This is a genomic window from Sporosarcina gallistercoris, from assembly GCF_050459885.1.
Lineage (GTDB): Bacteria > Bacillota > Bacilli > Bacillales_A > Planococcaceae > Sporosarcina > Sporosarcina gallistercoris_A.
In genome coordinates this window covers 1-57,671 of sequence record NZ_JBCMNO010000017.1, presented here as the reverse complement: position 1 = coordinate 57,671, position 57,671 = coordinate 1, and the positions used below count along the sequence as shown (strand labels likewise).

Genomic DNA, 57,671 nt, shown 5'->3' with positions numbered 1-57,671 from the left:
TACGCGTTTGTACATTTGGATCTTCTGATATCCATCTTTAATGTACGTATCCGGTAAATAGGCGTTGATGGGGAGTGAAATTTCAAGATCCGGGCGATCCTCTTTCGAAATGCCAGTTTGTTTCTCTTCGACCGCATCTTGAAGCATTTGAGAGTATAAGTCAAAGCCGACAGAGTCGATGAACCCATGTTGTTGGGATCCAAGTAGATTTCCTGCACCGCGAATGGACAAATCGCGCATCGCGATTTTAAATCCGGATCCGAGTTCGGTGAATTCTTTTATGGCCTGAAGTCGGTTTTCCGCGACTTCCGTCAGAACTTTGTCTCGCTCATAAAGGAAATACGCATATGCCACACGATTCGAACGTCCAACGCGCCCTCTTAACTGATACAACTGAGAGAGCCCCATTCGATCGGCATTGTGCACGAGTAGGGTATTGACGTTCGGGATATCGATTCCCGTTTCAATAATCGTTGTCGTGACGAGAACGTCATACTCCCCCTCCAGGAAACTTAGAATGACCTCTTCTAATGCAGCCTCCCCCATTTGTCCATGAGCGAAACCGACGCGGGCTTCAGGGACAAGCTGACGGATTTCATCGACCTTCTTGGCCATATCTTCTACACGGTTATACAGATAGAAAACCTGTCCGCCTCGGGACATCTCCCGTTCTATCGCTTCACGTGTTAACGCAAGGTTATTTTCCATGACATACGTTTGTACAGGAAAACGGTTCGCTGGCGGCGTTTCAATGATAGACAGATCCCGCACACCGATCATCGACATATGCAACGTCCTTGGAATAGGCGTCGCAGTCAAGGTTAAGACATCGACATTCGTCTTCAGCTGTTTCAGCTTTTCTTTGTGCGTGACACCGAAACGCTGTTCTTCATCGACAATAAGCAGTCCCAAGTCTTGATAGGCGACATCTTTAGATAACAGTCGGTGCGTACCTACGACAACGTCAATCGTACCGTTTTTCAAGCCCTTTTTCGTTTCCGTTTGCTGTTTCTTGGACCGGAAGCGATTCAACAATGATACTTCTATCGGAAAGTCTGCGAATCTGGCTTTCATAGTGTCGAAGTGTTGCTGCGCCAAGATGGTGGTAGGGACAAGAAAGGCAACTTGCTTCCCATCCAATACCGCCTTGAACGCTGCACGAATCGCAACTTCTGTTTTGCCATATCCAACGTCTCCACATAACAATCGATCCATTGGACGTTCCTTTTCCATATCTTGCTTCACTTCCACAATCGAGCGGAGCTGATCTTCAGTTTCTTCGTAAGGAAAGGCATTTTCAAACGAACGTTGGAGATCATCATCTTCAGAAAATGCATAACCTTTTTGCGCCTCACGTTCGGCATACAACTTTATGAGATCATCCGCAATATCTTTTACCGCAGCAGTGACTTTCGTTTTCGTCTTCTTCCACTCGGCCCCGCCCAGTTTATGAAGTTTCGGTTCCTTCTCACCAGAGGCCACGTATTTTTGGATTAAATCGATTTGATCCGCAGGGACGAATAACTTGTCTTCGCCTCGGTATCGAATATCGAGGTAGTCTTTACTGATCCCACTGACTTCCAGCGTGACGACTCCATAGTACTTACCAATCCCATGATTGACGTGAACGATGTAATCGCCGGGTTGAATCTCCGAGTAATTTTTGATGCGTTCAGCATTGGACGCTTTTTGAGGACGTGTCTTCCGCTTCGGTTTCCCTTTGAAAAGCTCCCCATCAGTAAGAACGGCAAGACGATGCAATGGAAGTTCAAAGCCTGCGTGCAGACTGCCATCCACTACCGTGATCATTCCTTCTTTTGTCGCAGCTCCGTTCTCCGTCGCCTCTATATCATAATCCCTTAAAATGGAATGGACCTGATCTACACGTTCCTTCCCTTCAGCAAGGATGAAGACATTGAAATGATTGTGCTGCCACCGTTCCATTTCGGATTTCAACAGGTTCATTTGACCGTGAAACTGCTGCATGGGTTTACATGAAGACGAAATGATTTCCTTCACCGTGATTCCAGGCATACTTCTTGTGAACAAAGACAGGTAGATAGTTTTCGTATTCAATGCAGCATGAGCTTCGGTGAATGAAACAGAGAGCTTGGCGTCATGGACGATTTTCCCCTCTTCCAGTAAGGACATCCGCCATTCTTCCTCATCTTTTTCCAAAGTTGCTGCGGTTTCCTGTATGCGATTGATTTCATCAAATACGACCAGCGCATGTGCCGGTAAGTAACTGCCAAGCTCCGCTACTTGGTCTCCTGCAAATCCAGCGTACTTCACCATGTTGTCTGGTTGAACTCCAGCTCTCATCAGTTCGATATCCCCTGAGATCGACACTAACAAATTCTCTTTTACGAGCTCATCTTTCACTTTCTTCAAGCTCTTTGAAAGAGCTCCTTCCAGCTTGTCTGCTATCTGATGCAGGTCATCCGCAGACCATGTAAACTCGGTTGCAGGTAACAGGGTCAGTTGTTCTAGCTTTCCTTTGGAGCGCTGATCTTCAGCGGAAAATGTACGAATGGAATCGATATCCGTATCAAAGAGTTCGATTCGAACAGGATCTTCCGTTGTGAGTGGATAGACATCCAAAATGCCGCCGCGCAAAGCAAATTCGCCCGGTGCTGTCACCATGTCCTGACGGGTATATCCCATACTCGTCAAACGCTGGAGCCACTCATTCGTTTCAATCGAGTCACCGATTGCAGCAGATAATGTGCTGCTTTCCCATCTTTCCTTGGAAGGGACAATTTTTTTCAAACCCGCAACAGGTGTGATGTAAATCCCTTCTGTATGTGTCGCCAAATGGTTCAATGTATCAATACGTCCTGCACGGAGTTCGAAGCTGGCAAAAGCGAAGTCCGCAGCAACTAGCTCCTCTGCAGGGTATAAGTGGACATGAGTGTCGCCCAAAAGCTTGACAAGGTCTTCATATGTACGCTGTGCTTGCAACATATTCGGCGAGACAATGAGCATTGGACGGCCCGTTTCTTGTTGCAGCGCTTGGAAGAGGAGTGTCTTTGCACCACCCGCTAATCCAGTGAGCAATTGGCGATCGTGCCCTTGTTTCAGTTCGCTCGTCAATCGCTGAATCTCTGCAGTCGTTTCATAGTAGTTTACTAGTGAATCCATTCAAATCCGTCCCTTTCTCCATGAAATGGATAAGCACAAAAAGCTTTGCACATCCTCGAAAGGTGCCAAAGCCAGGCTTCTTATTGAAGCCACTTATCAACTGTATAGTAATTCGGAGACGCCTGCATGGAACACTCGCACTGTTCGCAAATACAACGAACTTCGAGCCCTCCATAGTGAGTCACTTCGACAAAGCGCTCCTTGTTGGTTTCATCAGCCTTTAGTAATTCACGGATCGTTTCCTCGACGGATGCGAACGGAATTGAACCGATTTCAGTCTGGCAATGTTTACAACGATAAGAAATCACCCATCAGACCGCCTCTCTTTTTGTACAAGTATAGGCAGGTGTGGGCGGACTTATGCTTATGCTCCGTTATATTCGTTCATAATCTCAAGAAATGTCCGGTCAGTCCATGCCCGGCAAGCGGAAGCACTTTTTTCCACAGCTTCTTGAATCCTCGGCTGTTCGTCTTTGCTGAATGCACCTAATACATAATCTGCGACACTCATAGGTCCGTCTGGCCTGCCGACACCAATGCGAATCCTATTGAATTCGTTCGTCCCCAAGTGGGCAATCAATGATTTCATCCCGTTATGACCGCCTGCTCCGCCTTTTTCGCGAAGACGCAGTTTGCCCGGGGTAAGATCCAAATCATCATAAATGACAACGATTTCGTCAGCATTCACTCCATAATAGTCCATGAGGGGACGCACACATTCACCAGATAGGTTCATATACGTTAAAGGCTTCACGAGCATCACTTTTTCCATTCCTACACGGACCGTGGTGATCATCCCGTTGAACTTCGTTTGCATAGCAGGAGCGTTAAGCTGTTCTGACAGTAAGTCGACTGCTTGAAACCCGACATTATGACGGGTCGACACATATTGCTTGCCCGGATTGCCGAGCCCAATTATCATTTTCATCTAATTACTCTCTTTCTTTCAAAAAATCGACAAACGAAAAAACAAGCGCACGGAATGCCGTGCGCTCTTTGTGATTATTCTTGGTCTCCATCTTTCTCATTTACAACTTCAGGTTGTGCATTTTCACTAGATGTCTCTTCGTCGAGCGCTTCTAGTTCTTCAGCAGTCCGTGGAGCAGAGACAAGAACAACCGTTTCTTCATCTTCGTTCAATATTTCATACTTCGCGCCTGCGCGTAAATCCGAAATTTGAATGGCTTCACCAATATCCAATTTAGATACATCTACATCGATGTGCTCTGGAATGTCAGAAGGTTTAGCTTTCACTTTCACTTCCCATAGTGGCTGTTGAACAACTCCGCCTGCTTTCTCACCAACAGACTCTCCTGTTAAGTGAATTGTCACATCCACTTCAAGCTCTTCAGACATGTTGATTGCCAAGAAGTCCGCATGCTCAACTTTTCCTGTCAGTACGTCAGCTTGATAGTCACTTAACATGACGTCTACTTGCTTACCATCCACATTCAATTTGAATGCTCCATTACGTCCATGTTTTTGAATCGTTTTAAGGAGATCACGTTCTTCCACAGTGATGGATGTTGGTTCCGTTTTAAAACCGTATACGACAGAAGGAACTTTTCCTTCATGACGTAATTGACGCAATACTGATTGTGGTGCAATTTCTCGTTTTTCTGACTGTAGTGCTGTACTCATATGTTTAGTCCCCTTTTTTATATAAAGTTTGCCTACATACTAAATACCCGATACAAGACATTCCAAAACATTTCATGCACAATCACAGACAGCTTGTGTGACGGCTCAGTCGAATAATGTGCTCACTGATTTCTCTTCAAACACGCGCACAATTGCATCACCGATGAGTTTTGCAACAGAAAGCTGCTTGATTTTAGGTGAGTTCTTGTCTTCTGGAAGTTCAATTGTGTTCGTAATCACCAATTCTTTGATCTGTGAGTCATTAATACGTTGAATTGCTGGTCCAGACAATACTGGATGTGTGCAACATGCATAGACTTCTTTTGCTCCACTTTCGATAATTGCATTTGCTCCAGCAGTGATTGTACCTGCCGTATCAATGATATCATCGATTAGTATGGCAATTTTGCCATCTACATGTCCGACAATGTTCATGACTTCACTGACATTAGGCTTTGGTCGGCGCTTGTCGATGATTGCAATCGGTGCTTTCAAGCGATCCGCCATTTTACGAGCACGTGTCACTCCGCCGTGGTCTGGTGACACGATAACGATATCGTCCCCTTTGAAACCTTGGTTCTTGAAGTAATCTGAAAGCAACGGTACGGCAACCAAGTGATCGATCGGAATATCAAAGAACCCTTGGATTTGCGGTGCATGCAGATCCATTGCGATTACGCGGTCCGCGCCTGCTTTTTCAAGCAAGTTTGCAACGAGCTTCGCTGTGATCGGCTCGCGGGAACGTGCTTTACGGTCTTGACGTGCATAGCCATAGTAAGGCATTACGACGTTGATCGTACGAGCGGATGCGCGACGCAATGCATCGATCATTATCAGGAGTTCCATTAGGTTGTCATTGACAGGGTACGATGTTGACTGAATGACAAAAACATCACAGCCACGGATACTTTCTTCGATGTTAATCTGAACTTCTCCATCACTAAAACGTTTTACAGAGCATTCGCCGAGTGGCCGGCCAATAACATCGGCTACCTCTTTTGCTAAAGGCTCGTTTGCGTTTAAAGTAAAAAGTTTAAGTTTGTGATTTGGATATTGATTGCCCATGATGGACCTCCTGTTTTATCGTTTAGAGTTTAGTTTTTCTGCATATCCTACTTTGTTCTCTTGGCGAGCACGTGCAATTGCAAGAGAGTCTACCGGGACATCTTTAGTAACTGTTGAACCCGCAGCTATATAAGAACCTTTTCCTACTGTGACCGGTGCTACTAAATTGGAATTGCAACCGATGAATGCTTCATCTTCAATGATTGTCTTGAACTTATTTTTACCATCGTAGTTTACTGTAATAGACCCGCAGCCAATATTGACCGAAGCGCCTACTTCAGCATCTCCGATATAACTGAGATGGGACACTTTACTTCCTTCTCCGAACGATGATTTCTTAATCTCGACGAAGTTACCGACTTTTACATGATTGCCAAGATCCGTTTCTGGACGGATATGAGCGAAAGGACCGACCGTCGTATCCGAGCCGATTTTGCTTGACTTGACTACGGACGAATGAATCGATGTCCGATTACTTATTTCACTGTGAATAATGTGGCTGTTCGGTCCAATTGTACATTCTTCACCAATCTTACTGCGACCTTCAATAATCGTACCTGGCTGAATGACCGTGTCGCGACCAATAATTGCATCAGCACTGATTATAGTTGTTTCAGGGGCGATGATAGTCACTCCATTGCGCATGTGTTTTTCAGCGATACGGTGACGCATGACGGCCTCTGCTTGTGCAAGCACTACGCGATCATTGACACCTAGTGTCTCGCTGAAATCATCAGATACATGGGCTCCGATCAGTGCTCCTTCAGATTGAAGGATACCCATTACATCCGGTAAGTAGTATTCACCTTGTGCGTTGTCATTCTTCACTCTTTTAAGTGCGTCAAAAAGAGCTCGGTTATCAAAACAATACGTTCCTGTGTTGATTTCAGTGACCGCTTGTTCTTCAGGCGTCGCATCTTTTTGTTCCACATTACGAAGCACCTCGCCCTGTTCACCGCGGATAATGCGGCCGTATCCAGTAGGATTATCTGCAATCGCAGTGAGAATAGTGGCTTTTGCGCCAAGCTCTTTGTGTTTGCGTACAAGTGCATCCATTGTTTCTGAACGGATTAGCGGCGTATCTCCGCAGACTACGAGTGTAGTCCCTTCCAATTCACCTAGAAGCTGTTCTGCTTGCTGAACAGCGTGTGCTGTTCCTAACTGTTCTGATTGAAGGACGTATTCACTCTTTTGACCAAGCGTCTCTTCAACGAGTTCTGCCCCATGTCCAACAATTGTTACTACTCGATCTGCCCCAATACCTTTTACGTGATCAATCACGTGTTCCACCATTGGTTTACCACAGACTGGGTGAAGCACCTTATATAAATTGGATTTCATGCGTGTGCCTTGACCAGCCGCCAAAACAATTGCATATGTATGTGTCATGAGCCGTCCCCCATCTATATTTTCATATATGACTATAGCTGAGTGAAGAGGATTTTTCAACTATTCCTACTTGACAAGTTGATGACATTATTCTATTATTAATATCTTTTTTCAATTTGAGGAGAGCCGCAATCGCGTGGAAAGAGCCGCGGCTCAAATTAGCCGCGGCTCTGTGACGATTCATCGACAGATTTTCATTCATACAATCGCTTCTTCAAGCACTGGTTCTTTTTCTTTTGAAAAATAGGCCTCCAAAACAGCCTCTTGAATCTTTGTCCGGGAGGCAGGATTGATAGGGTGTGCCACATCGCGAAACTCACCATCTGGCGTACGTTTGCTTGGCATCGCTACAAAAAGGCCATCATTACCTTCAATGATCCGTATGTCATGCACAACAAATTCCTCGTCAAATGTAATAGATGCGATTGCACGCATTCTTCCATTGGTTTCGATCTTTCTTAAACGAACATTAGTAACTTGCATACTCGTCCCCATTCCCCTTTCTCGAAAACTGTATGCAGTACATTTTCTACAAAAGTTTTTAAATTCCTCTATCCACTTTTAAATTTTTCCGATTATTTAAAATTTCTTCTCCCGCAAAAAAAAACGCTCCCTGAAAGGAACGCTTTGTATCACTCGGCTGCCAACGCAACCACTTCGATTTCAACTTTCACATCTTTTGGGAGACGTGCCACTTCCACTGTTGAACGAGCTGGCGTGTGATTTCCAAAATGTTTTGCGTACACTTCGTTGAGTGCTGCGAACTCATTCATATCTTTAATGAAAACTGTTGCTTTAATAACTTGTGTTAAAGATGAATTCGCTTCTGCAAGCACTGCTTTCAAGTTTTCAAACACTTGGTTTGTTTGTTCTTCAATGGTCGTTCCAGCAACTTCCCCATCTGTATTCAATGGAATTTGCCCAGATGTGTATACCAATCCGTTCACCTTCACAGCTTGCGCGTAAGGGCCGATCGCTTTTGGCGCTTGTTCAGTCGCTACATAGTTCATCGTACGTCTCCACCTTCCAAAAAGTAGTTGCCGTCTTCCAGTTCAATCGTTCGATCCCGTTCGTTCACTTTACATAGCTTTACGAGGGAGCGGTAGTTTGCTACAAGGACCTCTTCTGTGTGTTCAGACTCTACGAGCACAGCGGCACCTGCCAATTCACAACCAAACTCTTCGACCAAGTGGCGCATGCCGAGCATCGTTCCTCCGGCTTTCATGAAATCATCCGTCACCAAGACTTTTTGCCCGCTCTTCATACTGCGTTTGGACAACACCATCGTTTGGATTCTCCGTGTCGATCCGGAAACGTAGTTTATGCTCACTGTCGATCCCTCGGTCACTTTACTATCTCGTCTCACAATCACGACAGGGACATTCAAATGACGCGCAATCGCTTGTGCGATCGGGATTCCCTTCGTCGCCACTGTCATGATGACATCAATGCCGTGATTGGAGAAAGCCGATGCAAATACTCTTCCCACTTTGTCCATTAATTGCGGGTTCCCGAGCAAGTCCGTCATATATAAGTATCCGCCTGGCAATAGCCGGTCTGAGTGACTTAGTTCTTCAATCAATTGTGCGATCACCTCTCGCACCGCTCGATCAGACATCAGGGGAATGTATTTCACTCCACCAGCGGCTCCTGAAACTGTCAATAGTTTTCCGGTTCCACTTTCTTCAAATGTCTCTTTAATAATCGTCAGGTCTTCACTGATTGATGATTTTGCTGCCTGAAAACGTTCTGAGAAAACCGTTAGCGGGATGAGTTGGTGAGGGTTCTCCAACAGATGGCGTGTCATCTCAACGAGACGTTCACTCCTCTTCCATTTCATGTCCAACAACTCCTAAAACCCGAATATTATAACTTCAGACTACCACAATCGTCCGTTTTCAAGCAAGGTTGTTACGCTCGCCCATCATCCGCACCGCATACACTTCTGGACAGAAACCTTTCAATCCATTATAAATGCGGGCAACTTGTGATTCGTGCTCAACGAGTCCAAAAACCGTAGGACCACTTCCACTCATCAGCACTGTGTCGGCTCCGAACTTGAGCATTTGTTCTTTCAGTACGCTCACTTGAGGATGAAGACGCATTGTAACTGGCTCCAATGCATTCCCTACCTTCTTACACATCATTTCATAATCGGAAGAAGCGAGTGCATCCATCATTCCTGCTGTATCGGGATGTTCGATCTTTTGGATATCCAGGCCTCCGTAAATGTCTGCAGTCGACACTGAAATTGGAGGTTTAGCAAGTACTACCCAACAATTAGGCGGTACAGATAAATGCTCAATCTGTTCTCCGCGACCGGACGCAAGAGCTGTTCCGCCATAGACACAAAACGGAATGTCTGAACCGATACTAGCACCGAGCACCGCCAGCTCATCCAAAGATAGTCCGAGGTTCCACATTCTATTCAATCCCCGTAAAGTGGCAGCTGCATCCGAGCTGCCTCCTGCTAATCCGGCTGCTACCGGGATATTTTTGTCGAGAGTGATTTCAACACCGCTTCGGATATCAAATTTCTTGCGCAAAATATCCGCTGCCTGCCATGCCAGATTACGTTTATCATTCGGCACAAACCGTTCTGAAGAACAGATTGTAATGCCACGTTCTAAAGGTCTCAGCCAAATACGATCTGCAAGGTCCACTGTAGTCATAATCATTTCAACTTCATGAAAACCATCTGGACGTTTTTGCAGGACATCGAGCGTTAAATTTATTTTAGCTGGCGCTTTTTCAGATATCATACTCATCTGGCTGCCTCCATTCAAACTTCATTGCTCACTATTTTACCATAGGCAGTTATAAAAGTGCCTAGATTCGACAAAAAAACAAGGGCTGGACAAAAAAAGAGCTGTGCAAAGCACACAGTGTGCGCAGCAGCAGCCCTTTTTGTCAGCCATTCGTTGGATTTGGGTAGTACACAACAGGGGTCAACGAACATTATTGCGGTCGATCTTTATCCGCCATTCCTTGTCCCGCCATCTCAATTGCGCGTTTCACCATGTTCCCTGCATCCCGCGATTTGATGCCTCCCCAACCTTCACGTTGAACAACATCGTAAAACCCAAGTTCTTTTGCAATCTCTTCTTTCAATTGCTCAGACATTACGCCGTTTCTTCTCGCCATTTAGGTTTCCTCCTTCTTGGCTGACACGTGTAGTATGAACATGATCAAGAAAAAAACACCTCCCGCTTTCGTTAGAAAGCGGGAGGTGTTTTGTTTAGAAATAAATCAAAAAATGATAAAAGTGCTATTTAATCTCAAACGCTGTGGTGTCTCCACCGTCCAGTATCGTTATTTCAACTGCTTCAGTTAAAATATCCGCATAGCTGTATGATACCCGTTCAAAAGCATTTTCGTCCTGATCAAGTTCCACTACAAATACCGCACGATACGTGTCACGAAGGATACCAGCTCTTTCGATCGTTTTTTTACGACCGCCGTTTGCACGAAGGTGCAGACGTTTTCCTAAGTGAGCATCCAATGACTTTTTAATGTCCGCTAATGTTTTTGGCACGTCGCTTCCACCTCACTGTGTATTATCATAACACAGTTAAAAAGTTCTGTCAATTAAAATTTAAATTTTAACAGGTTGAAATAATGTTTGTCAATCCTTTTGTAGCATTTTTTCATCTTTCGACATTCTTTTTTTCTTAAAATAGTCATAACTGTAGGATGTCTTATTTTTCGCTTCTTCCAAACTCTTCATACAACGCATTCGAAAGGTTTGCAAATTCTTCTATAGAGAGGGTTTCTCCCCTTCTCACCGGATCGATGCCTGCTTTGGAGAGCCCTTCTAGTATTGCGTCTTTTTTTGCTTTCCCTTGATGAAGAGAAGTTTGCAAGTTGTTCAGAATGGTTTTCCGTCGTTGGACAAAAGACCCTCTTGCCACTTTGAATAGAAACTCTTCGTCGATAACCGAAGCTGGCGGCTCTGTTTTCCGGGACAATCGAAGTACCGCTGACTCTACATTCGGCTGCGGCATGAAGACGGTTCTAGGGACAATCATCGCGACTTCCGCGTCCATATAATACTGAATTGCAATTGAAAGGGACCCATATGCTTTTGTCCCTGGAACAGCAGTGATACGATCTGCAACTTCGTGTTGCATCATGATGACCATTCGCTCAATCGGGACTTTGCCCATCAAAAACTTCATAATGATGGGTGTTGTTACGTAGTAAGGCAGGTTTGCGACTACCGTCACTTCGTCAACATCAGAGAAATGCTCTTCGATGGCCGCATTCAAATCGACGTCCAGTATGTCTTGGTGTATGACCTTGACATTTGAATAGGGAGATAGGGTGTCCTCTAAAACCGGCAATAACCGATCATCAATTTCATATGCAACCACTTTTCCAGCAGCACGGGCAATATGTTCCGTCAGTGCTCCAATCCCTGGTCCGATTTCAATGACGCCCGATTTCTCATCGATGCCTGCGTGATAAATGATGTTTTTTAATATATTCGGGTCGATCAAAAAGTTCTGCCCCAAACTTTTCTTAAAGGAAAATCCGTGCTTTTCCAGTATTTCCTTTGTTCGCCCAGGAGTTGCGATGTCTTTCATCATTCCTCTTCCTCCTCGTCTATCGTTAATAGGGCTTGCATAAGGGCCGTCTCGCTTATCCGAAACATGGTTAGCCGCTTCTGCAATCCCTTGCCATTCACTTGACCAATTTGTAAGAGTTCACTTAATCGATCGCGTCGCTTTTTAGATTCAGGATGCCCAATTAGTCGTGCTTCAATTAGCAGATCCCGCGGTGTTTCTTCTATTATAGTTGTATCGACTGTGTAGACGGCTTTTAAGCAATTACGAATGTCTTCATCCGTAGCGTGCTCAATTCCAACTTTCTTTCCATTTTTCGCGATTGCACGATCTTTAGGTAAGAAAGCGTGTTTGACGTCTGGAATGTGCTGTTCGATGATTGCCCGGATTCGTCTGCCTGGATAGTCGGGATCCGTAAAAACGATAACGCCACGTGTTTGTTGAGCGTGCCGGATTTTAGTCAGTACTTCCTGACCGATTGCCGAGCCGTTGGTTTCAATCGTATCTGCACCAGTTGCCCGTTGAATGGCAATCGTGTCAGATTTCCCTTCGACTACGATGACTTCTTTTATATCCACTGTATTCCTCTTTCCTGCAAGGTATGTTCATGCGCGCTTTTCCTGTCTGTTCCAGGTAATTGCTTCCCTGAAAATAATCCTTCTTTAATTCTAACGGCTGTAAGGGCTATTGTACAGAATACGTCTGTGACCGCAACAATCCGCATGGCTCGTATTTAGCCATGCGGATTGTAGAAACTGATCCTATAGTCTGTGCGTATCGTTAGTTTAATACTTTGATTTGCACTTGACGTCTGCCGAATTGTTTTGCAGCTGCATCATTGGGTACGTGCAAGTCGATGCGATTACCTTTAATAGCACCTCCGGTATCGCCCGCGATTGCGTAGCCATAGCCTTCCACCCATACTTTTGAACCGAGTGGAATGACACTCGGATCTACTGCAATGACTTTCAAGTTCGGATTGGCACTTAAGTTAATGCCAGTAGCCGTAATTCCACTGCACCCTGTGCAATGCGCTGTATAAGCCGTCGCGTTCATATACATCACTTTGCCAGTCTCATTCCCATTTCCACGTGAAACATTTGTCTTACTTGCTGAAGTTGTTTTCACGGCAGAAGGTTTCGGTGTTGCACTAGCAAGCGCCACTTTCGAGCCTACTGAAACTACTTTGGCTTTTGGATGTGCGACAACGTGTTCCCGGATCAACTTACGTGATACTTCTTTTCCGTTCTCTTTGACGATTTCGAATCTCTTTCTGACTTTCCCAATTTCACCTTCTCGGACAACCTTTTCCCGTCCTTTCAGCAAACTATCGTCAGAACGTGTTTTCACGTCAAAGTCCGTTGTCTCTTCCACTACATCGGTGACCTTTTCCACACGAACGATCGAGACAACAGATTTAGGAAGCAATAATTGCTCTTGGTTGCTCTCTACTCGATCCAATTCACTTAGTTGGATGTTTTCGTTCTTTAAAAAGTCAGCGACCGTAGTCGAAGTTGACCAAACTTTTGTAGACTTTTTTCCGTCTTTCAACGTGACTTGAAAAGCTTTATCAATCGTAATTTCACTTTTCTTCTCCACTTTACTTTCTAGACTCGGTTCAACTGAATCATGCTCTGACAGTTTAACTCCAGCTTCTGTCAGTATGTCTTTAACGGTATTCTTTGTTGTCCAGATTGTCGTCGAGTCGTTATTCATATTTATTGCAACGGGGTTCGCCTGTTTCCAATCAATCGTCATTCCATCTTTGATGGACGTTGTTGCTGAGGGGGAAATTACGTCGTGTGACCCAATTTCTATATCACGCTGTGCCAGTACATCTCCTACTGTGTTCGCGTGTGTTTTCAGTTCCACTGTTTTACCACCCGCTTCAAGCGTGATGTTTTTCTTCGTGCCTTCAAATAGGACAAGAGAAAGAACAGTTATAAAAATCGCTAGAATCGCTGTGACAGCTGCGATTTTTTGTATCCTCAGTGATTGAAAGAACGGGTTTCCCATGGTACGTTTCGTCATGAAAAAATCTCCTCCTTATTCACTCGGCTGATTATATAGGCTCAATTTCACGCTGTCAACCGATCAAACTTTCCCGCATAGGAAGGCCGGAAGTCCCCTTCCTGCAAAGAATGGGCGATTCTTCCGGCAATCAAGTCAGTTGATGGAAAATAATTTCATAGCGTTTTGAGTCGTAGTTTTCTCTACCTCTTCGAGTGATATTCCTTTTAGTTCCGCGATTTGTTCTGCAACAAGTGCCACAAATGCAGGTTCATTCCTTTTTCCGCGATGTGGATGAGGGGCAAGGTACGGCGCATCAGTCTCTACAAGTAAATACTCCAATGGAATTTCAGTTGCAACTTGTTTTGGCATCTTGGCATTCTTGAAAGTCACCGGGCCGCCGAGAGAGATCATGAAGTTCATCTCCATACATTGTTTAGCGGTTTCTACACTTCCACTGAAGCAGTGCATAATACCGCCTGTGATCCCTGCTTCTTCTTCTTGCAAAATTCGTACGACGTCCGCTGTTGCATCCCGATTATGGATGATAATCGGTAACTCCACTTTTTGAGCAAGTCGTATTTGCTTTCGAAATAGTTCTTGCTGAACTTCTTTCGGTGACTTATCCCAATGATAATCGAGTCCAGTTTCTCCGATTCCTACAACTTTGGGATGTGCAGCTAACTCTTCAATCCAATTTAAATCATCTTCCGTACAATCGATTGCGTCAACCGGATGCCATCCGACCACCGCGTATATGAAGCTGTGTTTTTCCGTCAGCTCCATTGCTCGATTAATGGTGGGGCGGTCAAATCCGACGACCACCATTCTTTCAACACCGGCATCAAGCGCTCGCTGAATCACTTGGTCTATGTCTTGTTCATATTGTGTATCATTTAAATGGACATGTGTGTCTATTAACATTTCATTCGCCTCACATAAGGTATAGTGTACTTCCTGGTCTTTACATTGGTGTCGCAGTTTCATTACAAAATGGTTACAAACAAAAGGCAACAGCGGCTCTCCGAAGAAAGCCGCTGCCCTATATTATTTCACTCGTGATCCATTAGCAAGAGATGCGTCTGCTGTTGCAAGCTTTAACACGCCGTCTGAAGTACCTGCTAAAATCATCCCTTGAGATAATTCCCCGCGTAATTTTACTGATTTTAAATTGGCTACCACAATCACTTTCTGACCAACCAATTGTTCAGGTTCGTAGTGTTCTGCAATGCCTGATACAACTTGTCGCTGTTCGTAACCCAGGTCCACTTGGAGCTTGAGTAATTTATCCGCTTTCGGTATTTTTTCACATGCGATCACTGTCGCAATTCTTAAATCGATCGCATTGAACGCATCGATTGTGATTTCCGAGGATTCTTCCACCGGGTCTTCTTTCTTAGACTCTTCTTTTTCAGACTCTTTAGGAGCAGAAATCGCCATTTGGTCTTTAATATATTGAATTTCGACTTCGTTATCCAGTCTCGGGAAGATCGGTACTCCTTTTTCAATCACTTTCGTGTTTTCTGGTATTGTATTGAAATCCCCTAACGTATCCCAAGCTAATCGGGATTCGTCTAGTCCTAGCTGTTCCATGATCTTTTTTGGAGATTCCGGCATGAATGGTTGCAGCATGATCGCAATATGACGTAATGACTGGACTAAGTGAACCATGACAGAGGCAAGTTTTCCTCGATCCGCCTCTTCTTTTGCAAGAACCCAAGGTGCCGTTTCGTCAATGTATTTATTGGTACGTGAGACGAGTGACCATAGCTCCGAAAGGACGATACTGAACTGCATCTTTTCTAGAGACGCTTCGTACTTTTGCACGGTGGATTTCATAGCCGATTGGAGACTTTCGTCAAATTCTGTTGGCTCCGTGAGTCCAACAGGCACAACACCATCAAAGTACTTATTGATCATGGAGACCGAACGATTCAATAGGTTTCCTAAGTCATTTGCTAAATCGTAATTTGTCCGTTCAACAAATGATTCTGGAGAGAATGTTCCGTCTTGTCCGAACGGCAGCTCGCGTAAGAGGAAATAACGAGTTGCGTCCAGTCCATAACGTTCTACGAGCATGTCAGGATAGACGACATTTCCTTTGGATTTAGACATTTTACCGTCTTTCATCATGATAAAACCGTGTGCGAATACTTTCTTTGGCAACGGTAAGTCTAACGCCATCAAGAAAATCGGCCAGTAAATCGTATGGAAACGGACGATATCTTTACCAACCACTTGAACATCAGCTGGCCAGTACTTGTTAAATAACGACTCGTCGTCCGACAGGTATCCTAGTGACGTAATGTAATTGGTTAATGCATCCACCCACACATAGATGACATGCTTCGCATCACCTGGAACTTTAATGCCCCAGTCAAAGGAAACCCGTGATACGGATAAGTCCTCTAGACCCGGCTTGATGAAGTTGTTGATCATTTCATTTTTACGTGATTCCGGCTCGATAAATCCCGGATTGTCTTCGTAATACTGAAGAAGACGATCGGAATACTTCTTCATGTTAAAGAAATAGGATTCTTCAGCAACACGTTCTACCGGACGCCCACAATCCGGACAATTACCATCGACTAGCTGTGCTTCAGTGAAATAGGATTCACAAGGAATACACTTCCACCCTTCATATTCCCCTTTATAGATGTCTCCATTATCAAGGAATTTTTGGAAAATCTTCTGTACGGCCTGTTTATGACGCTCTTCCGTCGTTTGGATGAAGTCATCATACGTAATGTCCATCAACTTCCAAATACGCTTTGCATAGTCAGCAATGTCATTAACGTATTCTTGAGGAGGACGCCCTGCTTCTTCCGCTTTTTCTTGAATCTTTTGTCCGTGCTCATCCATTCCCGTCAAGAAACGTACATCAAAGCCCTGAAGACGTTTGTATCTTGCCAGTGCATCGGATGCCACCGTTGTATAAGCCGTACCGATATGAAATTTACCACTCGGATAATAAATCGGTGTTGTAATATAAAATGTCTTTTTCTGTTCAGCCACTGCAATTCCTCCTGTACCCTTATCGATTACTTCATTTTATCGGACTTCTGAAAATTTAGCTACGGTGAGGTGCGTAAAGAACGCATCTTTCAATATCAGTTTATAGCTGACTTTTCAAGGAAATAAATGATGACTATCCCTTTACTATAGAAGATTGCCAAAGTAAAAACAGCTTATTCCCCTTATTGAAAGAAGAATAAGCTGCTCATAAGTAATGGATGTTTTAATGGTCGTGGTCACTGTTTCTCATTCAAACTCTTTTCAAATTCCTTTTTTACACGATGCAGAAGCTCAGCATCTGTTAACAATCTATATCCCGTTGCTGCCAGCACTTTCGCTCCTTTAATGAGCGCTTCGTCGCCGACGGATGATTTGGCGGCTTCCCTGAATTCATCCGTATGACCAATCAACTCATCAGAGCCGATTTTTATATAAGGATGTGCCGTAGGGACTTCATAACTAATATTCCCTGCGTCCGTGGATCCCTTCCCAATCCTCTTTTCAGTATGGACAATTTCTCCTACTGCTGCTAGTTCCTCACTCAGAATTCCATCTAAGACAGAGTTCAATACAAAATCTTTGACCTCATTTTGGAATCGTTTTATTTGAACTTCAGCTCCCGTCGCAAGAGCTGCACCTTCAGCTATTGCACGAACCTTGTCCGAAGTTTCGACAGTTTTCGACCAGCTCTCGGCACGGATGAAAAAGCGTGCGGATGCATATTCAGGTATAATATTAGGAGCATCTCCGCCATGTGTAATAATTCCATGGATTCTAACGTCCGATGGAAGCTGCTGCCGGAGTGCATTTATCCCATTAAAGAGTTGAATGACAGCATCTAATGCATTAATTCCTTTTTCAGGTGAACCCGATGCATGTGCAGGCTTCCCGTAGAAGTGGAAGTCCAACGGATCGACAGCTAACGTTTCACTCGTCAATGCAGTCTTCCCAGATGGGTGAATCATTAAGGCGGTGTCAATTCCTTCTAAGTAGCCGTGTTTGACAAAACTTCCCTTTGCACTTCCATTTGGGCCCCCTTCTTCAGCAGGTGTCCCCAACACAACTACCCGTCCTCCACTCTCGGAAATTATCTTTGACAAAGCAATACCGGCAGCTACACTCGCAGTACCAATAATATTATGACCGCACGCATGACCTAACCCTGGAAGCGCATCGTATTCGGCAAGGAAAGCAATGGCAGGCCCTGGAATGCCACTGTCTTTCACTGCATAAAATGAAGTTTCGTGTCCAGCTACAGCTGTTGTCACTTCAAAGCCTTCATCCTTTAAAAGATTGACATGTTTTTCACTAGCAAAGAATTCCTGGTTTCCGATTTCGGGATTCGCATGGATCTCCTGACTGGTTTGAATGTATAGATCCCGGTTGGATTCAATGGAACGGATAATAACATCTCGATCAGAAATTATTGTACTCATAATAGTTTCCTCCTTTATAGTCCTTTGTAGACTTTGAGTAATTCTTCTTGGGAAATGTCAACCACAATGGATCCGCCATTTGTATCTGCCTCGACCGCTTTTTTCACGTCTTCATCGTGGTATAATTCAACAATCCGCTGGTAGGTTTCGTTGTTCTTATCTGCTGATCTAGCCGCAAAGATATTTACATACGGCAATGTATTGTCATCCTCACTATCTTCCAGATAGATTGGATCTTTCACTGGATCGAACCCCGCTTGACCTGCAACTCCATTATTAATGACAGACGCTGCTACATCCGGCAGTACACGCGGAGTTTGTTGAGCTACTATTGGATAGATGTCGAGTTTCTTCGGATTTTCGACAATCTTCGACGGATCGCCGAACAATCCGAAATCATCTGCCAGTTTAATCAAGCCTGCCGATTCCAATAGTTTCAAAGCGCGCGCCTGGTTAGATGGATCATCCGGGATTGCGATACGGGCTCCCTCTCCAATCTCTTCGATTGACGTTAGCTTTTCAGAATAGATACCCATCGGGGCAATGAGCGTCGCACCGATAGGAGTCAAGTCTGCTTTGTTTTCTTTTGTGTATTGCTTGAGAAATGCAATGTGTTGGAATGAGTTCAGATCGATATCTCCATTTGCTAACGCCTGGTTCGGCAATGTGTAGTCGGAGAACTCGATAAGTTTGATTTCAATTCCTTCAGCCTTAGCTTTCTCTTTTAGGATTGGCCATAATTCTCCATCTGACCCGGTTACGCCGATCTTTACAACATTTGCATCTTTTTCTTCTCCTGAACTTTTCTGACTGCATGCTGCCAAAGCCAATACGACTAGAACCGTTGCTAAATAGATAATTACTTTTTTCATCTTATAATCTCCTCCTAATATGTGTTTGATCAAAAAAACTACCGTCTCATAACTTTTCGCGATAATGTATTTCCTATCCATTGGGCTACCTGGACCAGGATAATCAGAATGACTACCGTCACCAGCATGACACTGCCATCGAAACGCTGATATCCGTATGTCATCGCCACATGTCCCAATCCTCCTCCGCCGACAGTACCTGCCATTGCAGAGAAATCTATTAAACTGATGGTGACGAACGTCAAACCAAGAATCAGAGGACCGAGAGCCTCTGGTATAAGGACTGTAAAAATGATTTGAAACGGACTTGCCCCCATTGCCTTAGCTGCTTCAACAACACCAGGATCTATACCGACCAAGTTATTTTCTACAATCCTAGCGATACCAAAGGATGCTGCAATGGTCATTGGAAAGATAGCCGCCCACGTTCCGATTGTCGAGCCTACAACCGCTCTTGTTACAGGACTTAACGCAACAAGAAATATGATAAAAGGAATCGGACGAATGATATTGATAAGGATATTCAGTATTTGAAACACCCATTGTTTTTCTAAGATATTCCCTTTTCTCGTTACGTAAAGCAGTAAACCTATACTAATTCCTAAAACCGAGCCTAAGATGAGCGTTGCAATGACCATAAGGACTGTCTCGCCTGTTGACTCCACAATTCTTGGCCAGAATGTTGTCCAATCAACCTTCATGAACAGCAACCTCCTCAATCTCCACGGTTTCCTTCAGTGCAGCAATGAGCAGTTCCACGGAATGCTCATCTCCGTCAAACGAAACTAACAAATTCCCAAAAAACTTCTCCTGCAATTCACGGATGGAACCATATACAATATTAAAATTCACTCCGAATTTTTGTGTGAGTCTCGAAAGGACGGGATCGCTCGCCACCTCGCCTTTAAAAATGACACGATACAGTTTCCTACCTCCTTTTTCGCGCCACTCCCGAAGCAATGCATCTGATGGGAGATCCTGTTGCACCGACTGTATGAAACGCCTAGTGGTTGGATGCCGCGGATTTGTAAAGGTATCAAACACAGACCCCGATTCAATCACTTCTCCACTTTCCATCACAGCGACACGATCGCATATTTCTTGGATGACATGCATTTCGTGTGTGATGAGCAATATCGTAATTCCAAGCTCTTTGTTCACCTTTTTCAGAAGTCTGAGAATATCTGCTGTTGTATCCGGATCTAACGCTGATGTCGCTTCATCGCAGATTAATATATCCGGTGAAGTAGCCAATGCTCTTGCGATGCCAACACGCTGTTTTTGCCCCCCTGAAAGTTGCTCAGGATAATCTTTCGCCTTGTCGGAAAGTCCGACAAAGTCCAAAAGTTCCGCTACACGTGCAGTCACATCCTTTTTCGAACCTTTCGCAAGCTTCAAAGGATACGCCACATTTCCTGCAACCGTACGGGATGTGAACAAGTTAAAATTCTGAAAAATCATTCCGATACGCCGCCTAAGCTTTCTTAAATCTTTTTGAGATAGTGAGGCTAGGTCTACTCCTTGTACTTGAATAGAACCAGTAGTGGGTCTCTCCAGCATATTAACGAGTCGAAGTAATGTACTTTTCCCTGCACCACTAAACCCGATGATCCCGAAAATCTCCCCTTGCGCAACAGACAAACTCACGTCATTAACTGCCACCACCTCTCTTTTTCCTAATCGAAACGTCTTAACTGCCTGTTTAAATTCAATCATGCTGAGCCCTCCATTTCTAGCTGTTATGATTCTTTGCAGCAACGAGCGCAGTCATCGAACTTTCTTTTGGTTGAACGAAAAAAGCCCTCTTTTTTCTCATGAGAACGAGAAAAAAGAGGGCTTCACTAAATTATGAAACCATCTCCGTTCTCATCTTCCAAATGCATCATGCATTTGCAGGAATTGGCACAGTGTTCATGTGTAATGAACCCGCTGCCGAGACGTCATAGGGCCTGCCCCTCGATCTCTCTGGATAAGAAAGTGATGTATTGCTATTCGATTGTGCAAGAATTGTTATTCACTATAAAGTGAATAACGCAGGAAGTCAACCTCTTTTTAATTTTTTAAAAACTATACATGAAATACAATCTCGACAACTCCAAATTGCAATTTTCCTTCATCATTATGTATCATTTTTATGTATCTATTATTCATTAAATAGTTTATAGCCTTCTCTATTGACGTTAAATGGAAGACTTGGTATGATAATAGACAGACAAGAGAAAAATGTCGAAATCTGACGAATCACCATTATAATTTAGGAGGAAACTTGATATGAAATCTACTGGAATCGTACGTAAGGTCGACGAACTCGGCCGTGTAGTTATCCCTATCGAATTGCGTCGGACGCTCGGCATAGCTCAAAAAGACGCGTTAGAAATTTATGTGGATGACGATAAAATCATCTTGAAGAAATACATGCCTAATATGACATGTTCAGTTACTGGAGAAGTATCAGATGATAATTTGACACTCATCGATGGTAAGCTGATTCTCAGTCCTGAAGGCGCTAAGCAACTAATTGCTGAAATCGAAGGAAAAATGTCTTGATTTAATGGTTTTATTTCAATAACATCTGTTCCTGTTCAATCAGGCACAGATGTTATTTTTTTATTCAACGTGATAGGCTTGGTAAATCTCCCGTTTACTCATTCCTCGATCAGCTGCTGTTTCACGAATTGCCTCTTTTGACGTATATCCTTTTTGTTCCATCAATTGGTCCACGTGTTCAACTAGAGTTAACGCACTCCACCATGCTTCCTCGGTTTCTGATTTCGTCTCATCTGTACCTTCTACAACCAAACAAAATTCGCCGCGAATCTCTGCAGACTCTGCCCAGTTAAGCGCTTCTTCAATCGTGCCTCTAATAAACTCTTCGTATCGTTTTGTCAGTTCCCTCGCAAGGGTGATCCGGCGACCCGGTCCAAACTGCTCTTTCAGTGCACGCAACGTTTCCTTCAATCGATGCGGGGCCTCATAAAACAATAACGTTTCTTGTCGATTCTCTAAAGCCTCCAACTGAAGACGGCGCTTTTTCTTCTGCCGATCTAAGAAACCGTAAAACAAGAATGGCTGTGTAGGAATCCCGGACGCGACTAATGCACTGATCGCAGCATTTGGTCCCGGAACAGGTACGACTGCGTATCCTTCCGCAATCGCTTTTTCTGCAATATCGGCACCGGGATCTGAAATACATGGCATCCCTGCGTCACTAACGAGCGCAACTGTTTTGCCTTCCGCCAACAACTCCAAAATTTTCCTCCCGCCCACTTCAAGATTGTGCTCATGATAGCTCATGAAAGGGGTATCTATTTCAAAGTGATTGGACAATTTCACGGTATTCCTCGTATCTTCAGCTGCAATCATATCTGCTTCCTTCAAAATTCGGATCGCACGATAACTCATATCTTCCAAATTTCCAATCGGTGTGCCGACTAAATACAGCACAGCTCGTTCGCTTTCTGCACTTTTTTGCGTAATCATCCGCGTGCCTCCTCTTGTTCTAAATACCGTTCTTTCGCAAGTCGCGTCAACTGTTTGAATCGATACTCAGCTTGCATCGCTTCCCGCTTCGTGTCAAACCTTTCATGATGAATACAACGAACGGGATTTCTCGCACGTGTATACTTTGCACCTTTACCTGAGTTATGCATGGCCACCCTGCGTTCAAGATCTGTCGTATATCCTCCATAATACGAGCCGTCATTACACTCAAGTACGTAAAACAGGTGGTCACGCATCTGTTCCATACAACAACTTCCTCACTTCTTCTGTATACGTACCATCCTGTCGATAGACGTATAGTGGAGGAAGTATTTTCAGATCCGGTTTTCCATCTTTGGTCCCTTCGATAAGAAGCGTATTCGCTTCTTTTCCTTCTTTCGGATAAACAAACTGAATACGCTTCGGCTCCAGCCGATTCGCTCTCATTGAAGTGATAATATCCAACAATCTTCCCGGACGATGGACAAATGCCGCCTTTCCGCCTTGTTTTAGTAATTCACTTGCTGAACGTACGGCTTGGTCGAGAGTAAGTTTCACCTCGTGTCGGGCAATAGTCAGCGGTTCTTTTTGATTTTGCTCGCTATTTTCATACGCCTTAAAGTAGGGTGGATTACATGTCACTACATCATATTGATCAAAGCCAATCTTAGATGCGATACCGATGACGTCGTCACATAGCAGCGTAATCTGCTGATCCAGCTGATTGTAAGCAATACTGCGACGTGCCATATCGGCTAATTGTTCTTGTAACTCCACCGCCGTAATATCTGCAGAGGTACGTGCACTTAAAAATAATGGGATTGCGCCATTTCCCGCACACAAGTCCACAATTTTCCCTCGTCGAATGGGCATATACGCAAACCGTGCTAATAGCACAGCATCTAAAGAAAATGAAAAAACAGATGGACTTTGGATAATTCTCAAGTCTTCTGCAAGTAAGTAATCGAGACGTTCGTCACCTCGTAATTCAATTGGTTCCATTGAGTACTCCTTTAAGAATTAATATAGTTCTGTTATATAGAAAAACCGACACCTAGATGAACATAGGGATCGGCTAAAATTCATACATTCTGTTTACTTAAAAACGAGAGACAAAACAGGCAATCTTCTCCCTTACGCGTGCTTCCATAATGGACATTGCATACGTGGAATCCCTCATTATAAATACGAGCCAAATTGTCTACACCTTCACCAACATCTGCCCGTTGCGAGCGTTCTGCAGTTTTTTTATCAGCAGCAGCTTGTTGATCCAACTCTTCAAGACGCGCGCGCAGATGATGATTCTCAAGTTGAAGTGAATGGTTTTCTTCTGTCATCTTGGCAACAAAACCGATGATTTCACGGAATTGCTTATGCATAGAGTCGAGTTGTTGTTCGTATTCGATTACCTTATCGAGAAAGTTCCCTTCTTTCAACTTTGTCACCTCATCACTTCATCAATTGACGGGCTGACCCGTCTTCTTCGACAGTTCTTCCCAAGCATATTCAAGTGTTTGGTCTTGATCGGTCAATTTCACTTTCAGCAGACGCTCGAGTAAGTTGAGACCGACAACCTTTCCAAGCCCATCCGGAGTTTCAATACGCGAACCAATATCCGGCATGAGTGCTTTCGCTTCTTCATATTCATCGTTTTCATATTTCAAACAGCACATAAGTCTTCCGCACAATCCAGAGATTTTGGAAGGATTCAATGATAGGTTCTGGTCTTTTGCCATCTTAATGGAAACTGGTTCAAAATCGCCTAAGAATGTAGAACAGCATAGCATTCTGCCGCAAGGACCTATTCCGCCAAGCATTTTGGCTTCATCTCGCACTCCGATTTGGCGCAGCTCAATCCGAGTTCTGAAGATGGAAGCTAAATCCTTTACCAAATTTCTGAAATCGACTCGACCTTCGGCTGTAAAATAGAAAATCACTTTATTCCGATCAAATGTATATTCCACATCGACAAGTTTCATATCAAGTTTGTGCTCTTCGATTTTGGCGACACACGTAGTGAATGCTTTTTGAGCGTCCAGTTGGTTCTCTTCCACCTTATCCATATCCTCTTTACTAGCAGGACGAATAACTTTCTTCAGAGGAAGAACCAAATCAGAACCATCCATATCCACCATCATGCTAACCACTTTTCCATACTCTGTGCCACGCGCAGATTCGACGATTACATAATCATCTATTTTCAAGTCATAGTCCATTGGGTCAAAAAAATGTATTTTACCCGCTTTTTTAAAGCGGATTCCTGCAACGTTATACAACGAATAACCCCTCCTGCATACTGAGCACTAATTGCTCCATTAAAAGCGTGCGGTGCATATTGCGATGCAATTGCTTTTTCGCCTGCAAAACTGATTCCAAAATAGAAGAGAGCTGATCATAAGTCATTTTCATTGCAAGACTAGTTATAAACTCATCTAAATCCGGATATGCGGGTGTTGCAGACAGTCCCGCTTTCTTCGCCACAATATCACGGTACATGTATAGAAGCAAGTCCAGTCCTATCTCGGTATCCTCTTTTTCTTTCAAGAAAGGCGCCCATTCGGATTGGATCAGTAACAATGCATCAGACACGTGATGATCGATGGCTTGAACTAATTTTACCACTGTTTTCCGTAAACTTACAAACTGCTCGTCAGATGCGAGTTCTGCAGCACGGCTCGAATCTGCTGTAAGTGATGTGACTGTAGCTGCAAGTGATGGAGAAATTCCTTCTGCTTTCAAGGCATCCAAAAGTTGTTCCCGATGTGGCGGGAGGAACGAGATTCGCTGACATCTGGACTGGATTGTAGGCAATACCATATGATAAGCATCTGTCAGCAATATTGCCGTCACATCCCCTTCGGGTTCTTCTAAAAATTTGAGGAGTGCATTAGCTGCGGCTGTATTCATTCGATGAGCTTGACCAATCATATAAATACGGCGTCCACTCTCATATCCCTTTTTCGTCATAACTGAGAGTAATCCTGCCATTTGATCTTTTTTTATGTCTTGGCCATCCGGTTCAATCGTGAAGATATTCGGATGGTTCCCTGAGGCAACGCGCTTACAAGCACTGCATGTTCCACATGGAACATTTTCGTTTGGATGCTCACACAATAATAATTGGGCGAAGTATAATGCAGCCTCTTGTTTTCCAATCCCTTTTTCGCCATCAAATATATAAGCATGACCAATCCGATGATTGCGGTAGGCAGCACTGAATCTAGCAGCAACTGCCGGCTGTTCAGCAGCGATTCGACTACTTAACTGATTATCCATGTAACTGCCCCCTTTCGTATAAAAAAGACGTTTTCTTATGAATCAGAAAACGTCCTCATGTATATAGATTGATGAGAAGTCCTTTGATTTCACCAATTTTAGCGAGAAGATCCAAAGACGATTCTTCATCTTGAAGCAATTGCTCAGCCAATTCAATCAGCTTTTGGTCAATTGTTTCAACAATTTTAAGTCGTCGTCCTTCTCCGTACTGGTTCCACGTATGTGATTGCTTTAGACCGAGACCGGTTTCAACTGACTCTTTCAGAAAACGTTTGACGAGCATTTTATACTTAGCCATGTCCCGCAAGTTGCGGGACCGGGCAAGCCGGTCTCCTGCGCTGGAAATATCACCAAGCAGACGAGTAATCTGTTCCCCATGCAGACGTGATTCCTGTTTTTGAACCATTTGTCCGAATCGCTCCCCACCCTGAGGAGACTTTAACGGATCGTTTCGCATTTTATCAAGACCCGCACGGTACTCATTATTAACTTTCATTAAAATTCACTCCGATATGGATCAGAAATGACGGAATTGTTCAATTGGCAGAACGAAAACCGTTGCCCCACCGACCTCAACTTCAACTGGATACGGAATATAGGAGTCAGCGTTTCCACCCATTGGTGAGACGGGGGCTACCATCTGATCACGTGAACGGCAATTATCCCGAATGAGGTCCAAAGCCTTTGGAACAAGACTATCGTCTGTACCGATCAAAAACGTTGTGTTCCCTGACTTCAAGAATCCGCCTGTACTTGCCAATTTCGTTGCACGGAAGTCACCTTTTGTCAATGCAGATGAAAGTCGATTACTGTCTTGGTCTTGTACTACTGCCACTATAAGTTTCACGGGGTATCTCTCCTTTTCCGCTTTCTTTCATTATATCATGAAATGGCTTAAGAAATGAGTGATGCAACTGTTTTCCATACAATTTCTGTAACCTCTTCTACTGAACCGCTCGCATCAATGGATTGAATCCTTTTTGGAAATCTTTGCTGTACGAGACGATAACCTTCCGCAACGTCTTTATGGAATTGCAGGGTTTCATTATCCAAACGGTTCTGTTCCCGTTCACCACTCGCTGCAATTCTTGCTAAACCGGATTCCGGGGTCAAGTCAAAGTAGATCGTGTGGTCAGGCATGAGTCCATTGATCGCAAATTCATTGATTGCGAGCACCTCATCGATACCCAGCCCCCTTGCATACCCTTGGTACGCGAGGGAACTGTCAACGAAGCGATCGCAAAGGACAATCGCCCCCTCTTCCAGTGCAGGGATGACTTTTTCGGTTAGATGCTGCCGTCTAGCAGCTGCGTACAACAACGCCTCTGTCCGCCCATCCATTTCTTCATGATTATTATCTAAAATAATCGTTCTGATTTTCTCTGCAATCCGGATTCCGCCAGGCTCCCGCGTTAATACCGAGTATTTTCCTTGTTGCTGCAAACGGTTATGGATTTCTTTGATAACCGTTGTTTTTCCTGCCCCTTCTGGTCCTTCGAATGTGATAAATATTCCTTTAGCCATTACAATCTTCTCCTTGTGCACGCAACACTTCAAATTCAGTGGTTGGTCCATTTGCTCGAACTGCTCCTTGAAACTTTGCACCTGAATCCATCATATGACAGATCTCTTGAATGAGTTGGGGATTCAATTTCTCCCCACTTAAGACGAGTGGAATTCCAGGTGGATACGGAATAATCGCCGCAGCTAGCTCTAATCCAATTGCTGACTCTGCAGGCATCCATGTTGTATCTTTCTTCGATTGGGCACTCGTTGTTATCACCAGCTTATGTGGTGTTTCCTCAATCGATTCATTATTTTCAGGTACTGGTTCCCCCGCTCCACGCAACCTTTGCACAGCTGAATCGATTGCTTCGCAAATGGATTGGGTTGGGTAGGATATGGCTACTGTTAGTAATGGAAGCACGAATAACACTTGTCGTTCATCCGCCAGTTCTGTATAGATTCCCTCTTCTTCCAACGAATGCTGAAGCGTATACCCGGATGCTTCTTTTTGTCGCAAGAGAATTTTCAACGGATCCTCGGTCTCAATCACTTCAAGCGCTTTGATCGCACTGAGCTGGCCGATGAATTCACGTCGCCATGCGAGAAATGCTTGCTTGTCATCCTCTGAATAGGCAGCAATCATCGCACGGGCATCGTCTAGCGATGCGAGCAGCAGGTAAGACGGACTACTTGTTTGCAACATGGATAGTGTGCGCGTGAGCCGGTCTACATCCACTAGCTGTGAGTTTACATGTAAAAAAGAAGCCTGTGTCATCGCAGATAGCGTTTTGTGTGCCGAATGAACAACGATATCGGCCCCTAGTTTAAGTGCAGACGGCGGAAATGGAGCCCCTGCAATGAAATGTGCGCCATGGGCTTCATCTACAAGTACAGGTATCCTCCGCTCGTGCGCAATTCCCACAATTGTCTGCAACTCATTTCCCGTTGTCCCATAGTACGTCGGGTACGTGACAACTACACCTTTTGCATCCGGATGCCGTTCAAGTGCCTCTCGAACAGTTGCCGATGAAACAGATCCAGCTGTGCACGTCGCTTCGTCCCACTCTGGGGTGAGGAGGATTGCTTGTACAGATGCCAACTCCAATGCATGGAACACGGATTTGTGTGCGTTACGTTGAACGAGCACTGTTTCACCCGATGCACAAACTGTCCGGATCATCGCAAGGTTGCCGACTGTAGAGCCATTCACAAGGAAATAGCTTTGGCTGGCTCCGTAAACATGCGCCAACATTGTCTGAGCTTCTGCGAGCATTTCAGCAGGGGCATGCAAATCATCCAGTCCGGATAGTTCCGTTACATCGTAGCGAAGTGCAGCTTTGAGACCCTCAGGCAGACCAGAGAGCAAGCCGTGCTTGTGTCCAGGTACATGAAATGATACAGGCCGTGATGCTAGAAAGGTCTCGAGCGCTTCCACTACAGGTTTTTTTGTGTGATCCATTGATGTGTCCCCCTCCTTCCTCATGTATTTTGCTCCATCTTCTATGTAAAAAAAGTCAGCACACATTGGCTGACTTCATGGTAGGGCATCTTTCACAATTCATCCTTACAAGAAAACTGCCAGGACGAGTAAGGACGCCAATCCTGGAATTCCAAGCACTGCCAGTAAAAAACCGGATCCAATATTAATCGGCACGTACAATCCAACAAACCCGCCTGCGATATTCAAAATGAATAAAACGAAAAACGCGAAAGCGAGTCTGAACCATAAAACGGAAAGTTTTTCAGCCGCTGTTTGCAGTTGGGGCTTGGTCAAACGCAGGATGAAGAGCAGGACAACACCGAGTGCAAGAATTATTGCAACTTTCATAGCAGAAGCTGCCCCCTTTACAATAGACTAATAGCAGTCTATGCAAAGTAGTCCTTATTTAGTTCACTCGATGCCAAGATTTCTTATTTTAGCTTCCTTGTACAAGTAGAAATGATTGCTTTCAGCGATTTTTCTTCGGATCATTACCTCTTGATCGAATTCGTCCGCATACTTTTCAATCGATTTTGCCTGTTCCCACTCTTCTCGTGTATCGATCATCAATGCCCGTAATTTTTCATCGTACTCCCGTTTCAACTTGTGCTTTCGACGAAACAACCCACCAGTCCGTCTCACAGCTGGCGCCGCCCTTCTAATGCTTTAGACAGCGTCACTTCATCGGCGTACTCGAGATCTCCACCAACCGGTAACCCATGAGCGATCCGGGTCGTTGGAATGCCAGACGGCTTCACGAGACGTGAAATATACATAGCGGTTGCTTCGCCTTCAATTGTCGGATTGGTTGCGAGAATCAGCTCTTCCACTTCCTCGTCTTGTAGACGTTTCAACAAGTCAGGGACGTTAATATCCTCCGGACCGATACCATCCATAGGGGAAATTGCGCCATGGAGAACATGATACAGTCCTTTGTAATCTCGCATTTTTTCCATAGCAATGACATCTTTCGGATCTTGTACTACGCAAATAAGAGAACGATCGCGCGACTGATCCTGACAAATGTGACACGGGTCGATATCCGTAATATGTCCGCAAATCGAGCAAAATCTAAGATTACGTTTGGCATCAACCAATGCTTTCGCAAAGTCGAGCACCGTGTCTTCTTTCATACTCAACACAAAAAATGCCAGCCGGCCCGCGGTTTTCGGGCCGATGCCTGGCAGTTTCATAAAACTGTCAATCAGTTTAGATATCGGTTCAGGATAATGCATGGTTTTGCCTCCTAGAACATCCCAGGAAGGTTCAATCCCTTCGTGAATTGTCCCATCGTAGAGTTCGTTAATTCTTCTGCTTTTTCCATCGCGTCATTCGTTGCAATCACGATCAAGTCTTGTAACATTTCAGCATCTTCAGGATCGATAACGGACGGGTCAACGATAACTTCCACAACCTTTTTATCGCCAGATACGATTACCTTCACCATGCCGCCACCTGCTGCACCTTCCAAACGCTCTTCACCTAATTTTTCTTGTGCCTCTGCCATTTGCTTTTGCATCTTTTGCATTTGTTTCATCATACCTTGCATATTTCCCATTCCACGCATTATTATTTCCTCCTCTTTTAGTTAAGTTACTCGTCATGGACGGTAATGAATTCCTTACCAAATAATTTCTCCGCTTCCGATACAATCGGATCCTCTTGTGTCAGTTCGGCACCTTCAAGGAACGCCGGAATTTCTTCCGACCCTGAAACTTCAGAAGGTTCGCCGTTACTTTCGGAGTTCTCTTCCGTTTGCGATGGTTGTTTTGCCATGCCACTCTTGCGGATGAAATCCTCTCTAACTTTAAGCCATCCCTCTTCAGGGACGTAAACAACGTCGTAGGCTTTGCCTGTTTGTTGACGCAGCGCTTCCGCAAGACCTGAGCGGAGCGAAGCATTTTCAGATGCCATGAGACAATGGATTTCATATTTGAATTTTAACACAAACGCACTATCCGATGCTGCAACCGGCTCCGTTTCTTCAAGAAGCGCAGAATGCGAACGCTGCATCGTCTGCATCATACGTGCCCACTCTTCCCGAATCACTTGAATGTCCTGCTTGGTCGCAGCACTGAGTACTTGATGGACTTTGCCGGTCGGAATCTTATAGGCACGGGCATTGTTCGATGAATTTTTACGTGCTGCCGGTGCCTTTTCTCCCGTTTGGGCAGCCTGTCCCCCGCCGTTAGCGAGCTGTTGCTGCAATTCTCCAACAATCCGTTCCAGTGCAGCAATCTTTTGTTCCAGTTCCGGAGATGCTGCTGTACCGCCTGTTCCTGACGAAGCAGTTCCGCGTGTTTGAACCATCTTCAATAATGCCGATTCGATATACACTTTGGCATGATTCGAGAACCGCATTTCTTGCTGGGTCTCTCCTAGAATATCGATATAGGTATATAAAGTATCCGGCTCAAACGCTTGTGCTAACGCAATGAAACGCTCATCACCCGAAATGACTTCCAATAAATCCTTAAGATCAGGAGCTGTCCGCAATAACAGTAAATCACGGAAGAACGTTATTAAATTCTCTGCTAGGCGTGAAACATCCTTCCCCTCTGCAATGAGACGATTCAACAATGTCAGTGCAGCACCGGCGTCTTTCGTAAGCAACGCTTCTGCAAGCTGATGGAAGATGTCTTCCCCGACAGAACCCGTAACGAGCAGTGCCTCTTCTGCAGTGACACGATCACCACTGAAAGAAACGACTTGGTCCAGCATACTGAGCGCATCGCGCATCCCGCCCGAAGCGGCTTGCGCGATGACTTTGAGTGCACTGTTGTCAGCCTCTATGTCCGCGTCCTTTAGAACGTGTGTCATCCTCTCCACAATTTCCGTTGCAGTTATCGGCTTGAAATCGAATCGCTGACAACGGGAAATGATCGTAAGCGGCAGTTTATGAGGCTCTGTTGTCGCTAGGATGAACACCGCGTGGGCAGGTGGTTCTTCCAATGTCTTTAATAGTGCATTGAAAGCTGAATTGGAAAGCATATGCACTTCATCGATAATATAGACTTTATATTTGGAAGATGCCGGCGCATACCGGACTTTTTCAATGATGTCCCGCATTTCTTCAACCCGGGAATTGGAGGCTGCGTCAAATTCAATCACATCCGTATTCGATCCTTCTGTAATCGTTCGGCACGTCTCACATTCGTTACATGGTTCTTTGGCGGGTCCATTCTCGCAATTCAGTGCCTTCGCAAAGATTTTAGCGGCACTCGTCTTCCCAGTTCCGCGGGGACCTGAAAATAAGTAGGCGTGGGTCGTTTTGTTATGGAGGAGAGCGTTTTGAAGTGTTTGTTTAACGTGTTGCTGTCCTGACATTTCGTGGAATGTCTGAGGCCGGTATACCCGGTAAAAAGCTTGATAACTCAACCGTCCGCTCCCCTTTCTTTTCGCTTGGTTCATTCCTATAAGTATATCACAAACAAACAGATAAGACGCTGTTCAAAAGCGGTATTTACAAATGATTTCTTATAGAGGGAATCTCTATTTCCGATGCAGCTTTTTGTCACGGATTGTACAATTCGATTCTGGGTCACGGAGTGTTTCCACGCTCTTTTCCCATCAACTCCTTTGTCAGTTCAAGTAGATAACATCAGCGTATTTCTGAAACAAAATCTTGCGCACTACTTTAACTAGCAATGTGAAGAAATGGCCTCCTTCTTTTCTGGAAATAATTTTCTATAAATAGGCGAAAAGCTATTGTTAAAATGAAACTATTCATGTAATATTATCCATTGGATATGTCCTTTTTTTGGAATTTTTATAGGTTACGATCAACTTTCATCATGAAAATAGTCAAAGGAAATTCAAGTTTTCAAAATCCAGTCACCAGTTCTAACACTTCGCTTGTATACAATGTAATAGAAAAATCGTTCTTTTACATTATGTTTTCAATTATTTTCTTCATATCTAACTATATCGATACCCTACTATCTTGAGGAGGAATACAATTATAATGTCAGAAAAAAACTTCGCCCGTTTTCTAGCAACTTTTTTAGTTTTAGTATTACTTATTCCCATGTTCAAAATTCAAAATGTCAATGCTAGTACAGGCAATCCTAAAAACGAAATGCGGGCTGCCTGGATCGCAACCATTACGAATATTGATATGAAATCCGGAATGAGTAAATCTGCGTACACACAGTGGGTAACAACCACATTGGACAAACTTAAAGCCGATCATTTCAATACCGTCATTTTCCAAGCCAAACCATTAAACGATGCGCTATATCCCTCCAAACTTGCACCTTGGTCTTCCTACATAACAGGTAAGAAACAAGGGACAAACCCAGGATATGATCCTTTGCAAATCATGATAGACGAAGCGCATAAACGTGGTTTAGAACTGCATGCATGGGTAAATCCTTATCGCGTTACAATGCCTTCACAGAAACTGTCTGATTTGGCTGCTCATAATATTGCCCGTAAAAATCCTGGCTGGGTAGTAAAGTATGGGAGTCAATACTATTTAAATCCCGGTCTTCCGGAAGTACAAGAGTACTTGGTTTCCACTGTAAAAGAATTAGTAGCCAATTATGATGTTGACGCTGTACACATGGATGATTATTTCTATCCTTATAAAATACAGGGCGAAACATTTAAAGATCAAGACGCCTTTAAAAAATACGGAAGTTCTTTCAAACAAATTGAAGATTGGCGCCGTAATAACGTCAATCAATTAGTTAAAAATGTTTACAATACGATTAAAGCAACGAAGCCTCACGTTCAATATGGAATCTCCCCTTTTGGAATTTGGAGGAATAAGGGAGAAGATTCTACGGGCAGCGATACAAATGGAATGAGTAATTACGATGGCATTTACGCTGATACTAGACAATGGATCAAAGATGGCAGCATTGACTACATTGCGCCTCAGATCTATTGGTCAAGAAGTTACAAAGCTGCAAATTATTCTACATTATTGGATTGGTGGGGACGCGAAGTCCAAACTTATGCAAAAGCTCATCCCATCAACTTGTACATAGGGATGGCTGATTATAAAGTAGGGAACGATTCCGATAAAGCATGGAGTGACAAAACAGAGCTTACCAAACAAGTAATTGCCAATAGAGCGAATACTAGTGTAAAAGGGCAAATGCATTTCTCTTTAAGAAGCATTAATAGCAACGCTCTCGGTTATGCTGCATACATGAAAAAACAGATGTACCATTCAAAAGCTTTAACACCTGCTGTACCTTGGAAGGGTTCTTCAATACCTGCTCCCCCGACTGATGTAAAGTTAAGTAAAGAATCTTCCAAGATGAAACTGACTATTATAGACAAAAACGGGAATCTCCCAAGGAAATACGTAATTTACCGCTTTGAAGGAACCAAAGAAGGCTCCTATGAAGATCCTGAAAGTATTTTGGACGTTGTTTATTCTACAAAAGGGAATACGGTTTACGTAGATTCAACAGCGAACAAAAGCAGCGTCTATACTTATGGAGTGAAATCCGTGTCTCATACAGGCGTTGAAAGTAAACGTGCTTTTGTTTTGAAGGACGGAATAACGGATATGCCGACTCCTGGATTATTTAAAGATATTAGTTCGAAGCATAGAGGTTTTAAAGAAATCACCTACTTGGCTCAAGGCGATATCGTATCGGGTGACACTCAGGGTTATTATAATCCAGATAGACAAGTTACACGTGCGGAAGCTATGGCTATGATCGGTCGTTCTTTAAATCTCGACGGAACCAGAAGAAAAACAACCTTTAAAGATGTTAATGCTAATTCGTTTGCCTCTGGCTATATTCAATCCGCTGTTGATAAAAAAGTCATTTCTGGTTACAACGATGGTACGTTTAAACCTGATGCCCCTCTTACACGTGGCGAAATGGCTCTTATGATCAGTAGAACATTCGACTACGATTATAATAATTCCACATCTGGAGCGGCTAAAGCGCTTATAACAAGAGGTATAGCAGTCGGATTCGAGGACGGGACATTTGGCGCAGATAAAAAGATTATTAGATCGGACTACGCAATCTTTTTAGCAAGGGCCATTGATTTTACTCTTCGTTTAACTAGCCCTCCTATTTCTTTTGATCGTGAAATGACTGTAAACATGGATTCATGTCCGATCAACAAAGGGCCGTCAGATAAATTTGCTCAAGCAGGGACTTTAAAACGCAATGAAAAAGTTAGCATCGGTTATCACGTTGGAAGTTGGACACTTATTAAATCTTCCGCAAATGTGGTAGGATTCGTTCCTCATTCTTCCTTGAAATAACTGAACCTGTTACTATAAGGACATTGCTTCATAATTCCTGTATTTTGTTGCTAAAAGCAGTATTGAAAATCTAATAAGCGTTTTTCAAACCAGGTATCTAACGATAAAAGTAATTATCCAAAAACATGAAAAAGCCTCTCATCCAAATCTGGATGAGAGGCTTTGTTATGTACGCCGTGCACCTTCCTTCGACCGCCGCACATAAGCGTTACTCTTGTCGTTGGCTCGATTTAGGCGACCCCGCGGCACATGAGAAATTCCACTTAATGCTGCTTCCTTCCGGACCTGACATGGTTCATGGGTTCCCATTGCGCGGGACCCAAATGTCAACACTACGTGCAAAAGGCAGACCCTACAATACGGACGGCCTCAGGAAAGGGATTCAGTCTTGCTAGAGCGGATTGCAAGTTACAGGGCACCGCTACCTCCCCACCTAGCACGGCAACTCTCATTATACGAGTAGCCCGATAAAAAATCAACTTTCACCCATTCGCAAATCACAGTTAAATTTTCCGTAAAAAGTAGTTGACTTCTTTTCTGATGCCTGATATATTATTACTTGTCTAACACGGAGGTATACCCAAGTTCGGCTGAAGGGATCGGTCTTGAAAACCGACAGGGGTGTCAAAACCCGCGGGGGTTCGAATCCCTCTACCTCCTCCATACATAATTTTTATCTTTATCACATAGAAAAAAGCTGTCCATGAAAAGGGAAACCTGTTCATGGACAGCTTTTTTCATTCTCTTTTACATGAAGGGAAAAACGCGTTTCAAATTGGGAGTACATGTGCAACACCCATGTGCTCCCTCATTTTTTTTATTCCTTTACCGTTGCGCCTTCCGTAACAGGTATGACAGCGATACATCGGTAATAAGGAAATTGCTCTTGAAGCAAACGGGCTGCTTCTTCTTCACGTCCTTCATGTACCGCGACAAACAGTGAAGGTCCCGCACCGCTCAGGGTCATACCGTAAGCACCATGTGCGTGACTCACTTCCCGGACTGCATCAAAATCGGGAAACAGCTTTTTGCGATAGGGCTCATGGAAGATGTCGCGATCCATCATGCGGCCAACTAGCGACCATTCCCCTTTAGCAAGGGCTGCTGCCATTAGACTGCTTGCAGCACTTCCTTCAGTCGCTTTCTTATGATCCAATTGAGACGGCAAGAGCCCGCGGGAGTCGCCAGTTTTCATTTCGACAGGAGGAACGAGGACTACAGCGCCAATTTGTGGTGCGCCGAACTTCATGACTTCCAATGACGTGTGATCGTAAAATGAAATCGTTGCGCCGCCTGCAATCGCAGCAGTCACGTTATCGGCGTGACCTTCGATGCTGACCCCGAACCACATCTTCTCTTTCTGATTCATCTTCAATCCATGGAGATGGTCCGCGATTTCAACGCCTGCCGCAATGGCAGCAGCACTGCTGCCCAGTCCTTTCCCTAATGGGATATCAGACTTCACACGTAACGTGCAGGGAATCGTTTCACGTCCTGCGCGACGCACCACTTTTCCGATCGTCTGAACGATCAAGTTGTCTTCATCCGTCGGCAGGCTTTTCATCCCTTCGTCTTCGTAAACGACCTTCCATCGGTCTGCAGGTTCTACATGGACTGTCATATATAACGACAGCGCCATGCCGATACTGTCAAACCCCGGCCCAAGATTGGCAGTCGTCGCAGGTACAGTTACGGTAAATGGAGGTTTTCCCATTTACTTCGCCTCCTTCTGCAAGTCAGCTGCGAATGCTTCGAATTCCGCACGTGTCATAAATGGCTTCCCATCATTGACTCGAATTGCGGTCTCAGGATCTTTCAATCCATTCCCCGTCAAGACACCGACAATCGTCGTTCCTTTCTCGATTTCTCCAGCATCGATCCGCTTTTTAAGTCCTGCAATCGTCGCACATGAAGCAGGCTCTGCAAACACACCGTCCGTAGCCGCAAGCAGGCTGTACGCTTCCAGAATTTCTTCATCTGTCACCGATAAAATGTGGCCGTCTGATTCCGACAACGCTGTTTCTGCCAAGTGCCAGCTCGCTGGATTCCCGATCCGGATGGCAGTCGCAACTGTTTCAGGCTGATCGAACACACGACCGTATACAATCGGTGCTGCACCATCCGCTTGTACGCCTAACAATCGCGGCTTGTTTCCACCTTTTTTCTCTGCATACTCCGTAAAGCCTTTCCAAGCAGCTGATATGTTGCCAGCATTTCCAACTGGTAGGGCAAAAATGTCCGGAACACAGCCAAGCTGTTCAATCGTTTCAAATGCAATCGTTTTTTGGCCTTCCAATCGATACGGATTAACCGAGTTCACAAGAGCGATGTCGCCCCCTCCAGCTTCTCGTACCATTTGCAGCGCTTCATCAAAGTTCCCTTCGATTTCAAGAATCTCAGCGCCATACATTTTCGCTTGTGCTAATTTCCCAAGCGCAATCCGGCCTTCGGGAATCACAACGATTGTACGCATCCCTGCACGTGCACCGTAAGCGGCCGCTGATGCAGACGTATTGCCTGTCGATGCGCAGATCAATGTCGTTTTTCCTTCTTCTTTCGCTTTTGCAACGGCCATCACCATTCCGCGATCTTTAAACGATCCCGTCGGATTAGCCCCTTCCGTTTTCACATATAAATTCACTCCCCACTGTTCAGATAAGTTTTTCAAGTGAATGAGTGGTGTATTGCCTTCCTGTAGTGTTAAATCGGGTGTTTGCTCCGTTACAGGAAGCCATTCCCGATATTCGTCTAGTAGTCCATTCCATCTTCTCATCGGTCAGTCCCCCTCTACTCTGTAATGGCTCAGTACGCAATTCACTTCCGGTGCCACTTTCAGTTCTTCAATGACTTTCAAATGCTGGTCTCTGGAAATCGCATGAGTGATGAAGATTAGATCCGCATCCTCGCGCTTTGGATCCGCATGTTGAATCACCGTTGCCAAACTCGCCTTATTATGGCTGTATATAGAAGACAAACGGGACAGCACACCGATTTCATCCTGGACGGAAATCCGGTGGAAATAGTTTGCAAACTTCTGATCATCCGATTTCACCTTGCGCTCATATTGGAAGGAATGAATCCGTTTTCCATTCACACCGAGCAATAGATTCCTGCAAGCCGCTACGATATCCGATGTGACGGATGTCGCAGTCGGCAATGAACCAGCACCCGGTCCGTAAAACATCGTTTCCCCGACCGCATCTCCGTAAACATAGACGGCATTGAATTCATTATTTACGGAAGCAAGAGGATGTTCGTTTTTCACGAAAACAGGTTCAACCGCCACTTCAATCCCGTTTTCATCCTTCTTCGCAGATCCTGCCATCTTAATGGTATAGCCGAATTGCTCTGCAAGTTCGAGATCTCCATCTTCAATGACACTTAAACCGCGAACGTAGACATCATCGAGATGCACTTCTGTCGAGAACGAAAGCGAGGCGAGGATTGCCATCTTACGCGCAGCGTCTATACCGTCCACGTCAGCAGATGGATCCGCTTCTGCGTAGCCGAGAGCTGTTGCTTCAGCAAGTGCGCTTTCATACGTCTTCTTCTCTTCCTTCATCTTCGTGAGGATGAAGTTCGTTGTCCCATTTACGATGCCTAACAGCGATGTGATTCGATCAGACGCAAGTCCATCTTCCAGTGTCCGGATCAGCGGAATTCCGCCTCCTACACTTGCCTCGTAGAACAGGTCACAACTGTTTTCGTCCGCTAACGAAAGTAATTCTTTTCCATACACCGCCATGACATCCTTGTTGGCTGTGACAACACCTTTTCCTGCTTTTAAAGAGCGTTCTATAGCCGTTTTAGCGTCATCTGTCCCACCAAACACTTCGACGATGAAATCGATCGCTTCGTCATTCAACAAGTCGTCCAGTTGGTCCGTGAATGCCTCTTTCGGCAATTCCGTATCCCGTTCTTTGTTTTTATCTTTTATCAACACACGCTTAATGCGTACAGGAACGCCCAGCTTATGCTGCAAGTCGTCCCGATGGTTATGTAAAATCTTAGCAACGCCGCTTCCGACAATTCCGAAACCAAGTAAGCCAATTCCTATTTCTTTCCTCATTTGACGATTCCCCCCGCTGTATGTACACTATGAAACAACAATTGTCCTTTCCATAGAGACATTATAAAGATAAAGTCTTCACAGGACAACCCTATCGTGTTATTGTTATTCAATATATCACACAAATCATAATTAATTAAAGATTGGATCTGGTGAAATGAAAGTTTGTAAATTTGGCGGAACGTCTGTTGCATCGGCTCAACAAATCAAAAAAGTAGCAAACATTATCCTTTCCGATTCATCCCGAAAAATCATTGTCGTTTCTGCTCCAGGTAAACGTCACAGTGAAGACATCAAAGTAACGGATCTGCTCATTCTTCTGGCAGAAAAGGCCTTGATTGGGCAAGACGCAGAACCAGAACTTCAACAAGTCCTTGCTCGCTACGAAGAGATTGCAAAAGAGCTGGGTCTCGATGGCACAATGAACGGTGTGATTGAAACAGACTTGCGTGAACGGCTCTCCCTCGATAAAGGAGATCCCATCCTTTTCATGGATAGCCTAAAAGCATCCGGTGAAGACAACAACGCGAAACTCATTGCTGCATATTTGCAGTCAATTGGCATGGACGCGACATACGTCTGTCCGAAAGATGGCGGCTTACTCGTTAACGAACGCCCGCAACGTGTACAGGCGCTTCCTGAAGGTGAGGAACTCCTTGCCAACTTGCGCAATAGAAACGGTATTGTCGTGTTCCCGGGATTTTTCGGCTACACAAAAGACGGAACACTCCGTACATTCAATCGCGGGGGATCAGATATCACTGGATCTCTGCTCGCTGCAGCAACAGGGGCTGACCTGTATGAAAATTTCACTGATGTCGATTCGGTGTTTTCCGCCAATCCAAACGTCGTGGATCAGCCGTGCGCCATCCATACGATGACCTACCGCGAAATGCGTGAGCTTTCATACGCAGGATTCACAGTATTTCACGATGAAGCGCTGCGCCCTGCATTTTTGCACTCCATTCCGGTATGCATTAAAAACACGAATAATCCGAGTGCTCGCGGCACGATGATTGTGAAAGAGCGTGAATGTGGCTCTCAACCAGTCGTCGGAATTGCTGCAGATGACGGATTCTCCACACTTTTCGTCGATAAATACTTAATGAACGTCGAGATCGGGTTCGGTCGACGGTTGCTACAGATTTTAGAAGAAGAGGAAATTCCATTCGAGCATACGCCTTCAGGAATCGATAACATGTCCGTCATTATCCGGGATATGTTCTTGACTGATGAAAAAGAAACCCGTATTTTGCGCCGGGTGAAAGAAGAACTTGAAGCGGACGATGCCTATTTCCGACGCGACTATTCGATGGTAGTACTTGTCGGAGAACGTATGCGGGATACAACCGGATTAACGGCACGTGCTGCTTCTGCCATTGCGAAAACCGGGGCAAGCATTCAGATGATCAACCAAGGATCCACCGAGGTCAGCCTCGTGTTCGGGGTCCATAAAAAAGATGAAACAGCTGTCCTTCGTTCTCTGTATGAAGAGTTTTTCCAAACGGCTGCTGCACATGCGTGAGTGAACCAAAAAAGAGCGAAGTCGGATGAATGACGAATCCGATTCCGCTCTTTTTTGTATGGTAACGTTGCGTCATTATGAGAAGGGTTGATCCGTTCGCCTTATCAATGCAGCTCTTGAGAAAACCGTCGAGCCCCCAAACAACTCTGCACCATTTTGAATCGCACTTGAACTACGTCAGGACCTGATGCCTGACAGGCGCCGCCGACAAATACCATCCCCGGAACAGCAACACAATCATCACCAAATCGACCGCATCCCCGCCATAATACATCAATATCGCTCCAGCACGGGCTTCTTCAATCGGCACTCCGTCCGGCGGATAGGCGTAGAGGAACTTCGAAAGGATGCCATGCCCCGCCAGCACCAGAATGAAAACAATCGTGCGGTAAGCATAGCTGAACCGGCGCGATACCGGATCGATTGCCAGCATGGACACCGTAAACAGATAGCCGGCCGCAAATACATGGACGTGAATCAGGACATGCAGCCACAAATGATGGTGCATTGCCTCAAACAATCCCGTCGTATACAACAGCCACAGGCCGCCGATATTCAGTACGGAAGCGGTGATCGGATGGATATAGAAACCGGCGAGCCGGCTCCTCAGCAAGCGGCTCACCTGCCGCGCCCGCCGAACGGGAAGCGCCCTGAGCAACAGTGTCACAGGCGCCCCAAGTGCCAATAAAAGCGGACCAAGCATCCCCACCAGCAGATGCCCTGCCATATGCCACGTGAAGTTTTCATGCGACAAAACAGCAAGCGGACCGACCAGCGCACTCGCTGAAATAATCACTCCCGATACCCACCAGACAATCCGGATTCTCGGCCATCTGCGGAGACGTTGCTGCCGATCGGACCGATAGACACCGAACAGATAGAGTCCGATTGCTAAAAGCGCAGGAATCCCGAATAGCCAATCCGTCACTGCGAAAAAGGAATCATGTGACATGAGGTTTCACCTGCCGCGCATCCCTTCCAGCTGAGCGCACCAGCAGAAGACCCGCCACAATCATGATAACCGCAGTCCCGTTCCATACGAGATCATACGGAACAATATCGACATCATAACGGATTTGATGGATCTGCAAGACTTTATGCTGCACTGTTCCGTCATACAATTGGAACGCTCCGCCACCGATCAGTTTGCCGCCCCAGAACATCTTATGCCAGAGCGCATTCCGCCTGTTCAGATCCGCCGCCAAATACAAGCCGCCCACTGTCGCAAACCAGCTGAATGCGTGAAACAACCCGTCCGACACCAGCCCTACCGCCACCGTCGATTTGTCATAGAACTTATGCCAATGCAGCAGCTGATGAAACACCATCTCATCCATAAACGCCACAAACCCCAGCCCGAACAAAATTCCCGCCCACAGATTCCTTGTCCGGAACTTTTTCCGATTTTCCCAGTTCGTCACACGCTTTACCCGCATTCGCAGCCCGCCCCCCTTTTTGTTTTAGTATTTCCAAGGAGAGTGCCTGGTAAACCGAGTAGGAACGATCCGCTGCGCAGTCCGGAATTGAATCCAGAGATGTCATCAGGAAGGGAGCAGAATTATGGTGGCATTGATGGATATGTGGATAGACAACTACTTATATTCGTTTCAACAACTGGTTAATAATTATCAATGACCCCTCCTAAGGAAGAAGCCTTAACGATAGGATTCTTTATGATGTCTGCCAGTTCATCTTTTGTACCATAAATAACGATTCCTAAAATCTCCAAATCATCGCTGTTTACATTTTTCATCGTGTCATAGGCCTTTCCATGGTCTTGAGATACACTCATTTTCAAGAGATTTAGGAAGTCTTTATATTCATGATCCAATTGAATCGTTGAAAAAATAGGTGAATTTACAGAAAAACCTAGCGCGTCATTCTCTCTTATAAAAGTGGACGTCCAATCGTTTTCTGTCGCTTCTTGCCGGAATGTTTCTAATTGGTTGCCACTATAGGTATTCACCCAAAACCAAGTCATTGCCGGGAGTTCGTACAAAGGGAGTTCTCTTTGTTTGTATGGCTTGTCAAAAGAGAGCGCCATTTCATAAATTTTATTTCCACCCATCTGATTAATCAGGTCTTCATCATGTTTGTATTTTTGATATGTCACACTCGGATGGAAAAACATTAGATCACGCCAACCATTTTCCTTATACGTTTTTTGCCAATCCTCTCCAGTGACCGCGATGCTGCCACCAGCTCCTCTTGAGATTGAGGTAGAGGGGTTCACGCCAAATTTGTATTGGTTTTGTTCGATCACGAGCGACTTAATTTTCATATCCTTTGAAACTTTATATTGGCTCTCTCCTCCTAAAATCCCACTTGTATCCACGGTTTCACTTATATAGCCATTCGGTGTACTCAGTCGGACGTATGCATCCCATTGCTTAAATGCCTTTTGGCTGAAGTACGCATAAGTAGCGAAGTTAACTATGTTGAGACTGACAAAAACAATGATAGATATAAAAACAATTGTTAAGATCGTCTTTCTTTTACCTTTTTTTATTGCAGTTTTGATTTTTTTCTCGTCAAAAATATCCTCAGTCATTTCATCCATTTAATGTCCTCCACATTTCTTGAAATTCTTTTCTCGCCCGAAACAAATAAGTTCTAACTGTTTCTACTTTCATTCCTAATAATAGGGCAATATCATGGTAACTAAGCTCCAGCTCGTATTTTAAAACCAGCAGCTTCCTATACACTTCCTTCATGTGCCCTAACGTACGGGTGATTTCCTGATTCATTTCACTATGCAATACACTAGACTCCGTGTCTTGGTCATTCGCAAAATTATTCCAGAAATGAAGGTCATCCACCGTAATCACTTGTTCTTTTCCTCTTTTCTTCAATTTCTTTCTAAACTCATTCAAAGCAATAGTGAAAATATAGGAGAGGGCTTTGTCTGGTGGAACTCCGCTGCTATACGCGATATATCTCATATAACTTTCTTGAACAATGTCTTCCGCATCCTCATGGCTGCAACCGTTCTTCTTTAAATAAAAATAAATCATTTTTGCCTGTTTCTTGTAGAGTTCCAACAACAACTGTGAATCCATGGCTCCTCCTCTCTAACGCCCTTCACTCATATAGAGTCGATTGCCTTGAAAAAGTTTACAACTAAAGAAAAGAAACTTTTATTTGGTATCGTACTTGATCTCAATTCAGCCAAACGGTATATTTTTCAATTTAAGTAATTCAATCAATTTATATTCTATCTAACTTCCAGATAACACATTGCGCTTCATTCGGAATAGTTAACGTATATCGAACCATCAAACCATATTTAACAGACACATCAGGCACTTTAGGCGCCTTCACAATAACACACAATTCACTCTCCATTCGTGATTACTTGCTAAACGCATGCTTGCAATGCCTTCACCCATACAAAAAGAGCTACTTAAAGGGGGTTCTCCCTCTCTAAGCAGCTCTTTTAACGTTACCCTTCCAACGAACGCAGCACCGCACGCACCGGACTGCCATCCGAACCTTCCAGCGCAAGTGGAAGTGCAATCAGCTCATACACCCCAGGCGTTACGCTCGATAGCACGATGTTCTCCAAAATGTTCACACCGTTATCGTAAAGCGAGTGATGCGCGTCCATCGTTTTGCTGTCGACCGCATCGACGGATGGGACGTCGACGCCGATTAACCGAATTCCCTGCTCCTTCAAAAACGGGCCGATGTCCGCTTTCAACACCGGATAGTGTTCCGGAAACGTATTCGGGTCTGGATGTCCACCCGTCTTAAGCAAAAGTCTCTCCACATCTTTGAAGTCAAAACCCTCGAGTTCTGCACGGCCGATTTCAACATGCCCTGTGACGTCGACTACCATCGTGGGCCCGATATACAAGGACAGATCGAGTTCATGTACACGCTTGCCTTCGTTATCGTAGTGGAATGGTGCATCAATGTGCGTCCCTGTATGGACACTCATCGAGACTTGGCCGATATTGACAGAGCCCGTCTGTTCTTTCGTAAACGTGAGTTCATAGTTGAACGGAGTATCCCCCGGCCATTCTGCGATGGAATTGCTGAGGGGCTGGGTGATGTCGATCCACTGCGTTAACTTCATCATGTCCATCATCCTTTCTAGTTGCACATATCAAAGGTTATTTACAAATACAGCGACAATCGTCAGTGGGATAACAACAGTCATCAAAATCAGCCATACCCGGAACAGGCCGGGAGAATCCTTTGTACTTAAATTGAATTCCTGTTTTACAAGTTCACGATCCATTTTGTGGATGATGAAAATCGCAATCAGCAAGTTGCCAATCGGCAGGAGCACGTTACTGACAACGTAGTCCGTGCTATCGAAAATACTCTTGCCGTTAATCATGAAGGACTCCAGCAAACTGGATGACATGGCGGATGGAATTGCCGCTACGAACACGATGAGTCCTGTTAGCCAAGCCACTGTCTTCCGAGTCCGTTTGCCGTTCGCTGTCAGTGCAGCGACAATGATTTCGTACAAACTGAACGAAGACGTCAACGTCGCAAATAGGAACAGCAGCAAGAACATTGCTAAAAACAGTTCACCGAATGGCATTTGACCGAACACTTCCGGCAATACCATGAACAACAAGCCCGGACCTTCGTCAGGCGCTAGCCCGAACGCAAAGACCACCGGGAAAATCGCAAGTCCTGCGAGCAGCGAAACAAAGATGTTCATGCCGACGACAGATCCGGCCGATGACCGTAAGCTGACGTCTTTTTTCAAATACGAACTGTACGTCACCATACACGAAAACCCTACTGCTAGCGAAAAGAATGACTGTCCGAGTGCATAAAGAATCGATGCACCCGTTATCTTCGAGAAGTCCGGTGCTAAGAAAAACTTCACACCTTCCATGGCACCATCTAACGTCAGGGCGCGCACAACCAAAATAATGAAAAAGATGAATAACAATGGCATCATATATTTGTTGGCGCGCTCAATGCCGTTTTGAACCCCTGATGCAATGACGATGACGTTAATGACCGTAAATAACAACAAGCCAAGCAGGGTGATCCACACCGAACCGATGACGGAGCCGAACAGTTCTCCATAATTCGTGCCGTCCCCAATCACATTGCCCGGAATTGCAAGGCCGCTATAGACGAGCACCCAACCGCCAACTACGCTATAGAAGGACAGCAGCAAAAAGCAGCCTAAAACGCCGAGCCGGCCGATCCATACCCACAAACTTTTAGGTGCTAATTTTTTATACGCACTGATCGCTTCCTTGCCTGTACTGCGCCCGATGATGAATTCAGAAAGCAGCATCGGTAAACCAATGACCAATGTGAAGACGATGAACAGCAGGAAAAATGCTCCGCCTCCACTCATCCCTGTTACATAGGGAAATTTCCAGATGGCCCCGAGTCCGATTGCAGCCCCTGCTGAAGATAATATGAATCCTAACTTAGAAGACCATTGTTCCGTTCTCCCCTTCTCATCCATGCTTCTCCCCCTATTTCTTCTCTTTATTGTTCTTATAATTTCGTACGCAGATCCCATAGTTCAGGAAAGAACCGATGATCGAGCACATGGCGCAAGTAGTTCACACCTGATGAGCCCCCTGTACCTTTTTTGAATCCGATAATCCGTTCTACGGTTTTCATATGACGGAACCGCCACTGCTGCAGCCAATCTTCAACATCCACAAGTTTTTCTGCTAGCTGATACAAATCCCAGTATTTATCGACATCCCGGTAAACTACTTCCCAAGCCGCTTCAACCGTTGGATCTCCGGAATACGTGACGCTGAAATCGCGGTCAAGTAATTCAGGATTAATGGTAAAACCGGCTTTTGCTAATGCCCGGATGGCCACGTCATAGATACTCGGTTGGTTCAATGCCTCTTTCAGCACTGCATACACTTCCGCATCCTTCTCGTAAATCTTTAAAATATGAGAAGATTTGTAGCCAAGCGCGAACTCGATCAGACGATACTGATAGGACTGGAATCCGGATGCTTTACCGAGAGAATCACGGAACTCCAAGTATTCAGCAGGTGTCATCGTCGACAATACGTCCCAGGCTTGAATGATCTGTGATTGGATTTTCGTTACGCGTGCCAGTTTTTTGAATGCAGATTGCATTTCACCTGTATCGATTGCGTCAATAGCCGCTGTCAGCTCGTGCAGCGTCAGCTTCATCCAAAGCTCGCTCACTTGATGGATGATGATGAACAGCATTTCATCGTGATGGCCCGACAGTCTCTCTTGACTCGATAGGATCTGATCGAGGCGCAAGTATTCCCCGTACGTCATATCCTTTTTAAAGTCCGTGTGAATGTCCTCTTGATCCAAATTCAAATCTGAAATCCCTTTGTTCATCACAAATCCCCCCGGTTCTCGTTTACGCGACGACTTCTCGCTTATTTTCAAATTGCTTATATTGCTCTTCTTCCATAATGCGTTTTAGGATGTTCACCGTCTCTAGCACTTCTTCAAACGTGTTGTAGAGTGCAACGGGTGCGAGACGGATGCCGTTCGGTGTGCGGAAGTCCGGAATGACGCCGTTCGCTTTCAGCGCTTTACAGATACGTGCTGCTTCTTGATGGACGATAAATACGTGTCCGCCGCGATCTGCATCCAACTTCGGACTCGTTACCGTGAGGCCGTGTGCTTCAAGTTCCATTTCGATCAGCTCCTGCAAGTAACCCGTCAATGCCAGTGACCGCTCACGGATCGCGTCCATTCCGACTTCGTTCATGAGTTCAAGAGAACCGATGAGGGGCGCGGAACTGAGCAAGTGAGGAGTCCCCATTTGAAGAGCTCCTGCTCCTTCTGCCGGCGTAAACGTGTGCTCCATATCGAACTGCCGGTCTTTCGCAGATCCGAACCATCCTGCAAGACCCGGTTGTGCTCCGGAATGCTTTTTGTTGACGTAAATACCGCCGGTCGCACCCGGGCCTCCATTCAAGTGCTTATAATTGCACCAAAATGCGAAATCGACCTTCCAATCATCCAGCGCATGTGGAATCGAACCGATCGAGTGACACAAATCGAAGCCAACTAAAATGCCACGGTCATGGGCAACTTCGGTCACCTTCTTCATATCCAGCACTTGTCCGCTCCGATAAAGCACGCCTGACAAAATTACAACCGCAACGTCGTCAGTCATCGCTTCAATGATGTCTTCGGTCTGCAGTGTTTGTCCGTCGCGGCTTTTCACTTGAATCATATGCTCTGCGGGATCCAGTCCGTGCAGCTCCAACTGGCTTTTTATAGCGTAAATATCTGTCGGGAAATTCAATTCATCCGCTAGAATTTTAGTTCGACCGGTGGATGGCTTAAAGAATGTTGCCAGCAGCTGGTGGAGATTTGAGGTGGTCGAACCCGTCACAATCACTTCTTCAGCTTCTGCGCCGATCAGCGGAGCTAGAGACGCACCTAATTCTTCGGACAAATTGAACCAAGGACGCTCCCCTTGCATCCATCCGTCAATGCCATGGGTCTTCCAAGAATCGAGAATGGCGAGCAGAGATTTTTCTGCACGTTTTGAAAGTAATCCAAGTGAGTTACCGTCAAAGTAGATGGTGCCTTCTTGTACGTAAAACTCTTCACGGCGGCTTGCAGCAGCATAGCGCTGTTCGAGTTTACGGGCATACGCAACCGTCATTTTTTCTTTCGCAATCATAGGAATCCGCTCCTTTACAATGGCTATTTCTATAAGCTCCACTCACCGTGAATCATTTTCAATGCGCCAGACACGCTTATTCACGGATAGGAATACTCTATTCTTCAATTCGGTAAAAAATGAAAAAGACCTTTTTCGACAGATTTTCTCTGCCAAAAAAGGTGAATTTGCTTTGTTAGCTGCGAAGCGATTCCGTTTGCGATAGGATGCCGCCAATCTTCTCGACGATCAGTTCCACTTCGTGCGCGTTCGTGATGAGATCATAATCATTGATGTCTAGGCGAAGTACCGGGCATGCCGTAAAGGAGTCGATCCACTTCTCATACCGTGCGTGCATTTCTTCCCAATAGGTAATGGGTGTCTCTTGCTCCATCTCACGACCTCGTTCATGAATGCGATCTATAATACTGTCAAGGGGACCTTCCAAGTAAATGAGCAAATTCGGATGTGGGAAGTACGGCGTCATGACCATCGCCTCAAACAAGTTCGTATACGTCTCGTAATCGACGGGATCCATCGTTCCCTCCTCCATGTGCATGCGGGCAAAGATACCCGTGTCTTCATAAATCGAACGGTCCTGAATGAACCCGCCGCCGTATTCGAAGATACGCTTCTGTTCTTTGAAACGTTCTGCCAGGAAGTAAATTTGTAAATGGAAGCTCCACTTTTTGAAGTCTTCGTAGAATTTATCCAAGTATGGGTTCTGGTCTACGTTTTCAAAAGATGTGCGGAAATCGAGCGCTTCAGCAAGTGCTGTCGTCATCGTCGATTTACCGACACCTACTGTTCCTGCAATCGTAATGACCGCATTTTGCGGAATTCCATATTTTTCACGTAAGTTCACTTAAACGACCTCTTTCTGGATGACAGCATCGACTGCGTCAAGGATGTATTGGCGGTCCCGGGCGTTCGCAACAAAGTCAAGTTCGTCTCCGTTGAAACGTAAGACTGGAATTTCCGGGTGCATGCGTTCGAATCGATTGATGAATGTATCATAGTCTTCGGAGAGCTGGCGTAAATAGTTGGGATCCATACCCCGTTCATAATCACGGCCGCGCATTGCGATACGTTTCATGAGAGTGTCAAGACTTGCGTGCAAGTAGACGATGACGTTCGGGACGGGCATCCCTGCGGTCAAGATATTATAGATTTGTTCGTATTTTGCATAGTCATTTTCAGAAAGACTGCGTTGTGCAAAAATAAGGTTCTTAAATATATGGTAGTCTGCGACGACGGGCTTGTCTTCAGCTAGATAGTGTTTTTGAATATCTCCAAGCTGTTTGTATCGATTGCAAAGGAAGAACATTTCAGTTTGAAAGCTCCACTCTTCAATGTCGTCGTAAAATTTATTGAGAAACGGATTTTCATCCACAATTTCCATGAGCAGATGGAACTGGCGGGTATCTGAAATCGCTTTGGACAACGTGGATTTTCCAACCCCGATCGGTCCTTCTACTGCAATGAATGGAATGGTCATGACCAACGCTCCTGTCTTTCACTTAATATCGTCCCTTTAGTTTATCATAGGAGGCGCTCGTTAGGTTGTGACATTTTTTCCACGTGGAACATTCTGATATAAACCGTGATACACTGAAGTTAAGGAGCGATGAGTATGAATTTGAATGAACAAGACCAGTATTTCATGCAACTGGCGATTGAAGAAGCAAAGAAAGCGGAAGCACTTGGAGAAGTGCCGATCGGGGCAGTGATTGTCTATCAGGGTGAAGTGATTGCGCGAGCGCACAATTTAAGGGAGACGACGCAAAATGCGGTAACTCATGCAGAGCTTTCGGCGATTCAAGACGCGTGTGCATCGATTGGCAGCTGGCGACTTGAAGAAATGGCTCTTTACGTAACGCTTGAGCCGTGCCCCATGTGTGCTGGAGCTATTCTGCAGTCGCGAATCCCGACAGTCGTCTATGGTGCTCGCGACCCGAAAGCAGGGTGTGTCGATTCCCTCTATAGACTGTTGAACGACGATCGGTTCAATCACGAATGTGAGGTGCGTGAAGATGTTCTAAGTGAACAATGCGGTGCACTCCTCACAAACTTTTTCAGAGCGTTGCGCGAAAAGAAGAAACAGGCAAAAAAAAAAGCGGCACCGGAAGCAGAATAACTTCCGATGTCGCTTTTCATATTTTGCTTACTCAGCAGCTGTAATGTACTCTTTCCCACCCATGTATGGACGCAATACTTGCGGGATCAATACAGAACCGTCCTCTTGCTGATTGTTTTCAAGCAATGCAGCAACTGTACGTCCAATTGCAAGCCCACTACCGTTCAATGTGTGCACATACTCCGGCTTCCCTTTCGCTTCACGACGGAAACGGATGTTGGCACGGCGCGCTTGGAAGTCTTCGAAGTTCGAGCATGAAGAAATTTCACGATACGCATTTTGTGCAGGAATCCACACTTCCAAGTCGTATTTCTTCGCTGCAGTGAATCCGAGATCCGCCGTGCACATCTTCAACTTCCGGTATGGAAGCTCAAGCAGCTGCAATACTTTTTCCGCATGTCCTGTCAGTGTTTCCAACTCATCATAAGAGTCCTCCGGCTTCACAAAACGTACGAGCTCCACTTTATTGAACTGATGCTGGCGGATCAATCCGCGTGTATCACGGCCCGCAGAACCTGCTTCAGAGCGGAAGTTTGTGCTGTAAGCAGCGAATGCTTTCGGAAGCATATCGGCATTCAGGATTTCATCGCGATAGAAGTTGGTAACAGGTACTTCAGATGTTGGAATCATGAAGTAATCCTCTTTTTCAATAAGGAATGCATCCTCTTCGAACTTCGGCAATTGCCCTGTACCTGTCAAGCTTGCACGGTTTACAAGGTAAGGCGGAAGCATTTCTTCATATCCATTCTCATCCTGGTGCAGATCCATCATGAAATTGATGAGTGCACGCTCAAGCCGTGCGCCCATGCCTCGGTAAAATACGAAACGGCTCCCTGTCACTTTTGCGGCACGTTCAAAGTCTATGATGTTCAAGTCCGTCCCGATTTCCCAATGCGGCTTCGGTTCAAATGAAAACTCTGGTGTTTCTCCCCATTTTAGAACTTCCACGTTATCATCTTCGCTGTCACCGACAGGAACACTTTCGTGCGGAATGTTTGGAATGCGCATAAGCACATAATCCAATTGCTCTTCGATCTCATTCAATTCCGTGTCGTACGCTTTAATGTCTTCTCCGACTTTACGCATTTTCAAAACAAGCTCGTCCGCGTCCTCTTTGTTACGCTTCATCTCCGCCACTTTCTGAGACACTTCGTTACGCTCCGCTTTTAGCACCTCAACTTTTGCTAATAATTCACGGCGTCTGTCATCAAGCCCTGGGAACTTGTCCAACTCAGAGATATCCTCTCCACGCATCGCAAGCTTTTTCTTCACACCTTCAAAGTCTGTACGCAACACTTTTCTGTCTAACATGATGATTCCTCCTCAATTGGTTATGACGATTTACGAAATCCAGGCACAAAAAAAGCCCTCCATCCCCTATCAATAGGGACGAGAACTACCCGCGGTACCACCCAGCTTAATCAGCACCATGCCGATTCACTCCAGGAAGATAACGGCTCCGGTGCCGGCACAAACCTACTTCAATTCAGTTTGGCTGCTCAAGGATGGATTCACAGGCGTTTCCACCGACTCGCACCACCCGTCGGCTCTCTTTAGAAAAACGTAGCTGTTACTGCTTCCCTTCATCGTCTTACGTATGAAATTACTTTAACTTTACTATACGCCGAAACGTTTGGCAAGCAAAGGGTGGATTTAGAAAACCGATGGCTATTCCACTTTCACCTACTTACGGTATACTTCAGCTAGACCCTCACCAAGTTTAATATGAATAACAAAATGACAGGGTCAGATTGGGGGCTGCTAATGGAAGAATGGTTAGTGTTATTGGATAAATCCCAGACAATTCCTCTTTACGAACAGATTTATCGGCAGATGAAACTAGATATTACCGATCATCGGATTCCTGTCGGTAAAAAACTTCCATCCAAACGGAAGTTAAGTGAATTTCTTTCAGTCAGCCAAACAACTATAGAGCTTGCTTACGGCCAGCTGGTTGCTGAAGGATACATTACAGCAGTCCCTCGTAGTGGATACTACGTTCAAGATATTGAAGAGCTCGCCTATACAGAGTCTGCAGAGGTAAACGAAACACTCACGCCAGTACGTCCCGCAGCAGCGTTAGACTTTTCACCGGGTATGGTGGACCCTGAATTGTTTCCCTTTTCAAAATGGAGGAAAGTTGCCAAGGACGTCATCGATGAACACGCTTCCCATCTGCTGCAGCTCGGAGACCCCCATGGAGATGTGGAACTGCGCAATGAGATTGCGATGTACTTGTACCATTCAAGAGGCGTTATCTGCACGCCTGAACAGATCATCGTCGGTTCCGGGACCGAGCAACTCATTCCGCTCATCATAAGGATTCTTGGCGAAGAAGCCGTGTATGCGGTGGAAGATCCGGGATATCCTCTGACACATCACGTATTCGACCATCATTTAAGACCGGCAATCCCTATTCCAGTGGATGGCGATGGGATGGACGTGGATGCACTGCAGCGCTCATTGGCAACAGTTGCATATGTCACACCCTCCCATCAGTTCCCTACAGGCAGCGTGCTCTCTGCACCACGCAGAGCCGCTTTGCTGAACTGGGCTTCCTCCAATACGGAACATATCATCATTGAAGATGATTACGATGGTGAATTCCGCTATGCAGGACGCCCGATTCCTTCCCTGCAAGGAATGGACCGTGGTGAAAACGTCATCTATTTAAGTACGTTCTCCAAATCACTCATGCCTTCGCTGCGAATCGCTTATATGGTGCTTCCGCCAGCTTTACTGAAGCGTTACAAAGGGGCATTCATCCAGTACGCATCCACTGTTCCCCGACTCGATCAGCACATGCTTGCTCGATTCATGGCAGAAGGGCAATTTTCACGTCACTTGAACAGGATGCGCAAAGTGTACCGTAAAAAACTGCAGAGGCTCACGGAAGCACTTACTCCTTATGAGCCCGCAATTGCTTATTCAGGAGACGAGGCTGGAATGCACATCATCGTAACGGTTCATAAGCAACAACCGGAATCTGAACTCGCCGAAATTGCTCTTCAAGCGGGTATACGCGTCTACAGCTTGCAAGATTACCAGTCAGGATATGCGACCGGTTCACCGTCCTTTTTGCTTGGATTTGGCGGATTGAACGAACCCCAGATAGAGCAAGGCATTGAAAAACTTATGGACGTCTGGAACATACAAAAAGCGGAACAGCGCTAGAAATGCGTCTGTTCCGCTTTTTTTAGTTAAACAAGCCTTTTACAAAGCCAGTTCCACTTTCCCAGAGACCCGAGAAGAAGTGACCGATTCCTCCCATTGCTAGAGAGAACCAGCCTGCCTTTTCGACAGTTTCTTTTGTTACCACTTCTGAATTCACATTTTTCCCGTCGATGAAGCCATTATCTTCAGAGCCGTCCTTTTTCACAAGCTCCACGTGACCTACTACTACGTCTTTCTTAATAGGTGCTTCAAGGGAACCATCTTTCAACTTCTTCTTATCGATGACTAATTTAGGTGTATACTGATCTTTTTCACTCGTTTTCACCATCATTTTAATCGGTTCTTTTACATGAATCGCAACGTCCTTCTCTTTCCCTTTCAACACCTTCATGGTTTCTTCGCCTTTAAACTGATAGCCCTCTGGCACAAACTCCACTTCAGAGAATTGTGAAAAACCATAGTCGAGCAGGGAACGTGTTGCATCGAATCGCGCTTTATAGGATCCTTCGCCCTTAGCATCCACAGCTTTCATCACAACCGTGATGACACGCTTCCCATCGCGAATCGCAGTTCCTGTAAAACAATGACCTGCAAAATCAGTCGTTCCTGTTTTCAGCCCATCTACACCTTCATACTCATACAAGAAACCAGGTAACATGGAGTTCCAGTTGATCATATTGATAGCGTCTGAAGTACCTTCACGAAACACCTTCGTTGGAATCTTCGTCGTATCGAGAACTTGCGGGTAATCATTGATTAATGCATACGCAAGCTTCGCAACCGATTTAGCCGGCATTACGTTTTCATCTTCGGGGCCAGCACCTTCTGGATGCATGCCTTGTAAATCTTTATTATTCAACCCTGACGAATTGACGAACTTAAAGTCTTTCAATCCAAGCTCTTTTGCTTTTTCGTTCATGAGTTTCACAAACTCTTTTTCAGTACCACCGATTGTTTCAGCTATAGCAATCGTTGCTGCATTCGCTGAATAAATTGCAAGTGCTTCATACAATTCTTTAATTGTATAGGAACCATCTCTTCGAAGTGGCACGTTACTCAATTTCCGATTCTGAGACACTTTGTATGTATAGTCTGTTACTTTGTACTCCTGATCCCAAGTGATGGATCCCTCATCGATTGCTTCAAAGAGAAGATATTCGACCATCATTTTTGACATACTTGCAATTCCAAGTGGAGCATCTGCATTTTCTTCATACAAAATCTTTCCGCTATCCGCATCAATTAGAATGGCTGCATCCACATGGAGACCAAGCGCCGATTCCGCCTGAGCGGGTGTTGCACCGAATACTGCTGCGAGCAAGACTGCCGAGCATAGTACAGACAGCCATCTGTTCTTCATCTTCTTCACATTTCTACCTCCGTTATCGCGATTTACTCCCATAGTTTATCATACCTAAAGGAAGGGATGGATATAAAATAAAAAAAAGCACCTTTCCGCCCATATAAGACGAAATGAAAGGTGCTGAAGTTCCTGTCGAACTTAACTTTAGGAAATTGTATAATTGGGCGCTTCTTTCGTAATCTGAACTTGGTGAGGATGACTTTCACGAAGTCCCGCACCTGTCATGCGGATGAATTGTGCTTCTTCACGCAATGTTTGCAAATCTTTCGTTCCGCAGTACCCCATTCCTGAGCGGATGCCTCCAACTAACTGATGGACCGTGTCAGCAAGGGAACCTTTATAAGGCATGCGACCTTCGATTCCTTCGGGTACAAGTTTTTTCGCGTCCTCTTGGAAGTAACGGTCTTTTGAACCTCGCTCCATTGAAGATACAGAACCCATACCGCGGTATACTTTAAAGCGACGACCTTGGAAAATTTCAGTATCTCCAGGACTTTCAGTTGTACCGGCGAGTAAACTACCGAGCATGACCGCGTGTCCGCCTGCTGCAAGTGCTTTTACGATATCTCCAGAGAACTTAATGCCTCCATCGGCAATAATCGTCTTGCCTCGCTTACGTGCTTCTGCTGCACAATCATAGACGGCTGTAATTTGCGGAACCCCTACACCTGCGACGACTCGCGTTGTACAAATGGATCCTGGACCAATACCCACTTTCACTACATCTGCTCCAGCCTCATACAAGGCATGGGCGGCTTCTGCAGTTGCAATGTTTCCTGCAATGATATCGAGTTCAGGATAAATTTCCCGAATTTTTTTCACCATATCGATAACACCTTTTGAGTGACCGTGTGCCGTATCAATTACAATGACATCTACTTCAGCCTCGACAAGCTTCTCAACGCGAACCATTGTATCTGATGTAACACCGACAGCTGCTCCTACTAGAAGACGTCCATGATGATCTTTTGCAGCCTTCGGGAATTCAATCACTTTTTCAATATCTTTAATCGTGATCAATCCGCGGAGCGTTCCATCTTCATCGACAATTGGAAGCTTTTCGATTTTATGGTTCTGCAGAATCTTTTCAGCGTCTTCAAGCGTTGTACCCACTGGTGCCGTGACGAGGTGTTCTTTCGTCATTACATCATCGATTGTCAACGAGTAGTCTTGGATGAAACGAAGATCGCGGTTCGTAATGATTCCGACCAACTTCCGGTTATCAAGCGTGTCCACGATCGGTACACCGGAAATACGATATTTCCCCATCAGATGCTCTGCATCGAATACTTGGTGTTCAGGGGTCAGGAAGAATGGATTTGTGATGACACCATTTTCAGAGCGCTTTACAGTAACAACTTGCTCAGCCTGTTCTTCAATGCTCATGTTCTTATGGATGACACCGAGACCACCTTGACGTGCCATGGCAATCGCCATTTTGGATTCTGTGACCGTATCCATCCCCGCACTGATCAGCGGAACATTCAGCTTAATTTTTTCCGTCAATTGAACAGACAACGATACGTCTTTTGGTAACACTTCAGATGCTCCTGGTATCAATAATACGTCATCAAATGTTAGCCCTTCACGTGCAAACTTAGTTTCCCACATGTCTGATGCCCCCTTATAGTTTCGGTTAAATATTAGATAATAGGTTATCAGCGGCGTAAAGGCGTGTCAAGGACGCAACGATAAGTAAAAGTATTGGCCCTTTTCTGTCATATCAACTTTTCAATTGCATCTTTCATTTTCAAAGGACCCGTTTGTGGAGCAAAGCGATTGACTACGTTGCCTTGCCGATCCACAAGAAACTTTGTAAAGTTCCATTTGATCCCTTCCGTCAACATCCCTTTCTTTTGTGAAGAGAGATATTGAAATAACGGTTCTGCACGATCGCCTTTGACATCCACTTTTGCAAACATCGGGAAAGACACACCGAAGTTCATCCGACAGAACTCCTCCGCCTCATTGCTGCTATCAAATTCCTGATTGTTAAAGTTATCTGATGGGAATCCCAAGACGGTCAGTCCCTGATCCTTATACGTCTCATAGACCTCTTGTAACTCGTCAAACTGCTTCACAAAACCGCACTTGCTTGCCGTGTTTACAATGAGTAACGGCTTGCCTTCGAACTCAGAAAGGGATTGCTCGGTTCCATCGGGTTTCTGTACACTAAACTCATAAACTGATTCCATTTCCGTCATCTCCTCGTAGGTTAGTCTCTTAACCATAATGGAAACCTCTCCTCAGCGCAAAAAGGAAGTCTTGAATTCAAGACGTAGGGAAGGGATTAGCTTTGAAATGTGATCATGAATTCATGGTTTCGCTCATAACCTCCAGGCACCTAAGCATGTCTCCCCATCCATCCCTCTGCAATAAGTTTCTCCCAGACAGACAACATCCAACCATCTCTTTAGAACCTGAATACGAATTAAATACCACAAACAAAAAAGCGAGCCGAGGAATGAAATCCTCGACTCGCTTTTCAAATTGCCCGGCAACGTCCTACTCTCACAGGGGGAAGCCCCCTACTACCATCGGCGCTGAAGAACTTAACTTCCGTGTTCGGTATGGGAACGGGTGTGACCTCTTCGCCATCATTACCAGACAAATTGAGCTTGTTCGCTCAAAACTGGATAAAACCAACATTGAATGTCAAGACAGCCTTGCGGCT

Annotated in this window: 58 protein-coding genes, 1 tRNA gene, 1 rRNA gene, 1 other RNA gene, 1 riboswitch and 1 other annotated feature (1 of these 63 running past the window's edge); of the genes, 6 read left to right on the top strand and 55 right to left on the bottom strand. The window is 45.1% G+C overall.

Features of this window, described 5'->3' with window-relative positions:
* The 21 genes from mfd to ABE021_RS10430 all read right to left on the bottom strand — a co-directional run.
* A protein-coding gene (mfd, locus tag ABE021_RS10530) for a transcription-repair coupling factor (RefSeq protein WP_430288574.1) crosses the window boundary here: on the bottom strand, positions 1–3,141 show its 5' portion. Its footprint begins 393 nt before the window's first position; the window shows 3,141 of its 3,534 coding nt (coding positions 1–3,141); the start codon lies at positions 3,139–3,141; its stop codon lies off the left edge, out of view.
* A gap of 80 nt (positions 3,142–3,221) precedes the next feature.
* Positions 3,222–3,449, bottom strand: a complete 228-nt coding sequence (locus tag ABE021_RS10525; RefSeq protein ID WP_430288572.1) for an anti-sigma-F factor Fin — start codon at positions 3,447–3,449, stop codon at positions 3,222–3,224.
* A 56-nt stretch (positions 3,450–3,505) separates the two neighbouring features.
* Complete coding sequence (pth, locus tag ABE021_RS10520) at positions 3,506–4,069, bottom strand: aminoacyl-tRNA hydrolase (RefSeq protein WP_430288570.1); 564 nt, start codon at positions 4,067–4,069, stop codon at positions 3,506–3,508.
* Between the two features lie 74 nt (positions 4,070–4,143).
* Positions 4,144–4,782, bottom strand: coding sequence for a 50S ribosomal protein L25/general stress protein Ctc (locus tag ABE021_RS10515; RefSeq protein WP_430288568.1), 639 nt, complete (start codon positions 4,780–4,782; stop codon positions 4,144–4,146).
* A 105-nt stretch (positions 4,783–4,887) separates the two neighbouring features.
* Positions 4,888–5,847 carry a ribose-phosphate diphosphokinase gene (locus tag ABE021_RS10510; RefSeq protein WP_430288567.1) on the bottom strand — a complete coding sequence of 320 codons (960 nt, stop codon included), beginning with the start codon at positions 5,845–5,847 and terminating at the stop codon, positions 4,888–4,890.
* A 15-nt stretch (positions 5,848–5,862) separates the two neighbouring features.
* Positions 5,863–7,236 carry a bifunctional UDP-N-acetylglucosamine diphosphorylase/glucosamine-1-phosphate N-acetyltransferase GlmU gene (gene glmU, locus ABE021_RS10505; protein ID WP_430288566.1) on the bottom strand — a complete coding sequence of 458 codons (1,374 nt, stop codon included), beginning with the start codon at positions 7,234–7,236 and terminating at the stop codon, positions 5,863–5,865.
* Between the two features lie 198 nt (positions 7,237–7,434).
* On the bottom strand, positions 7,435–7,719 hold the full coding sequence (gene spoVG / locus ABE021_RS10500) for a septation regulator SpoVG (RefSeq protein WP_430288564.1): 285 nt from the start codon (positions 7,717–7,719) through the stop codon (positions 7,435–7,437).
* Between the two features lie 149 nt (positions 7,720–7,868).
* On the bottom strand, positions 7,869–8,246 hold the full coding sequence (locus tag ABE021_RS10495) for a RidA family protein (RefSeq protein WP_430288562.1): 378 nt from the start codon (positions 8,244–8,246) through the stop codon (positions 7,869–7,871).
* A complete protein-coding gene (gene purR / locus ABE021_RS10490; protein WP_430288561.1) occupies positions 8,243–9,076 on the bottom strand; it encodes a pur operon repressor in 834 nt (277 codons plus the stop codon). The genes ABE021_RS10495 and purR overlap by 4 nt, the downstream gene beginning before the upstream one ends.
* Before the next feature lie 58 nt (positions 9,077–9,134).
* The gene (gene ispE / locus ABE021_RS10485; protein WP_430288603.1) at positions 9,135–9,998 is read right to left on the bottom strand and encodes a 4-(cytidine 5'-diphospho)-2-C-methyl-D-erythritol kinase; all 864 of its coding nucleotides are present in this window, start codon (positions 9,996–9,998) and stop codon (positions 9,135–9,137) included.
* A gap of 196 nt (positions 9,999–10,194) precedes the next feature.
* Positions 10,195–10,380 carry a small, acid-soluble spore protein, alpha/beta type gene (locus ABE021_RS10480; protein WP_025783695.1) on the bottom strand — a complete coding sequence of 62 codons (186 nt, stop codon included), beginning with the start codon at positions 10,378–10,380 and terminating at the stop codon, positions 10,195–10,197.
* Positions 10,381–10,504: 124 nt separating this feature from the next.
* On the bottom strand, positions 10,505–10,771 hold the full coding sequence (gene veg / locus ABE021_RS10475; RefSeq protein WP_025783693.1) for a biofilm formation stimulator Veg: 267 nt from the start codon (positions 10,769–10,771) through the stop codon (positions 10,505–10,507).
* 163 nt (positions 10,772–10,934) lie between these two features.
* Positions 10,935–11,825 carry a 16S rRNA (adenine(1518)-N(6)/adenine(1519)-N(6))-dimethyltransferase RsmA gene (gene rsmA / locus ABE021_RS10470; RefSeq protein WP_430288559.1) on the bottom strand — a complete coding sequence of 297 codons (891 nt, stop codon included), beginning with the start codon at positions 11,823–11,825 and terminating at the stop codon, positions 10,935–10,937.
* Positions 11,822–12,379: a ribonuclease M5 gene (gene rnmV / locus ABE021_RS10465; protein WP_430288557.1), complete on the bottom strand. Its 558-nt coding sequence runs from the start codon at positions 12,377–12,379 to the stop codon at positions 11,822–11,824. The genes rsmA and rnmV overlap by 4 nt, the downstream gene beginning before the upstream one ends.
* 202 nt (positions 12,380–12,581) lie before the next feature.
* Positions 12,582–13,832: a ubiquitin-like domain-containing protein gene (locus tag ABE021_RS10460; RefSeq protein ID WP_430288556.1), complete on the bottom strand. Its 1,251-nt coding sequence runs from the start codon at positions 13,830–13,832 to the stop codon at positions 12,582–12,584.
* Between the two features lie 135 nt (positions 13,833–13,967).
* Positions 13,968–14,735, bottom strand: a complete 768-nt coding sequence (locus ABE021_RS10455) for a TatD family hydrolase (protein ID WP_430288554.1) — start codon at positions 14,733–14,735, stop codon at positions 13,968–13,970.
* A 123-nt stretch (positions 14,736–14,858) separates the two neighbouring features.
* Entirely contained in the window at positions 14,859–16,826 is a 1,968-nt protein-coding gene (gene metG / locus ABE021_RS10450) for a methionine--tRNA ligase (RefSeq protein ID WP_430288552.1), read from the bottom strand.
* A gap of 236 nt (positions 16,827–17,062) precedes the next feature.
* A complete protein-coding gene (locus ABE021_RS10445) occupies positions 17,063–18,262 on the bottom strand; it encodes a M20 family metallopeptidase (RefSeq protein WP_430288550.1) in 1,200 nt (399 codons plus the stop codon).
* 14 nt (positions 18,263–18,276) lie between these two features.
* On the bottom strand, positions 18,277–19,134 hold the full coding sequence (locus ABE021_RS10440) for a MetQ/NlpA family ABC transporter substrate-binding protein (protein ID WP_430288549.1): 858 nt from the start codon (positions 19,132–19,134) through the stop codon (positions 18,277–18,279).
* Between the two features lie 38 nt (positions 19,135–19,172).
* Positions 19,173–19,835 (bottom strand): methionine ABC transporter permease, encoded by a 663-nt coding sequence (locus tag ABE021_RS10435; protein WP_191691840.1) that lies wholly within the window; start codon positions 19,833–19,835, stop codon positions 19,173–19,175.
* Positions 19,825–20,850, bottom strand: coding sequence for a methionine ABC transporter ATP-binding protein (locus ABE021_RS10430; protein ID WP_430288548.1), 1,026 nt, complete (start codon positions 20,848–20,850; stop codon positions 19,825–19,827). The genes ABE021_RS10435 and ABE021_RS10430 overlap by 11 nt, the downstream gene beginning before the upstream one ends.
* 147 nt (positions 20,851–20,997) lie before the next feature.
* Positions 20,998–21,110, bottom strand: a riboswitch (SAM riboswitch).
* Positions 21,111–21,405: 295 nt separating this feature from the next.
* On the opposite strand from ABE021_RS10430, the gene ABE021_RS10425 reads away from it, so the two are divergent.
* Positions 21,406–21,681, top strand: coding sequence for an AbrB/MazE/SpoVT family DNA-binding domain-containing protein (locus ABE021_RS10425; protein ID WP_125102737.1), 276 nt, complete (start codon positions 21,406–21,408; stop codon positions 21,679–21,681).
* Positions 21,682–21,741: 60 nt separating this feature from the next.
* On the opposite strand, the gene rsmI is transcribed toward ABE021_RS10425, so the two are convergent.
* The 15 genes from rsmI to dnaX all read right to left on the bottom strand — a co-directional run bounded on the left by rsmI (position 21,742) and on the right by dnaX (position 32,254).
* Positions 21,742–22,614 carry a 16S rRNA (cytidine(1402)-2'-O)-methyltransferase gene (gene rsmI, locus ABE021_RS10420; RefSeq protein ID WP_430288546.1) on the bottom strand — a complete coding sequence of 291 codons (873 nt, stop codon included), beginning with the start codon at positions 22,612–22,614 and terminating at the stop codon, positions 21,742–21,744.
* The gene (locus ABE021_RS10415) at positions 22,611–22,880 is read right to left on the bottom strand and encodes a GIY-YIG nuclease family protein (RefSeq protein ID WP_430288544.1); all 270 of its coding nucleotides are present in this window, start codon (positions 22,878–22,880) and stop codon (positions 22,611–22,613) included. The genes rsmI and ABE021_RS10415 overlap by 4 nt, the downstream gene beginning before the upstream one ends.
* Positions 22,864–23,616, bottom strand: coding sequence for a tRNA1(Val) (adenine(37)-N6)-methyltransferase (locus ABE021_RS10410; protein ID WP_430288543.1), 753 nt, complete (start codon positions 23,614–23,616; stop codon positions 22,864–22,866). Before ABE021_RS10410 ends, ABE021_RS10415 begins: the two co-directional genes overlap by 17 nt.
* An 80-nt stretch (positions 23,617–23,696) precedes the next feature.
* On the bottom strand, positions 23,697–24,050 hold the full coding sequence (yabA, locus tag ABE021_RS10405; protein WP_191691851.1) for a DNA replication initiation control protein YabA: 354 nt from the start codon (positions 24,048–24,050) through the stop codon (positions 23,697–23,699).
* Positions 24,051–24,071: 21 nt separating this feature from the next.
* Positions 24,072–24,890, bottom strand: a complete 819-nt coding sequence (locus ABE021_RS10400) for a PSP1 domain-containing protein (RefSeq protein WP_430288541.1) — start codon at positions 24,888–24,890, stop codon at positions 24,072–24,074.
* Positions 24,883–25,890 (bottom strand): DNA polymerase III subunit delta', encoded by a 1,008-nt coding sequence (gene holB / locus ABE021_RS10395; protein ID WP_430288539.1) that lies wholly within the window; start codon positions 25,888–25,890, stop codon positions 24,883–24,885. The genes ABE021_RS10400 and holB overlap by 8 nt, the downstream gene beginning before the upstream one ends.
* Before the next feature lie 55 nt (positions 25,891–25,945).
* A complete protein-coding gene (locus tag ABE021_RS10390) occupies positions 25,946–26,386 on the bottom strand; it encodes a YaaR family protein (RefSeq protein WP_430288537.1) in 441 nt (146 codons plus the stop codon).
* 21 nt (positions 26,387–26,407) lie between these two features.
* Positions 26,408–26,737, bottom strand: a complete 330-nt coding sequence (locus ABE021_RS10385) for a cyclic-di-AMP receptor (protein ID WP_025783662.1) — start codon at positions 26,735–26,737, stop codon at positions 26,408–26,410.
* 47 nt (positions 26,738–26,784) lie between these two features.
* Positions 26,785–27,414, bottom strand: coding sequence for a dTMP kinase (gene tmk / locus ABE021_RS10380; protein ID WP_430288535.1), 630 nt, complete (start codon positions 27,412–27,414; stop codon positions 26,785–26,787).
* A complete protein-coding gene (locus tag ABE021_RS10375; RefSeq protein ID WP_430288533.1) occupies positions 27,407–28,855 on the bottom strand; it encodes an aminotransferase class I/II-fold pyridoxal phosphate-dependent enzyme in 1,449 nt (482 codons plus the stop codon). Before ABE021_RS10375 ends, tmk begins: the two co-directional genes overlap by 8 nt.
* A 105-nt stretch (positions 28,856–28,960) precedes the next feature.
* Positions 28,961–29,224 (bottom strand): pro-sigmaK processing inhibitor BofA family protein, encoded by a 264-nt coding sequence (locus tag ABE021_RS10370; protein WP_430288531.1) that lies wholly within the window; start codon positions 29,222–29,224, stop codon positions 28,961–28,963.
* Between the two features lie 63 nt (positions 29,225–29,287).
* Positions 29,288–29,518 (bottom strand): YaaL family protein, encoded by a 231-nt coding sequence (locus ABE021_RS10365; RefSeq protein ID WP_430288529.1) that lies wholly within the window; start codon positions 29,516–29,518, stop codon positions 29,288–29,290.
* Positions 29,515–30,111: a recombination mediator RecR gene (recR, locus tag ABE021_RS10360; RefSeq protein WP_191691864.1), complete on the bottom strand. Its 597-nt coding sequence runs from the start codon at positions 30,109–30,111 to the stop codon at positions 29,515–29,517. The genes ABE021_RS10365 and recR overlap by 4 nt, the downstream gene beginning before the upstream one ends.
* A gap of 11 nt (positions 30,112–30,122) precedes the next feature.
* Positions 30,123–30,443 carry a YbaB/EbfC family nucleoid-associated protein gene (locus ABE021_RS10355; RefSeq protein ID WP_191691866.1) on the bottom strand — a complete coding sequence of 107 codons (321 nt, stop codon included), beginning with the start codon at positions 30,441–30,443 and terminating at the stop codon, positions 30,123–30,125.
* 26 nt (positions 30,444–30,469) lie between these two features.
* Positions 30,470–32,254 carry a DNA polymerase III subunit gamma/tau gene (gene dnaX / locus ABE021_RS10350; protein ID WP_430288528.1) on the bottom strand — a complete coding sequence of 595 codons (1,785 nt, stop codon included), beginning with the start codon at positions 32,252–32,254 and terminating at the stop codon, positions 30,470–30,472.
* Between the two features lie 586 nt (positions 32,255–32,840).
* On the opposite strand from dnaX, the gene ABE021_RS10345 reads away from it, so the two are divergent.
* The gene (locus ABE021_RS10345; protein ID WP_430288526.1) at positions 32,841–35,117 is read left to right on the top strand and encodes a family 10 glycosylhydrolase; all 2,277 of its coding nucleotides are present in this window, start codon (positions 32,841–32,843) and stop codon (positions 35,115–35,117) included.
* 174 nt (positions 35,118–35,291) lie between these two features.
* Here the strand turns inward: ABE021_RS10345 and ffs are convergent.
* Positions 35,292–35,559: signal recognition particle sRNA large type (gene ffs / locus ABE021_RS10340), an RNA gene on the bottom strand.
* 128 nt (positions 35,560–35,687) lie between these two features.
* Between ffs and ABE021_RS10335 the strand changes: the two genes are divergently transcribed.
* Positions 35,688–35,780, top strand: a tRNA-Ser gene (locus ABE021_RS10335).
* Positions 35,781–35,934: 154 nt separating this feature from the next.
* On the opposite strand, the gene thrB is transcribed toward ABE021_RS10335, so the two are convergent.
* The 3 genes from thrB to ABE021_RS10320 are packed head-to-tail and all read right to left on the bottom strand — an operon-like array spanning position 35,935 to position 39,186.
* Positions 35,935–36,831, bottom strand: a complete 897-nt coding sequence (gene thrB / locus ABE021_RS10330) for a homoserine kinase (RefSeq protein WP_430288524.1) — start codon at positions 36,829–36,831, stop codon at positions 35,935–35,937.
* Positions 36,832–37,890 carry a threonine synthase gene (gene thrC, locus ABE021_RS10325; RefSeq protein ID WP_430288522.1) on the bottom strand — a complete coding sequence of 353 codons (1,059 nt, stop codon included), beginning with the start codon at positions 37,888–37,890 and terminating at the stop codon, positions 36,832–36,834.
* 3 nt (positions 37,891–37,893) lie between these two features.
* On the bottom strand, positions 37,894–39,186 hold the full coding sequence (locus ABE021_RS10320; RefSeq protein WP_430288520.1) for a homoserine dehydrogenase: 1,293 nt from the start codon (positions 39,184–39,186) through the stop codon (positions 37,894–37,896).
* 157 nt (positions 39,187–39,343) lie between these two features.
* Here ABE021_RS10320 and ABE021_RS10315 point away from each other — a divergent pair, with 157 nt between their 5' ends.
* The gene (locus ABE021_RS10315; protein ID WP_430288519.1) at positions 39,344–40,711 is read left to right on the top strand and encodes an aspartate kinase; all 1,368 of its coding nucleotides are present in this window, start codon (positions 39,344–39,346) and stop codon (positions 40,709–40,711) included.
* 172 nt (positions 40,712–40,883) lie between these two features.
* Here the strand turns inward: ABE021_RS10315 and ABE021_RS10310 are convergent, their stop codons facing one another.
* The 10 genes from ABE021_RS10310 to ABE021_RS10265 all read right to left on the bottom strand — a co-directional run bounded on the left by ABE021_RS10310 (position 40,884) and on the right by ABE021_RS10265 (position 49,821).
* Entirely contained in the window at positions 40,884–41,663 is a 780-nt protein-coding gene (locus ABE021_RS10310; protein ID WP_430288518.1) for a cytochrome c oxidase assembly protein, read from the bottom strand.
* Positions 41,653–42,147 carry a DUF2243 domain-containing protein gene (locus ABE021_RS10305; protein WP_430288516.1) on the bottom strand — a complete coding sequence of 165 codons (495 nt, stop codon included), beginning with the start codon at positions 42,145–42,147 and terminating at the stop codon, positions 41,653–41,655. Before ABE021_RS10305 ends, ABE021_RS10310 begins: the two co-directional genes overlap by 11 nt.
* 182 nt (positions 42,148–42,329) lie before the next feature.
* A complete protein-coding gene (locus ABE021_RS10300; RefSeq protein WP_430288515.1) occupies positions 42,330–43,271 on the bottom strand; it encodes an anti sigma factor C-terminal domain-containing protein in 942 nt (313 codons plus the stop codon).
* Positions 43,264–43,770 (bottom strand): RNA polymerase sigma factor, encoded by a 507-nt coding sequence (locus ABE021_RS10295; RefSeq protein ID WP_430288513.1) that lies wholly within the window; start codon positions 43,768–43,770, stop codon positions 43,264–43,266. The genes ABE021_RS10300 and ABE021_RS10295 overlap by 8 nt, the downstream gene beginning before the upstream one ends.
* Positions 43,771–44,153: 383 nt before the next feature.
* Positions 44,154–44,789 (bottom strand): arylformamidase, encoded by a 636-nt coding sequence (kynB, locus tag ABE021_RS10290; RefSeq protein WP_430288602.1) that lies wholly within the window; start codon positions 44,787–44,789, stop codon positions 44,154–44,156.
* Positions 44,790–44,819: 30 nt separating this feature from the next.
* Complete coding sequence (locus tag ABE021_RS10285) at positions 44,820–46,160, bottom strand: sodium-dependent transporter (RefSeq protein ID WP_430288511.1); 1,341 nt, start codon at positions 46,158–46,160, stop codon at positions 44,820–44,822.
* Between the two features lie 32 nt (positions 46,161–46,192).
* Positions 46,193–47,038 carry a tryptophan 2,3-dioxygenase gene (gene kynA / locus ABE021_RS10280; protein WP_430288509.1) on the bottom strand — a complete coding sequence of 282 codons (846 nt, stop codon included), beginning with the start codon at positions 47,036–47,038 and terminating at the stop codon, positions 46,193–46,195.
* Between the two features lie 22 nt (positions 47,039–47,060).
* Positions 47,061–48,344, bottom strand: a complete 1,284-nt coding sequence (kynU, locus tag ABE021_RS10275; RefSeq protein WP_430288507.1) for a kynureninase — start codon at positions 48,342–48,344, stop codon at positions 47,061–47,063.
* A gap of 175 nt (positions 48,345–48,519) precedes the next feature.
* Complete coding sequence (locus ABE021_RS10270) at positions 48,520–49,188, bottom strand: deoxynucleoside kinase (RefSeq protein ID WP_430288505.1); 669 nt, start codon at positions 49,186–49,188, stop codon at positions 48,520–48,522.
* Positions 49,189–49,821 (bottom strand): deoxynucleoside kinase, encoded by a 633-nt coding sequence (locus ABE021_RS10265; RefSeq protein WP_430288503.1) that lies wholly within the window; start codon positions 49,819–49,821, stop codon positions 49,189–49,191.
* Between the two features lie 135 nt (positions 49,822–49,956).
* On the opposite strand from ABE021_RS10265, the gene tadA reads away from it, so the two are divergent.
* Complete coding sequence (tadA, locus tag ABE021_RS10260) at positions 49,957–50,460, top strand: tRNA adenosine(34) deaminase TadA (protein ID WP_430288502.1); 504 nt, start codon at positions 49,957–49,959, stop codon at positions 50,458–50,460.
* Positions 50,461–50,487: 27 nt separating this feature from the next.
* On the opposite strand, the gene serS is transcribed toward tadA, so the two are convergent.
* Positions 50,488–51,771, bottom strand: a complete 1,284-nt coding sequence (gene serS, locus ABE021_RS10255; protein ID WP_430288500.1) for a serine--tRNA ligase — start codon at positions 51,769–51,771, stop codon at positions 50,488–50,490.
* A gap of 71 nt (positions 51,772–51,842) precedes the next feature.
* Positions 51,843–52,056 (bottom strand) — a binding site (T-box leader).
* A gap of 168 nt (positions 52,057–52,224) precedes the next feature.
* Here serS and ABE021_RS10250 point away from each other — a divergent pair.
* A complete protein-coding gene (locus tag ABE021_RS10250; protein ID WP_430288498.1) occupies positions 52,225–53,634 on the top strand; it encodes a PLP-dependent aminotransferase family protein in 1,410 nt (469 codons plus the stop codon).
* Positions 53,635–53,656: 22 nt separating this feature from the next.
* Here the strand turns inward: ABE021_RS10250 and ABE021_RS10245 are convergent, their stop codons facing one another.
* The 4 genes from ABE021_RS10245 to rrf all read right to left on the bottom strand — a co-directional run bounded on the left by ABE021_RS10245 (position 53,657) and on the right by rrf (position 57,605).
* Positions 53,657–55,003, bottom strand: coding sequence for a serine hydrolase (locus tag ABE021_RS10245; RefSeq protein WP_430288496.1), 1,347 nt, complete (start codon positions 55,001–55,003; stop codon positions 53,657–53,659).
* Positions 55,004–55,141: 138 nt separating this feature from the next.
* Positions 55,142–56,608 (bottom strand): IMP dehydrogenase, encoded by a 1,467-nt coding sequence (gene guaB, locus ABE021_RS10240; protein ID WP_430288494.1) that lies wholly within the window; start codon positions 56,606–56,608, stop codon positions 55,142–55,144.
* A gap of 107 nt (positions 56,609–56,715) precedes the next feature.
* A complete protein-coding gene (locus ABE021_RS10235) occupies positions 56,716–57,192 on the bottom strand; it encodes a glutathione peroxidase (protein ID WP_430288601.1) in 477 nt (158 codons plus the stop codon).
* Positions 57,193–57,489: 297 nt separating this feature from the next.
* Positions 57,490–57,605 (bottom strand): 5S ribosomal RNA (gene rrf / locus ABE021_RS10230).
* Positions 57,606–57,671: the final 66 nt, after the last annotated feature.

What these genes read in the sequence shown, in the direction of transcription:
- pth (WP_430288570.1), bottom strand. Translation starts at nt 4,069, where the DNA reads ATGAAAATGATAATTGGGCTCGGCAATCCGGGCAAGCAATATGTGTCG.
- ABE021_RS10515 (WP_430288568.1), bottom strand. Translation starts at nt 4,782, where the DNA reads ATGAGTACAGCACTACAGTCAGAAAAACGAGAAATTGCACCACAATCA.
- ABE021_RS10510 (WP_430288567.1), bottom strand. Translation starts at nt 5,847, where the DNA reads ATGGGCAATCAATATCCAAATCACAAACTTAAACTTTTTACTTTAAAC.
- glmU (WP_430288566.1), bottom strand. Translation starts at nt 7,236, where the DNA reads ATGACACATACATATGCAATTGTTTTGGCGGCTGGTCAAGGCACACGC.
- spoVG (WP_430288564.1), bottom strand. Translation starts at nt 7,719, where the DNA reads ATGCAAGTTACTAATGTTCGTTTAAGAAAGATCGAAACCAATGGAAGA.
- ABE021_RS10495 (WP_430288562.1), bottom strand. Translation starts at nt 8,246, where the DNA reads ATGAACTATGTAGCGACTGAACAAGCGCCAAAAGCGATCGGCCCTTAC.
- purR (WP_430288561.1), bottom strand. Translation starts at nt 9,076, where the DNA reads ATGAAATGGAAGAGGAGTGAACGTCTCGTTGAGATGACACGCCATCTG.
- ispE (WP_430288603.1), bottom strand. Translation starts at nt 9,998, where the DNA reads ATGATATCTGAAAAAGCGCCAGCTAAAATAAATTTAACGCTCGATGTC.
- ABE021_RS10480 (WP_025783695.1), bottom strand. Translation starts at nt 10,380, where the DNA reads ATGGCGAGAAGAAACGGCGTAATGTCTGAGCAATTGAAAGAAGAGATT.
- rsmA (WP_430288559.1), bottom strand. Translation starts at nt 11,825, where the DNA reads ATGATGAAAGACATCGCAACTCCTGGGCGAACAAAGGAAATACTGGAA.
- ABE021_RS10460 (WP_430288556.1), bottom strand. Translation starts at nt 13,832, where the DNA reads ATGACGAAACGTACCATGGGAAACCCGTTCTTTCAATCACTGAGGATA.
- ABE021_RS10455 (WP_430288554.1), bottom strand. Translation starts at nt 14,735, where the DNA reads ATGTTAATAGACACACATGTCCATTTAAATGATACACAATATGAACAA.
- ABE021_RS10445 (WP_430288550.1), bottom strand. Translation starts at nt 18,262, where the DNA reads ATGAGTACAATAATTTCTGATCGAGATGTTATTATCCGTTCCATTGAA.
- ABE021_RS10440 (WP_430288549.1), bottom strand. Translation starts at nt 19,134, where the DNA reads ATGAAAAAAGTAATTATCTATTTAGCAACGGTTCTAGTCGTATTGGCT.
- ABE021_RS10435 (WP_191691840.1), bottom strand. Translation starts at nt 19,835, where the DNA reads ATGAAGGTTGATTGGACAACATTCTGGCCAAGAATTGTGGAGTCAACA.
- ABE021_RS10430 (WP_430288548.1), bottom strand. Translation starts at nt 20,850, where the DNA reads ATGATTGAATTTAAACAGGCAGTTAAGACGTTTCGATTAGGAAAAAGA.
- ABE021_RS10425 (WP_125102737.1), top strand. Translation starts at nt 21,406, where the DNA reads ATGAAATCTACTGGAATCGTACGTAAGGTCGACGAACTCGGCCGTGTA.
- rsmI (WP_430288546.1), bottom strand. Translation starts at nt 22,614, where the DNA reads ATGATTACGCAAAAAAGTGCAGAAAGCGAACGAGCTGTGCTGTATTTA.
- ABE021_RS10415 (WP_430288544.1), bottom strand. Translation starts at nt 22,880, where the DNA reads ATGGAACAGATGCGTGACCACCTGTTTTACGTACTTGAGTGTAATGAC.
- ABE021_RS10410 (WP_430288543.1), bottom strand. Translation starts at nt 23,616, where the DNA reads ATGGAACCAATTGAATTACGAGGTGACGAACGTCTCGATTACTTACTT.
- holB (WP_430288539.1), bottom strand. Translation starts at nt 25,890, where the DNA reads ATGGATAATCAGTTAAGTAGTCGAATCGCTGCTGAACAGCCGGCAGTT.
- ABE021_RS10390 (WP_430288537.1), bottom strand. Translation starts at nt 26,386, where the DNA reads ATGAAAGTTAATAATGAGTACCGTGCGGGTCTTGATAAAATGCGAAAC.
- tmk (WP_430288535.1), bottom strand. Translation starts at nt 27,414, where the DNA reads ATGGCTAAAGGAATATTTATCACATTCGAAGGACCAGAAGGGGCAGGA.
- ABE021_RS10375 (WP_430288533.1), bottom strand. Translation starts at nt 28,855, where the DNA reads ATGGATCACACAAAAAAACCTGTAGTGGAAGCGCTCGAGACCTTTCTA.
- ABE021_RS10370 (WP_430288531.1), bottom strand. Translation starts at nt 29,224, where the DNA reads ATGAAAGTTGCAATAATTCTTGCACTCGGTGTTGTCCTGCTCTTCATC.
- recR (WP_191691864.1), bottom strand. Translation starts at nt 30,111, where the DNA reads ATGCATTATCCTGAACCGATATCTAAACTGATTGACAGTTTTATGAAA.
- ABE021_RS10355 (WP_191691866.1), bottom strand. Translation starts at nt 30,443, where the DNA reads ATGCGTGGAATGGGAAATATGCAAGGTATGATGAAACAAATGCAAAAG.
- ABE021_RS10345 (WP_430288526.1), top strand. Translation starts at nt 32,841, where the DNA reads ATGTCAGAAAAAAACTTCGCCCGTTTTCTAGCAACTTTTTTAGTTTTA.
- thrB (WP_430288524.1), bottom strand. Translation starts at nt 36,831, where the DNA reads ATGGGAAAACCTCCATTTACCGTAACTGTACCTGCGACGACTGCCAAT.
- thrC (WP_430288522.1), bottom strand. Translation starts at nt 37,890, where the DNA reads ATGAGAAGATGGAATGGACTACTAGACGAATATCGGGAATGGCTTCCT.
- ABE021_RS10320 (WP_430288520.1), bottom strand. Translation starts at nt 39,186, where the DNA reads ATGAGGAAAGAAATAGGAATTGGCTTACTTGGTTTCGGAATTGTCGGA.
- ABE021_RS10315 (WP_430288519.1), top strand. Translation starts at nt 39,344, where the DNA reads ATGAAAGTTTGTAAATTTGGCGGAACGTCTGTTGCATCGGCTCAACAA.
- ABE021_RS10310 (WP_430288518.1), bottom strand. Translation starts at nt 41,663, where the DNA reads ATGTCACATGATTCCTTTTTCGCAGTGACGGATTGGCTATTCGGGATT.
- ABE021_RS10305 (WP_430288516.1), bottom strand. Translation starts at nt 42,147, where the DNA reads ATGCGGGTAAAGCGTGTGACGAACTGGGAAAATCGGAAAAAGTTCCGG.
- ABE021_RS10300 (WP_430288515.1), bottom strand. Translation starts at nt 43,271, where the DNA reads ATGGATGAAATGACTGAGGATATTTTTGACGAGAAAAAAATCAAAACT.
- ABE021_RS10295 (WP_430288513.1), bottom strand. Translation starts at nt 43,770, where the DNA reads ATGGATTCACAGTTGTTGTTGGAACTCTACAAGAAACAGGCAAAAATG.
- kynB (WP_430288602.1), bottom strand. Translation starts at nt 44,789, where the DNA reads ATGAAGTTAACGCAGTGGATCGACATCACCCAGCCCCTCAGCAATTCC.
- ABE021_RS10285 (WP_430288511.1), bottom strand. Translation starts at nt 46,160, where the DNA reads ATGGATGAGAAGGGGAGAACGGAACAATGGTCTTCTAAGTTAGGATTC.
- kynA (WP_430288509.1), bottom strand. Translation starts at nt 47,038, where the DNA reads ATGAACAAAGGGATTTCAGATTTGAATTTGGATCAAGAGGACATTCAC.
- kynU (WP_430288507.1), bottom strand. Translation starts at nt 48,344, where the DNA reads ATGATTGCGAAAGAAAAAATGACGGTTGCGTATGCCCGTAAACTCGAA.
- ABE021_RS10265 (WP_430288503.1), bottom strand. Translation starts at nt 49,821, where the DNA reads ATGACCATTCCATTCATTGCAGTAGAAGGACCGATCGGGGTTGGAAAA.
- tadA (WP_430288502.1), top strand. Translation starts at nt 49,957, where the DNA reads ATGAATTTGAATGAACAAGACCAGTATTTCATGCAACTGGCGATTGAA.
- serS (WP_430288500.1), bottom strand. Translation starts at nt 51,771, where the DNA reads ATGTTAGACAGAAAAGTGTTGCGTACAGACTTTGAAGGTGTGAAGAAA.
- ABE021_RS10250 (WP_430288498.1), top strand. Translation starts at nt 52,225, where the DNA reads ATGGAAGAATGGTTAGTGTTATTGGATAAATCCCAGACAATTCCTCTT.
- guaB (WP_430288494.1), bottom strand. Translation starts at nt 56,608, where the DNA reads ATGTGGGAAACTAAGTTTGCACGTGAAGGGCTAACATTTGATGACGTA.
- ABE021_RS10235 (WP_430288601.1), bottom strand. Translation starts at nt 57,192, where the DNA reads ATGGAATCAGTTTATGAGTTTAGTGTACAGAAACCCGATGGAACCGAG.